The sequence below is a fragment of the Anaerococcus lactolyticus ATCC 51172 genome (genome assembly GCF_000156575.1).
GTDB classification, from domain to species: Bacteria; Bacillota; Clostridia; order Tissierellales; family Peptoniphilaceae; genus Anaerococcus; species Anaerococcus lactolyticus.
The window spans coordinates 223,806-280,779 of the sequence record NZ_GG666046.1 but is presented as its reverse complement, the minus strand read 5'-3'; the positions used below and the strand labels follow the sequence as shown (position 1 = coordinate 280,779).

Below are 56,974 nucleotides of genomic sequence, written 5' to 3'. Positions count from 1 at the left end.
GGTACCAATATTAATATGTGGTTTGCTTCTTTCAAATGTTTGTTTGCTCATTTTATTCTCCTATATTAATTATTTGTTAATTACTTCATCTCTTATAGATGCTGGAACTTCTGCGTAATGGTCAAAGCTCATTGAGTATGTTGCTCTACCTTGAGTCTTACTTCTTAGGTCTGTTGCGTATCCGAACATTTCAGATAATGGAATGAATGCGTCTAGGACGTGGATTCCGTCTTTTGGATTCATGCCGTCTATCTTTCCTCTTCTTGATGATACGTCGCCCATTACATCTCCAAGATACTCGTCTGGAGTTGTGATTTCAACTTTTTCAATTGGTTCTAGTAGGACTGGTCCTGCTTTTTGTACAGCATTCTTAAATCCGATTGAACCTGCAACGTGGAAGGCAACTTCTGATGAGTCGACTTCGTGGTAAGATCCGTCAAATAGTGTTACGTGAACGTCTACCATTGGATAGCCACCAAGTACGCCTGCTGCTGCGGCTTCCTTAACACCTTCTTCAACTGGTCTGATGTATTCTTTTGGTACTGCACCACCGACGATTTTGGATTCGAATGTGATTCCTGATCCTTCTTCGCCTGGTTCAACCCTAAGCATAACATCACCGTATTGTCCAGAACCACCTGATTGTCTTACAAACTTACCTTGAGCTTCAGCTTCTTTAGTAATTGATTCTCTGTAAGCTACTTGTGGGTTACCGATGTTTGCTTCTACTTTGAATTCTCTTAGAAGTCTGTCTACGATAATTTCAAGGTGAAGCTCGCCCATTCCTGAGATAATTGTCTGACCTGTTTCTTCATCTGATCTTGTTTGGAAGGTTGGATCTTCTTCTGCAAGTTTTTGAAGACCTATAATCATCTTATCTTGGGATGCTCTTGTTTTTGGTTCGATAGCTACTGAGATTACTGGATCTGGGAATTCCATTTGTTCTAGGATAATTTGATTATCTTGCTCACATAGGGAATCACCTGTTGTTGTATCTTTAAGACCTAATAAAGCTACGATATCCCCTGCATAACCTTTTGGAATTTCTTCTTGCTTATTAGAGTGCATTTGCATGATACGTCCAACTCTTTCTCTCTTGCCTTTTGTAGCGTTGTAGATATAAGAACCAGATTCGATTGTACCTGAGTAGATTCTAACGTAGATTAACTTACCTACATATGGGTCAGTTACGACCTTGAATGCTAGAGCTGCTGTTGGCTCATCATCTCCAGGATGTCTTTCGATTACAACATCTGGGTCTTTAGGGTCAACACCTTCTATAGCTGGTACATCTACTGGGCTTGGCATGTAGTCAACAATTGCATCTAGTAGTGGTTGTACTCCCTTGTTCTTGTAGGCAGAACCTAGTAGACATGGGAATATTTTTTGTTCTATAGTTGCTTTTCTGATTGCTGTTTTGATTTCATCTTCAGTTACTGCTTCACCTTCTAGGTATTTCATCATGATTGTATCATCAACTTCTGATAATTCTTCAAGAAGGTTGTTTCTGTATTCTTCAGCTAAGTCTTTAAGGTCTGCTGGGATTTCAGAATATTTTGGATGGGCTCCAAGGTCTTCAGATGAATATGTTACTGCTTGCATGGTTACAAGGTCTACAGCACCTTCAAAAGTTTGCTCAGCTCCTATTGGAATTTCAAGTGGAACTGCGTTTGCTTTTAGTTTATCTTTGATTGTATCAACTGCCATGAAGAAGTCTGCACCTGTAGCATCCATTTTGTTGATAAAACAAATTCTTGGGATGTTGTACTTGTCAGCTTGTCTCCAAACAGTTTCTGATTGTGGTTCTACACCACTTTTAGCATCGAATAGGGCTACTGCTGAGTCTAGTACCCTTAGAGATCTTTCAACCTCTACAGTAAAGTCAACGTGTCCTGGTGTATCGATAATATTAATTCTATGGTTTTTCCAGAATGCTGTTGTTGCAGCAGATCCTATTGTGATACCACGTTCTTTTTCTTGTTCCATGGAATCCATTACTGCTGTTCCATCGTGGGTATCTCCGATTTTATAAATTTTACCAGTGTAGTATAGGATTCTTTCTGTACAAGTAGTTTTACCTGCGTCTATGTGGGCCATAATTCCTATATTTCTGGTATCTTTAAGTGCAACCTGTCTAGGCATTTATCCCCCTAACTAATATCTAAAGTGAGCGAAAGCCTTATTAGCTTCTGCTGCCCTATGCATCTCTTCTTTTCTTCTTACTGCGGCACCCGCATTGTTAGATGCATCGATAATTTCTTTAGAAAGTCTTTCAACCATAGTTTTTTCTCCTCTTAAACGAGCGAAATTTACTAACCATCTAAGGGCTAGTGTTTGTCTTCTTTCTGGTCTAACTTCCATTGGTACTTGGTAGTTTGCACCACCGATTCTTCTTGCCTTAACTTCTAGAGTTGGCATAATGTTTTCCATCGCTTGGTGGAAAACTTCAATAGCATCTTCGCCTTTGGTCTCTTGTACTATATCAAAAGCTTCATAAACTATCTTTGTAGCAAGGCCTTTTTTGCCGTCAAGCATAACATTGTTGATAAGCTTTGTTACCACTCTATCGTTATACTTAGCATCAGGCATTACCTCTCTTTTTGGTATATGTCCTTTTCTTGACACTTTTCTTCCCTCCTTTACCAATTATGTGTAATATCTTGAGTACTCGATCTTAATCGTTAAGTGTGCACATATACCTTTTTATATAAATAGGCACATTATGCACTTATTTCAACTAATTACTAGCCTCTTTTTGCTCCGTATTTAGATCTTCCTTGTTTTCTTCCATCAACACCTGCTGTATCTAGTGTACCTCTGATGATATGGTATCTAACACCTGGAAGGTCCTTTACCCTACCACCTCTGATTAGTACAACACTGTGTTCTTGAAGGTTGTGTCCAATTCCTGGAATGTAAGAAAGCACTTCAGCACCATTTGTAAGTCTAACTCTGGCAATCTTTCTTAAAGCTGAGTTTGGCTTTTTAGGTGTAACTGTTCTAACTGATGTACAAACCCCACGTTTTTGTGGTGATTGGTTAGGAGTTATTCTACTCTTAAGAGTATTGTAGTTATAACCTAAAGCTGGTGTATCTGATTTAGATTTTTCGCTCTTTCTACCTTTTCTAACAAGTTGATTAATTGTTGGCATAATGCACCTCCTATTCTTTAAAATTTAATAAATTGGCAACTTCTGCCAATCCTTAACTATCTTACACGCTTAAGCCCTACTTGTCAAGTAAATTACTCTATCTATTATAGATTGTAAGCTTTATTTTAATTTATAAAAGCAATCTCTGTCCTAATAAAAAAACAAAACCATAAAACTCGTCAGACAATAATTTTTATACAAAATATCAAAAAAATTATAAACATCAAGAAATATTGGGTATAATAGAAGTGCTAGAAAATTATTTTAGTAAAATTTACAGATGAATTTTGTGAGCAAGACAGTTTTTTAAAAACAGCTTTCTATCTCGACCTAGCTTGAAATAGGTTTGTAGCTATCTTTGACAAAAACTTGTCCTAGCTCAAGGAGGAAGAACAATGAACATTACATTTGCAGGAAATAAAATGACTCTTTTAGGAAGTCAAGTTGAAGTTGGCCAAAAGGCAAAAGCTTTTAAGGCAACAAAAAATGATCTTTCAGATTTTAATTCAGAAGATTTGAGGGGAAAAGTTGTTGTTTATTCAGTAGCCCCATCTCTTGACACCAGCGTTTGCGCTATCCAAGCTAAGAAATTCAACCACGATGCCCTAAAGCTTTCTGATGATGTTGTTATAGTTACTATCACAGAAGACCTACCATTTGCCCAAAAAAGATTTTGTGCTAATGAGGATATAGCAAATCTAGAAATGGTTTCTGACTATAAGGAAAGAGAATTTGGTGAAAAATACGGCTTCTTAATTGACGAGCTTAAACTTCTTGCAAGGGGAGTTGTTGTAGTTGATAAAGAAGGAGTCATCCAATACGTTGAATACGTTCCAGAAGTTACCAACGAAGTAAACTTCGATGCTGCTTTAGAAAAAGTTAAAGAATTAATCTGAGAGAAACAAAAGCTGGAGGACTTTCCCCCAGCTTTTTTTTGCGTATTTTTTAGAAAGTTACTTTAATGTTCATTTTAAAAGTGTTTTAATTTATAAGCTATCTTTCTTATTCTAGAATAATGTCTACTTGAAATAAAGACCCAACCACCATAGGCAAAGCAAATCTACTAATCCACCCTAGAAGTTGGCTCATTGGTCAAGTAATGATCCATAAGTACTTCATCCTCTTTGTTGCTTTAACAATATCTTATTTATTTGATTAAATTCAAAAATTAATTTTCTATTGACTCTTCATTTGTTTTAAAATATAATCTATCTGGTTTTAATAACTAGATGCATCGGAGGAGTTAAAGAACTATATATGGAAAAGTTTAAAAAATATTATAAAAAAATCCTACTTATCATTGCAATTATATGTATTACATCCACATATATTATCGGGTCATACTTCGTAAATTTTGCCCTTGTTGCAAAGTCAGGTGGTGAAAATAGACCCAAAATAGCCCTTAATATAGAAGAAGATAAAATAATTAGTAAGAATAAGAAAGCCTTGGAGACACGAAAGGATAAGTGGTTGGCAGAAGTCAAGGACTATACTAAGAAAATTTCAGTTAGTACTCCCGATGGACTAAGGCTTATAGGTCACACCTATGAGCAAAATTCCCCTACCGATAAATGGGTGATAATAGTTCATGGTTACCAATCTTCAGAAAATAGGTCTAAAATCTATGGAGCTGGATTCTATAAGTTGGGTTACAATGTCTTAACATACAGTCTTAGAGGCCATAAACCAAGTGAAGGTAAGTACATCACAATGGGTGATAAGGATAGTGAGGACTTGCTGTCTTTTATAAATCTTATAATAAAAGAAAACCCCAAGGCTCAAATCGCCCTTCATGGTACATCTATGGGTGGGGCAACAGTATTAAATGCTTCCGGTAAAATTCTTCCTGAAAATGTAAAGGCAATAATAGACGACTGTGGTTATGCTGACTTATGGAAAATATTTAAAAAAGAACTCAGACTAAGATTCAACTTGCCTAGCTTTCCTGTCCTATATATGGCAAATATAATGGGATATATCAAGTCCAATATTAAGATATCATCAATAAAACCCATTGAAGAAGTTGAAAAATCTGCCATTCCTATAATGTTTATCCACACCACAGGAGATGACTTTGTACCAGTATCTGATACCTATTCAATGTATGATGCTAAAGAACACGGTTACAAGGAAAAATATATTATTAATGGCTTCGGCCACGCTGATGCTGTCTTTGCTGATAGTGATTATTTAAAAAAAATTGATGCCTTCATAAAAAAATCTTCCGATTAAATAACGGAAGATTTTTTACTATGATTCTATATAGTCAGCGTAAATTAATTAATAAGACTAATATATAAAAATATCTCTAGTCTTTCTTCTATCATGTAAAAGCAAGTCTTTTTGGTGGTCAAAGTCCTTTGGCCTTACAAACTTGCCTGTAGTTTCTACTGCCACTATGGCGTACCTATCACTTATATCCGAACAGGTTGACAAGGTTAAAAGTTTATCTTCTTTCTTTGGCAGAGGCTTATTTTTAAGGATGTTATTATCCTTAATGAGTTTCAGATAATCCTTAAATTCATCATCATCGTATTCATAAAACCTGTAGTCTGCATCAACTTTTATATCCATAGCGCAAATAACTTCAAAGATTCTTCTTTTTTCTGGAGTATCTATAATAATTTCCGAATGGTTTTTGATAAAATTCTTATCCCTAAACTTATCAAGGTCATGGAAAATATAGCCAATCCTCACATTATGGCCGTAGATTACTGTATTTTGGTCTGAAAAATCGCCCTTGTGGACATAGTCTATGAAGACAGCTCCATTAATATAATATTTATTATCGAAATTATGGTCTAAGTAAAATTCATTATCCTTGCCCTGGACGACTGGAAAATCAATTTTTGTACCCTTAATAATAATCCTTCCCTTAACCTGAGGATATTTTTTCGCCAGATCCTTAACGTGCTTTGCGGCAGCCTGGGATTCTGCTTGTGTTTTTTCTTTTATTTTTCTATCAAGAAAAGCTTGGATTCTTATTTCATCAGCCTTTCTTGTTAATTTTTTTATTTCTTCTTCCCTATCCTTGGAAATCCTAGATTTCAAAAACTCTTCTAAGCGCATTCTTTCCATGTAAGAATCGACCCAAGCTTGGTTAAATTCGCTATTCTTTTTTAAAATGCAGAAAAATATTATCAAGATAGATATCCATAATACATAAGAATAATTCTTTTTCATATTCGCTCCTGGCTTATATTCTACACTTTTCATATCATTTCTCTAGGCAGTGACGTATTTTTTGTGAATTTTTACAAGTTAAAAAAATCTTCCCCAGCCTAGGAAGATTTTTCTGTTAATAGAAGCCTTTCATAGAGGTCTTCGTAAAATGGTTTAGATTTCATAATTTCAGCCACTAGGTAGGCTACAAAGGATACTACTGCGAGGGCCAAAATATTTGAAAAAGCTCCTCCAGTCATTTCCAAAATCAGGATAATAGCTGTAATTGGAGTCCTTACTATGGCTGAAAAATGGCCTGCCATGGCGATTAGGGATATGGCGTAAATCATTTCTACAGGGATTAGGCCAAGGTCAGCGAGGATTGAGCCGTAAATATTTCCCAAGATTGCCCCGATTGCCAAAAGCGGAACGAGAGACCCACCTGAAAGTCCAATTCCAAAGGCTAGGGCAAGGAGCAAGATTTTTGCGCCGTACATATAAATAAGGGTGATAAGTTCTTCATTTCCCTCACTTGGTAAATAAATTAATTCTTCACCAGAAGCAAAAAGCCTTGGGTCAATGAGTAAAACAAGCCCTGTAATTACAAAGGGAGCGAGATATTTTACTAATTCTGGTAAGGCAATTTTTTTGTAAAGGGATTTTGAACCTATGACAACTTTGTTAAATAAGGCTCCAGATAGGCCTGCTAGGATTCCCAAAATCACGATTAGGGCCAAGGATTTTTGGTCTATATTGCCGAAGGCTGGTATATTTTCTAGGCTTGGATGGTCTCCAAAAACCAAGCCGGATGTGACTGTGGCTGAGATAATTGTGAGAGCTGAAGATAGGAAGGTAGAAAAATTATGAGTCCTAAAAATTTCCTCAACAGCGAATATCAAAGATGCCACAGGGGCGTTGAAGGCAACAGCAAAACCTGATGCTGCAGCTGAACCAATAAATAAATTCCTATCGACATTTGGGAAAAACTTTCCTACTATATCTCCTGCAAGACCACCGAGTTGGACTGATGGGCCTTCCCTGCCGACTGTAAGGCCAGAACCTATGGTTAGGACTGAAGCGACAAACTTACCTATAATAGTTTTTTCACTAGAAACAGCGATTGTACCTTCCATCATCCCGGTCATGACAGGGATTCCAGAGCCTTTGGTGTTCTTATCTTTGCTTAAAATAAAATATGTAAGTAGACCAATCAAGATTAAAAGTCCCAAAAATAAGAGCTTGTCATCTGTCTTTCCTGTTGCTAAAAATCCATCCATGAAGCCTGCAAGAAAGCCAATTAGCTTTTTAAAAATTCCAATCAAAAGACCAGTTACCACGCCCAAAATAATAAAGGCTGGTAGGCATTTAAACGATATTTTTTCTTTCATAATTTCTCCTTTAACTTTACTATACCTAATTTTCGCAAACTTCATTAAATTTTTCGGTCCTTATGATACAATAATATATGGAGAGAAAGAAAGGATGATTATGAGATATTTTGATTTTAAAGGAGAAAAAATCTCTAGACTTGGCTTTGGGTGTATGAGATTTAAGACGATTGACGGTGATAATTCAAAAATTGACAAGGTCGAATCTGCAAAAATCCTCAAAGAAGCGATTGGAAAGGGACTTACATACATCGATACAGCCTACCCTTACCACGAAAAAATGAGCGAAAAATTTGTCGGAGAGTTTTTAGAAGAAAATAATTTGAGAGATAAAATCTATCTTGCAAGTAAACTTCCATGTTGGCTAATCAAAGAAAAGGAAGATTTCTATAGGATTTTTTCCGAACAATTAGAAAAACTTAGGACAGACTACCTAGACTTTTACCTCCTCCATTCACTAGATATCAAGCGTTTTAGGCAAATGGTAGACCTTGGAGTCTTTGACTTTGTTGATGAACTTAAGGAAAAAGGCCTTGTGAAAAATATAGGTTTTTCCTTCCACGATGAATACGAAGCCTTCGAAGAAATAATCAAGGCTTACGACTGGGATTTTTGCCAAATCCAGCTAAATTATTTGGATATCAACCTCCAAGCTGGTATGAAGGGCTATGACCTTGCCAAGAAAATGGGCATTCCTCTAGTAATAATGGAACCTGTTAAGGGCGGCAGACTTGCAAATCCCCCTATCGAAGTAAGGGAGATTATGGCTAAATTTACATACCTATCCCCTGCCCAGCTTGCCCTTAAATTCCCTCTAAGCCTCGATAATGTCATGACCGTTTTATCTGGCATGAATACTAGCGACCAGGTCGCAGAAAATATGGCAATCGCAAGCGCAGATCCAAGCTTATCAGAAAAAGAAAGAGAATTTTATGACAAGGCACGTGAAATTTATAAAAAAAGAGAAAAAATTGCCTGCACAGCCTGTGAATACTGCCTGCCTTGTACAGTAGAAATCAACATTCCAAAGGTATTTTCAATGTGGAACAAGGCTTTTTTATACGATGAGGCCGATATATCGAAAAAATCCTACGAGGAATATTTAAAAGACGGAGTAAACCCAGAGACTTGTATAGAATGCGGCAAATGCGAAAACATCTGCCCACAAAGCCTTGAAATAATCGAGGGACTTAAAGAAGCTAATGAGTTTTTGAGTAAATAAGAGAAATGAAAAAGACCCAGATGGGTCTTTTGTTTTGACTCGTCTCTTGCCAATGGGTCTAAGGTAAGAACTAAAATTGATCTACATAACCTAATTCCAAGGCTTTGCCATATAATTCCACCTTATTTTCTACCTTCAATTTCTCGTAGATATTTTCTATGTGGTGGTATAAAGTGCGTTCGCTTATGTATAGGTCTTTGGCTATTTGGGTGTTGGTTTTGCCAGTTATTAGTGCTTTTAGGACTTCTTCTTCCCTTTTTGTAAGGGGGTTTTCGAAATGTTTTTCATTCGTAAAGCTAAATCCATTATTAATTTGACATATTTTTTCGATTAAGCTTTTAGAATCTATGGATTTTGATATATATCCTGCTGCACCTAGGTCTAGGGATTTTTTCTTGTAGATTGGGTTTGTATAGGAGGATAGGATTAGAATTTTAAATCCAAATTTCTTTGCTCGCAAGTTTTTAAGGACATCAAAACCAGAATTCTTATCTAGGTTTATATCCAAAAGGCAGATGTTATAGGAATCTGTTTCTATTTTTTTATAAAATTCTTCAATAGCGCTTACAAAATCGCATCGGCTAATTTCCACATTTTCCATTAGCAAGGCTCTTAGGCTTTCTCCAAAATTTTTGTGGTCGTCTAAAATTATTATCTTCATTAATCATTCCCTAGCCTTACTTGAGTTTTCAATATTCCGTCCTTATAAAAATATTTTATAGACCCGCCAAGTGAATTTAGCAAAAATTTCATAAACAAGACCCCACCCCTAGATTCCCCTATATTTCTAAAATCATTTTCACTCGCCCCATCACTTGTAACCTCTAAGATTAAATCTCCCCCTTCTAAATCCATCTTATAGGTAATTTTTGACCCCTTAGAGTGTTTATAAATATTATTAATTAGCTCTTTTGTTATGATTAGAATAGTCCTTAGACTTTGAGGATTTATTTCCTTAGTATTTTCAGAAATATCAAGAGTAAGATCAAAATTTTTGCCCGGATAAAGACTCCCTACGTCATAAAAAATGCTTTTAACATTTTCCTCAAGACTCATATCGGAAATTAGACTTTCCCTATAAGAGGTCATTATAGTTCTGGCTTTATTTTCCAAATTTTCAGCGATTATCTTTGACTTTTTAACATCAGGAGTTTTTAAGTTCAAATTATTTATTATCCCATAAAGGTCTTGGATGATTTCATCGTGGATTATCCTTGCAAATTCTTCTTGCTGGCTAGTTAAATATTCTCCAAGGTCAAAATATTTGATTGTTTTTTGGTATCTTTTTAAAACTGTCCCAGATAGTATGGTACAAATTAGAAAAATAAGCACATAACCATAGTAAAGATAAGATTCTTGTGCCATGGCATATGGGATTGTAAGAATTGTTAGAGCTCCTAAGATAGATGTCAATAAAATATAGGTTATTATCCCCTTTTCTCTTGTTTTCATTTTTCCCTCCTTCTTATTTATGGATAGACTTATTCCGCCCTAAATTCTTTTCACTATTATTATATTTCCTAACTTCCCCTTGCCTATGGTAGTTTTCTGCAAAATTTCCAAATAAAAAAGACCCATGAGGGGCCTTTTATTTTTATAATTCTTCAGTTTCTTCTTCTGCTTCTATTAGTTCAAGGTTGGCTTTGATTTGCTCATCTTCTAACTCTTTGGTTTCATAGTCTATTTCTACATTGTTGTAGTATTTTAGACCTGTACCTGCTGGAATTAGCTTACCAATTATGATATTTTCCTTTAGACCTCTTAGGTCGTCTACCTTGCCTTTGATTGAAGCATCTGTTAGGACTCTGGTTGTTTCTTGGAAGGATGCAGCTGATAGCCATGAATCTGTCGCAAGGCTTGCCTTGGTGATACCAAGGAGTTCTTGTTCGTAGATGGCAGGTTTTTTGCCAGCTTCTTTCATTTGATCATTAACTATATCAACTTCACGCCTATCTTGCAAGCTTTCTGGCAAGAATTCTGTATCGCCTGATTCGATAATTTTAACCTTCTTTAACATCTGACGGGCAATTACTTCTATGTGCCTGTCGTCAATTTCTACACCCTGTTGCCTATATACTTTTTGGACTTCCTTGGTAATGTAATCTTGAACTCCGATCTTGCCTAATACATCTAGTACGTCATGTGGATCTAGAGAACCTTCTGTTAGTTGGGCACCGATTTCTACTTCTTCGCCGTCTTTAACTAAAATTCTTGAACCAAATGGAATGTTGTACTTTCTGGATGTACCATCAGCACCTGTGATTTCAACGTCAGTTTTCTTATCGTTTTGGATTAGGGAAACTGTACCAGAGTTAGCTGCGATGAAGGCAAGACCCTTTGGTTTACGAGCTTCAAAAAGCTCCTCAACCCTTGGAAGACCTTGGGTAATTCCAACGCCTGCGATACCACCGGAGTGGAAGGTCCTCATGGTTAGCTGGGTACCCGGCTCACCGATTGATTGGGCAGCTATGATACCAACTGCTTCACCCATATTGACGTGCTTGCCTGTTGCAAGGTTTCTACCGTAGCATTTTGCACAAACACCTTGTTTAGCCTTACATTCTAGAACTGACCTTAATTTTACTTCTTTAATGCCAGCTGCTACAATCTTATCAGCCAAATCTTCATCTATTACTTCGCCTTTATGAACAATTATTTCGCCAGCTTCGTCTTTAATATCTTCAAAAGATGTACGGCCAACAATCCTTGTTCTTAAATCTTCGATTAATTCGTTGCCATCCTTAAATTCGTGAGCAACAACAAAACCATCTGAATGGCAGTCATCTTCTGTAACAATTACGTCTTGGGAAATATCTACCATCCTACGGGTTAGGTAACCTGAGTCGGCAGTTCTTAGCGCTGTATCTGTAAGACCCTTACGAGAACCGTGGGTAGAGATAAAGTATTCTTGTACTGAAAGACCCTCTCTAAAGTTGGCCTTTATAGGGATTTCGATAATCTTACCATCGGCCTGACTCATAAGTCCACGCATAGCGCCTAGCTGTCTAATCTGGTTGGTAGAACCACGGGCACCAGAGTCTGCAAAGATCTTGATGTTGTTATCATCTTTAAGGTCTGCAAGAAGAGCATCTGTTACCTTGTTTGTGGTATCTTGCCAGATTTCAATTACCTTTTCATATCTTTCATGGTCTGTTATCAAACCACGTCTATAAAGTTTGTCATACTTATCAACTGCAGCATCTGCCTCATCTATTAGGGACCATTTTTCTGCTGGAATCTTTACGTCATCCATAGATACAGTTAGACCTGATAGGGTTGAGTACTTATAGCCTGTTTGCTTGATATAGTCAAGAACTTCGGCAGTTTTGATGTTGCCATGCTTTCTAAAGCACTTGTCGATAATTTCCTTTAACATACCTGAGTCGATTAGGGTATCAACTTCAAGTGAATATGGGTCTTCTTTCCTATTTACATAGCCTAAATCTTGTGGCAGACCTTCGTTGTAGATGAACCTACCTACTGAAGACTCTACAATCTTGCCTGGGTCCATGGCGTCTTTTTTAACTCTAACACCAACTTTTGATTGGTATTCAACTATGCCAGCAACTAGGGCTTTTTTCATCTCATTTGTTGATTCAAAAACCATACCCTCGCCCTTGGCACCTTCTTTGATGGTTGTTAGATAATAAGCACCTAGCACCATATCCTGAGAAGGAGTTGTAATTGGCTTACCATCCTTAAGACCAAGGATATTGTTGGTTGACATCATTAGAAGTCTTGCCTCGATTTGAGCTTCATTTGATAGTGGAAGGTGGATAGCCATCTGGTCACCATCGAAGTCGGCGTTAAAGGCGTTACAAGCTAGTGGATGAAGCTTTATTGCCTTTCCTTCTACAAGAATTGGCTCGAAAGCTTGGATACCAAGCCTGTGAAGAGTCGGAGCACGGTTTAGCAAAACTGGGTGGTCCTTGATTACTTCTTCTAGGACTTCATAAACTCTTGGGTCTTTTTTCTCTACCATTTTCTTGGCAGTTTTTAGGTTGTGGGCCATTTCTTTTTCAACTACTTTATTCATAATAAATGGCTTAAATAGCTCAAGGGCCATCTCTTGTGGCAAACCACATTGGTTAAACTTAAGGTCTGGACCTACTACGATTACAGAACGACCTGAGTAGTCAACCCTCTTACCAAGAAGGTTTTGTCTAAACCTACCAGACTTACCTTTAAGGAGGTCTGATAGAGACTTCATATTTCTATTTGAAGCGCCAGTTACAGCCCTACCCCTACGACCGTTGTCGATTAGGGCATCAACTGCTTCTTGGAGCATTCTCTTTTCATTTCTAACGATGATTTCTGGTGCACCTATGTCAAGAAGTCTTTTTAGTCTGTTATTTCTGTTGATAACTCTTCTGTATAGGTCATTTAAGTCAGAAGTAGCAAACCTACCACCTTCAAGTTGAACCATTGGTCTAAGTTCAGGTGGCATAACTGGGAGCACATCTAGGATCATCCATTCAGGTTTATTGCCACTTGTTAAAAAGGCATCTACTACTTCAAGACGTCTTGAAACTCTCACCTTCTTTTGGTTTGAGGACTCATCAAGTTCCTTTAGTAGGAGTTGGTATTCCTTTTCAAGGTCAATATTTGAAAGAAGTTCCTTGATAGCTTCAGCACCCATAGCTGCCTTAAATTCTGTATCATCTGGATATTCTTCCAATATATCTTGGTATTCAGTTTCTGAGATTTCTTGTTTAGCAACAAGGTCTGTAGAACCCGGATTAATTACTACATAGGATGCAAAGTAGAGGATTTTTTCCAAAACTCTTGGGCTCATATCTAGTAAGAGTCCCATCTTTGAAGGAATTCCCTTGAAGAACCATATATGAGAAACTGGAGCAGCAAGCTCGATGTGGCCCATTCTCTCACGTCTAACCTTAGACTTGGTTACTTCGACCCCACACTTTTCACAAACTACGCCCTTGTATCTCATTCTCTTATATTTTCCACAAGAACATTCATAATCCTTGGTTGGACCGAAAATCTTTTCGCAGAAAAGACCGTCTTTTTCAGGTTTAAGGGTCCTATAGTTTATAGTTTCAGGTTTCTTAACCTCGCCATGAGACCAGCTTCGTATTCTTTCTGGGGATGCAACTTTCATCCTCATCCCATAAAATTGATTTAATTCGCTCATAAACTTCCCTTCTCCTAAGCTTCGCTAACTTCCTCTGCCTCACCGTCTTCCTTAGGGGCATTAGCTTTGGCAAGTAGCTTGCTTTGGTTTCTAATCTTAGACGCATCTATCTTTTCTACCTGTGAAAACCTATCTTGATCATCGATATTTTCCTTAAGCTCAACGACTTGTCCATCTTCATCTAAAAGTTCTACATCAAGAGCTAGTGATTGAAGCTCTTTAACTAAAACTTTGAAGGACTCAGGTGTGCCTGGCTCTGGGATATTTTCACCCTTTACGATTGATTCGTAGGTCTTAACCCTACCTGTAACGTCATCTGATTTAACAGTTAAGATTTCTTGGAGGGTGTGGCTTGCGCCGTAGGCTTCAAGAGCCCAAACCTCCATCTCACCAAACCTCTGGCCACCAAATTGTGCCTTACCACCTAGGGGTTGTTGGGTTACAAGTGAGTATGGTCCAATAGATCTTGCGTGGATTTTCTCTTCTACCATGTGGTGGAGCTTAAGCATGTACATAACGCCGACTGTTACAGGGTTTTGGAACTCTAGACCAGTTCTACCGTCACGCAATCTAATCTTGCCTGTCTTGTTTACGAAAGGAGCTACTTTCTTTGCTTCTTCTAAAACATCTTCAATTTCAGTATCCATAGCACCATCAAATACTGGTGTTGCTATCTTCCAGCCAAGTGTCCTTGCTGCAAGACCCATGTGAACTTCAAGTACCTGACCTAAGTTCATACGAGATGGGATACCTAGTGGGTTTAGGCATATTTGGATTGGTGTTCCGTCTGGTAAGAATGGCATGTCTTCTCTTGGTAAAATCCTTGAAACGACACCCTTATTACCGTGACGACCACACATCTTATCTCCTACCATGATTTTTCTCTTGGTAGCTACATAAACTCTAATTACTTTATTTACACCTGGAGATAGTTCGTCTCCGTCTTTTTTGTTGTATTCTTTAACATCAACTACGATTCCCTTTTCACCATGAGGTACCTTTAAGGATGTATCTCTCACTTCTCTAGCCTTTTCACCGAAAATCGCACGAAGAAGTCTTTCCTCTGGAGATAGCTCAGTTTCTCCCTTTGGAGAGACCTTACCTACTAGGATATCGCCACTTGCTACTTCAGCACCAATTCTAATTACACCATTTTCATCAAGATCTTTTTTCATATCGTCGCCGACATTTGGTATATCTTTGGTAATTTCTTCAGCACCAAGTTTGGTTTCTCTAGCTTCACACTCGTGTTCTTCGATATGAACTGATGTTAAAACATCGTTTATTACAAGCTCTTCGTTAAGGAGCATCGCATCCTCGAAGTTATATCCTTCCCAAGTTGTAAAGGCTATTAGGATGTTTTTACCAAGGGCAAGCTCGCCGTTATCTGTTGATGGACCGTCTGCAAGAACTTGACCTTCTTTTACGTCTTCGTCTAATTTTACTATCGGTCTTTGGTTTATAGTTGTGCCTTGGTTGGCTCTTTCAAATTTAAGAAGCTCATAAGTTATAACTTCACCCTTAGGTGTTTTTACTTTTATTTTATCAGCCGCTACATAAACTACTTTTCCGTCAGTTTTTGATACAACACATACACCTGAGTCTTTTGCAGCCCTATGTTCAATACCTGTAGCTACAATTGGAGCTTGCGATTTAATTAAAGGCACTGCCTGACGCTGCATGTTTGCACCCATGAGGGCCCTGGTTGAGTCGTCGTTTTCAAGGAAAGGTATTAGAGATGCTCCGACAGATACGATCTGTTGTGGGGAAACGTCCATATATTGGATAGAATCCCTTGGATAAATATCATTTTCACCCCTATAACCACGGCCAGAAACTCTTTCGTTTACAAACCTGTTGTTTTCATCAAGTGGTTCGTTGGCTTGGGCTATGATGTAGTCATCTTCAATGTCTGCTGTTAGGTAGTCAATTTCGTCTGTTACAACTCCACCTTCCTTAACAACCCTGTATGGAGTTTCAATAAAACCATATTTATTAATTCTCGCATAAGTTGTAAGAGATGTGATAAGACCGATATTTGGTCCTTCTGGAGTCTCTATCGGACAAATTCTTCCGTAGTGAGAATCGTGAACGTCCCTTACTTCAACGCCTGCCCTATCTCTTGAAAGACCACCTGGTCCTAGAGCAGAAAGTCTTCTCTTATGGGTTAACTCACTCATTGGGTTGGTTTGGTCCATGAACTGTGACAATTGGGATGAACCAAAGAATTCTTTAATAACAGCTGTAACTGGTTTGATGTTGATTAAGCCTTGTGGAGTTGCAATGTCAGGATCTTGGGTAGTCATTCTTTCACGAACAACTCTTTCCATCCTAGCAAGACCAACCCTAAATTGGTTTTGAAGAAGCTCGCCAACACCTCTTACACGACGGTTGCCAAGGTGGTCAATATCGTCAGTATCACCTACCCCTTCAAAAAGGTTAAATTGGTAGTTTACAACTGCAAGTATATCTGACTTGGTAATGTGCTTTGGAGAAAGTTCTTTCTTTCTTTTTTGCATCATCTTTATTAATTCTTCATCGGTTTCAGCTTCGTCAATAATCTCAGTCATTACTGGATAATAAACTTTTTCACTAAATTCATCAAAGTCTATATCTAATCCTTCGAGTCTCTCAAAGGCGTGGATATCAACAAAATTATTGCCAACAATTCTTAGGACAATTTCTTCTTCTTCAGAATTTAATTTTCTAATGTCAACTGAAACTATGCCTGAATTTTCAATAGCCTTAGCTATATCTTCACTTATAACTTCGCCTGCTTTTACAAAAATTTCTCCAGTTTCTGTATCCACAATATCTTCAGCGGCGATTTCACCAGCAATTCTTGGAGCAAGGGCAAGTTTTAAGTTGTACTTATACCTACCAACCCTAGCTAAATCATATCTTCTATCATCAAAAAGAAGGTTGTTAATAAGGGTAGTAGCAGATTCGAGTGACGCAGGGTCACCTGGTTTTAATTTTCTGTATATTTCTATCAAGGCCTCTTCACTATTTTCAGAATTTTCCTTTTCTAAGGTATTTCTTAAGTGTGGGGTATCACCAAGAGCCTTTATAATTTCTTCATCTGTGTCAAACAAAAGTGCACGCACTAGGGTAGTAGCTGGAAGCTTTCTAGTCCTATCAAGCCTTACGTTTACTGTATGACTTGCATCAGTATCAAACTCAATCCATGCACCCCTATTTGGAATAACTGTAGATGAGTATTGCTTATCTCCACTCTTGTCTGTTTCTTCTGCATAGTAAACACCTGGAGATCTTACAAGTTGGCTTACTATAACTCTTTCTGCACCATTTATGACGAAGGTTGCAGAATCAGTCATCATTGGGAAATCTCCCATGAAAACTTCTTGTCTTTTGATCTCACCAGTTTCTTTATTAAATAAAATAGCCATAACCTTAAGGTCTCTAGCATAGGTTAGGTCCTTATATTTCGCTTCTTTTAGGCTATATTTTGGTTCTTCTTCAAACTCAAAACCTGTAAATTCTAGGCTTAATTTGCCATTATAGTCTTCAATTGGGGAAATATCTTCTAAGATTTCTCCAAGACCTTCTTTAATAAACCACTCATAAGAGTCTTTTTGAACTTTTAATAAATTTGGTAAATCTAAGACTTCAGGAAACTTTGAGAAGGACATTCTCTCTGTTTTACCATATAACTTTTTATGATATTGGGCCATTCTTACTCCTTACTGTTTACAAAAATAGGACAAATAATATTTGCCTTTTAGAGATAAAAAAATCTCGATAAATAGATTTCTAGCAATTGTATATTATACTCTTAAACAATCAACCTTCAAGATATTTATCAAGATTTCTCCTTTATTCAAACCTTTTTTTCAAAACTTTTTTACATACTATCCAAATATGATATGAGTTTATTGGTATTTGTCAATCATCTGGGGAGTTTTTTTATCAAATAATTGACAAGAAGCTAGGAAAAAAATAAAAATATGGATAACAAGCATACCAAATCTTAATTTTAAAAATATATAAGTCTTTGAAAAATCAAAATCATTTGCCCTTTTCAAAAATTCTTTCTATATATAATACCCTTCCTTGCTTTTACTTATTTTCACTATACAATTATTTAATATATAAACAATTCAATTTTTGTGTTATAATGGATATAATGGAGGACTTATGAAAGACTTTATAAAATTTTTTAGCATAATAACAGGCTTATTTAGGTCTATAATCAGCATCTTGCTGCTATTTGCCATAGGCTTTGTAGTTTTTGTCGACAACCACTTATTTCTAGCAACTGTTGATCTTTTAGGTATAAATAATATTTCAAGTGCAATTATAAAGCCCCTTGCCCTAGGCGTTTTAATCCTTGCCTTTGTAATAAACACAGCTATTGCAAGATCGATTTTTAAGGCTGGAGATAAGGGCGATGGCCATCTAGCAAATGTATTTTTTGGTCTCTTGTTTTTAGGCTGTGACGCCTTATTATACATTTATTTTCGCGAAAAACTCCTTTATATCCTTTTGGGTCTAAACGGCCTTATAGTCTTAAACTCACTTATCGGTTTAATATCAAGGTTTAAGGGTGTTTATAATACTGGACTTAGCGAGAAAAAGACTGAATATATCGAAGTGAAAACTGGTCCAAGCGATGTTGAGTCATCAGATAATCCTATCAAACTAGATTTTAAAGAAGACGAGGATGTTAAGATCATAAAAAAAGATGACACAAGTGTTGATGGAAAAACTGTAATTATGACCAGTCAACTTATAAAAGAGGATACCGAGCTTGATACAATGAGTGCTAAGGATTTTGAAAATGATGATTTGAAAACCCAAGCCGAGAAAGAAGCAGAAGAAAAACTTGCAAATGAAAGTCCAAGAACTCTTGGTGATGTAGAAGAAGAGAAAAAAATGAATAAGGCTGTAGATGACTTAGGCGATGAAAACCTCACCTATGATCCAAATATTGCAGAAGATTTCAAAAAGAAAGAAGAAGCGAAAATCTACAACAAATCAGACTTTGTCAAAGACGAAGATTAAGGGGGCTTTGTGCTCTTAAGGCTAATAACCTTAGGAGCCAGCCCTTTTAAAATAAAAAAATAAGGAGAAGAAGATGGACAAAACTTATCAAAGCCTCATCAAAGGCCTCTACCCAGACAAAAATTCGATTATAGATGAGCTAATCTTATTAAATGCCCAACAGAAATTGCCTAAGGGTACTGAATATTTCTTTTCTGATATCCATGGGGAAAGCGATGCTTTTTTGCATTTGCTTAGGTCTGCCTCAGGGAATATTAGGGATAAGATTCAAAAACTTTTTGGTGATACCTTAGAAAAAAAAGACCAGGATGCCCTTGCCCAGTTAATTTATGACCCAGATTTAGTTTACAAGAGTCTAAAAACCGAGGAAAAGATTAGCAAAGATTACCTAACTATCACCATTCACAGGCTTATAAGTCTCCTAAAATTTGTTTCAACCAAGTATCCAAAAGATTATGTAAAAAGAAAATTCCCACAAAAATACAACCTGATCTTGGATGAGCTTTTATATACCAACGATTCTGAATACAACAAGAGGGCCTATTATGAATCTCTGGTTACAAATATAGTAAAATATGAAGTTGCCTTTGACTTTATCAAAGTCATCTGCACCCTCATTCAAAGGATTTCTGTGGACAAACTCCACATAGTTGGCGACATCTACGACAGAGGCCCATCTCCTCACATCATAATGGATGAACTTTTGACCTTCCCAAGTGTTGACTTTCAATGGGGCAACCACGACATTGCATGGATGGGCGCATGTTCTGGAAACACCGCTCTTATCGCAGCCTGTGTGGCGGATGCAATCAAATACAACAACTTCGATATGCTCGAAGACGGTTATGGAATAAATCTAAGAGTTCTATTCGAGTTTGCCATGGAGACCTACGGCGATGATCCATGCACTTGTTTTACTCCAAGAATTTACGATTATAATATTTATGACAATATCACAACCGAAGCAGCAGCCAAGATGTACAAGGCTATTTCTATGATTAGGTTCAAACTTGACTACGCCCTAATTGAGAGAAACCCAGACATGAAAATGGAAGAAAGAAACGTCCTAAAATTCATTGATTTTAACAATTACACCTACAAAAATGCCAAGCTTAAGGATAAAAATTTCCCAACCATAGATCCAAAGAATCCTGCCAAACTCACTAAGGAAGAAGAAAATGTCATCCAAGTCCTAAAACAAGACTTCATTAAAAACGACAAGCTCAACAAGCACATGGATTTTCTTTACAAAAACGGAGCCATGTACAGGGTCGAAAACGGCTCACTTCTCTTTCATGGCTGTATTCCGCTAACAGCAGACGGAGATTTCCAAGAAGTAGAGTTAAATGGCAAAATCTACAAGGGCAAGTCCCTCATGGATTATTTTGAAAAAATCGCAAGAGATGCCTATTATACCAAGGACAAAAAAGCTAAAGACATGATGTGGTATCTCATAAGTGGCAGGTATTCTCCAATTTTTGGCAAGAGTCAGTATTCTTATTTTGAAAATATCTTTGTAGATGATAAAAAACTCAAAAAAGAAGAACCAAACCCTTACTACGACCTATGTGAAAAAGAAGAAATTGTCGATAAAATCTTGGACGAATTTAAGGTCGAGGGCAATAGACGCAGGATCGTAAACGGTCATGTACCTGTAATTACAGAAGCAGGCGAAAGTCCTATAAAGGCAAATGGCAAGCTCTATGTCATAGACGGTGGAATTTCCAAACCTTACCAAGCAAAAACAGGCATCGCCGGCTACACCCTTGTCTTTAACTCCCACCATGTAGCCCTCGCCGAGCACAAGTCCTACGAATCAATCACCAACAAAGTTTCATCCTACACGCCAAACATCAAGGAAGTAGAAGTGATGAACCCAAGAATGCTAAGAAAAGACACCGACAAGGGCAAAGCCAAAGAAAAGAAAATAAAAATCCTAGAAGAACTCCTAGACCTCTATGACGAAAGAGAAGATTGGTAAGAAAATTTACCTAGAGATATTTCCCAAAACTTAATTCATGATTAAAGAAAAAAACGAGCTTGCCACAAAAATCAAATTTAAATCAGATAAATAAAGCAAAAAAACTCACTATTTCAAACTCTCCCAATCCTTTTTAGGATTAAGATAGAAAATAGTGAGTTTTTTGTTAATTTGGACTATAGGAAGTCTCGTAGTAGAACATATCTCCCCTAGCGTAGGAAACGGTATATTCTATAAGCCTATCTTCCCTGTCATAAGAAAATCTTGTTATCTTCAAAGCAGCCGACCCATCTTTTAGGTTAAGAGCCTCAGCCACTTTTTTTGTTAAAGATGATACTTGAAACCTTTCCCTAACATTTGCAATTTTTGTAGAAAAGCAATTATCAAATATATCATAAAGGGCTACTTCTTCCAATAGGTCCTTGGTGATTTTTTCAAATCCCTCGTAAGGAATAGCTGTTCTTTCATACATCATAGGAGTATCATCCGCAAGCCTTAGCCTATCAAAGACAATTACCTTTTCAAGAGTTTCATCGTCGAAAACGTGCCTTTCCTTATCGTTTAACTCTCTAATATTAAAGCTAACTACTATAGACTTAGGAGTCTTGCCATTCCTTTTGGTTTGCTCAGTGAAAGAATAATAGTTTGATAAATTTTCCCTATTTCTCTCCCTCACAAAAGTTCCCTTGCCTTGGATTTGATATAAAACTCCAGAACTAACCAAAGAGCCCAATGCATTTCTAACTGTAGTTCTTGACACCTCATAGTCCTGGCAAAGTTGCCTTTCAGAAGGGAGCTTAGCCCCCTTATCCATAGTTGAAATTTGTTCCAATAACTTATCTATGAGGTCCGAGTATAGACTTACCATTATTTATAATCGTGGATTGTAACACCCTTTACAACCCTATTTACTGTATGAGATTTAGATGGGTTATCAGGAGTATTGCCAACTCTTAGGCTTGTGATTAAGGAAATTAGTTGGGCAATTACTACATAAGCAACTGCTAGATAGGCATCTCTTAAGCCTTGAGATTTTAGGACAAATTGGTAGTCCCTATCCACATCTTCATTTGTAACCCCAATGATTTTTGGAGCTATACCATCTGCCTTAATTTCATCAAGGATATCAAGGTCGTATTGTCTTGTGTAATCATTAGATGAGATAAAAGAAACTACAAGGCACTTATCATTTACAAATGATTTTGGACCATGTCTAAAGCCCATAGAAGAATCAAAGATTGTCACAACTTCTCCTGCTGTAAGCTCTAATATTTTAAGTCTCGCTTCCTTAGTTAATTTTCCAAGTGGACCTGATCCTAGATAGGCAACCCTATCAAAGTCAAAATTTATTAAATTTTCAATCTCATCAGCCCTCTTATAAGTTTCCCTAGCAATAGCAGATAGGTTTTCTACAATTTCTTTCTTATTATCCAAGCTTGTATCAAAAATCAAAAGTGCAGCTAAAAGCATTGAAGAGAAGGAATTTGTCATTGCAAAACCCTTGTCATTGGTGATAGCCGGATTTAAAAATACGTAAGATTTTGGGTCATCCTTTAAGTTTACTGCAAGTTTACCATCGTGAGCACAGGTAATTGGAAGATTGTAAAAATCATCAACAATTTGTTCTCCAAGCTTCACTGCAGCCACAGATTCTGGAGAATTTCCACTCCTTGCAAAAGAAACTAAAAGGGTCTTTTGATCTTTTTTGAAATGTAGGTAAGGCGCAGAAACAAGATCTGTTGTAGCTATTGATTCAAAATCAAAATCGCCATGAGTTTTTAAATAATCTTGAGCGATGTTGCCAACATATTCACTAGTACCAGCACCCGTAAAGATAACCTTGGTATCCTTGTCAAAATTACCTAAAAATTTCTCAATCTCTGCCTTTCTCTCCTCATAAAGTCCATAAACTTCCTCCCAAGTATCAGCTTGGGCAAAAATCTCAGTATAAGTATTCTTAAAATCTCTTTCTTCTAATTTATTAACATCCAATAACATATGAGCCTCCTAATTTTTTCAATAGTATGTAATTGGTCATTACCATTTCTAATATTATATAAGATTTATCTATTGCGTCAATTAAAAATCTGATTTATTATTTTGAAATCATTTTTTAACAAATCTTCCAACTTATTTCTCAAGAAAAAGTTTTCATATGATTTGTGGTAATTACCACTATTTGTTATAAGTATATAGGATAAATTCTTTTAGGTCAAGTAATTTTTTAGCAAATTGATTTCTTAATTTAGATACCACACAACCTATTTTCTCCTTTTTAAGTATTGACACATTCTACTTTATGTTTTATAATAATGGTAATTACCAGATAAGACTGTAAAATTTTTACCAAAATATTTTCTTCCTGAATATAAAAAAGGAATTTATTCTTTTTCTTATTTGAAATTTTAAATACTTTTTTATTAGAGGAAAATGTTTTAGTGGTTTTGAGTCGAATTAAGAAAGGAGGTTTTATGCCAGCTGAAATTGCAAGAACATCCTTGGTCTTATTAGTCTTTATTGCTATCTTTGGAGTAATAAGTCAAATACTTTCTCACATAAGTCTTAAGAAAAAGAAAAAGTATTTTGAAAAACTTCACAAGGATCTTAAACCTGGTAAGGAAGTCATGTTAACTGGCGGAATTTATGGTAAGATTGTTAGCCTTAATGAAGAAACAGCAATTATCAATGTAGCCAAGGATGTTAACATGAAAGTAAGTCGTTACTCAATAAGTGAGATTATAAGTTAAGGAGGAAAGATGCCAAACATATTACTTACAAGAATTGACAACAGGTTACTCCACGGCCAGGTTGCTACCCAGTGGACTAAGCATATCGGTGCTAACCTCATTCTTGTTGCTAACGATGATGTTGCTGAGAAAAAGATGAGGCAAAACCTTATGGATATGGCAGCTCCTACAGGTGTTGCTACCAGGTATTGGTCTTTACAAAAGACAATTGATACCATCCACAAGGCAGCAGACAGACAAAAAATCTTTATCATTTGCGAAAGCCCAGAAGACGTTCTTACCTTAGTTGAAGGTGGTGTGCCTATTAAAGATGTAAATATTGGAAATATGCACATGGCTGAAGGTAAAAGACAAGTTGCAGGCGTTGTTGCAGTTGATGATAAAGACGTGGAAGCTTTCAAAAAGCTTAGAGACTTAGGTGTTAATCTAGAAATTAGAAAGGTTCCAACAGAAAGCGCCGAAGACATAAACAAACTATTCTCATAAATCCTAGGAGGAAAAAATGAATATTAATATTTTACAAGTAATTCTAATATTTATAGTTACTTTCGTAGCAGCTATAGATCAATTTTCATTCCTAGAATCTCTTTACCAACCGATCGTAACCGGTCCTATAGTAGGTTGGATTCTAGGTGATGCTCATACTGGTCTGATAGTTGGCGCAAGCTACCAACTAATGACCATTGGTAACATGCCAGTAGGTGGAGCTCAACCACCAAACGCTGTAGTAGGTGGAATTGTTGCAGTTATTTTCGCTATAACTTCTGGTCTTGAACCAAACGCAGCAGTAGCAGCAGCTATACCTTTTGCCCTACTCGGCCAATACGGTGTAACCTTAATCTTTACCCTAATGGCTCCAGTAATGTCTAAGGCTGACCAATATGCCAAGGAAGCTAATCCAAAGGGAATTGAAAAGATCAATTACCTATCAATGATTGCCCTAGGTACAATCTTTGGTTTAATCGTAGTATTTTTCTTCATTGCTGGTTCAACATTCGGTACTGAGCTTACAAGCAAGATTCCAGAAACATTCATGCACGGACTTAGCGTTGCAGGTGGTATGATGAAATATGTTGGTTTTGCAGTTCTATTAAGATTAATGATATCTCGTGACCTATGGGGTTTCTTCTTTGTAGGTTTCGCTCTTGCTGTTATCGTTATGGCAAATGCATCACTTTCAGGTGCAGCCCTATTATTAATCGCTGCTATCGGTTTTGCGATTGCATTCTGGGATTACCAAATCAATACCAAGATGAAAAGTACAGTTGTAGTAGAGACAGGAGAAGAAGATGGAATATAATGATATGCAATATAAAGATCTAAATCCAAGTCCTCACTTAGATCAGAAAACATTAAATAAAATGGTTTGGAGGTCTTTATTCCTTCAAGCATCATTCAACTACGAAAGAATGCAGGCTGCAGGTTGGCTTTATTCAATCCTTCCAGGTCTTGAAAAAATCCATACAGACAAGGAAGACTTAGCTAAGTCAATGGAACACAACCTTGAATTCTTCAACACTCACCCATTCTTAATCAACTTTGTAATGGGTATTATCCTTTCACTAGAGCAAAACAAGGTTGATATACCAACAATCAGAGCGGTAAGAGTTGCCGCAATGGGACCTCTTGGTGGTATCGGAGATGCCCTCTTCTGGTTCACCCTTGTACCAATTGTTGCAGGTATATCTTCAAACATGGCCCTCCAAGGTAACTTTGCAGGTCCAATCTTATTCTTAGTTGTATTTAACATCTTCCAATTTGCAATCCGTTACTGGCTAATGAATTGGTCTTATAAGATGGGTGAATCTGCTATAGATATGTTGACTGCCAATGCTCGTGAATTTACTAGAGCTGCATCAATCCTCGGCGTTATCGTTGTTGGTGCCCTAGTATCTGTATATGGTTCAACAGAAATCGCCCTAAAGGTAGACAACGGTACTACCCAAGCTCCAGTTCCTATCCAAACCATAGTTGATAATGCAGAGCTTCCTGACTATGCTAGCTACCTCTATGTTGATGGCAACAAGGATAAGATGGCTGATGGCGCAGCAGTAAAAGATCTTGGCAATGGTAAGAGCCAAATTTCCTTTACAACTTACGAAGAACAACCTGTTCAAATCGATATCCAAAAAGTATTAGACGGAATCATTCCAGACCTAGTACCTCTTGCTATAACTCTCCTACTTTACTGGTTACTTGCTAAGAAGAAATGGACACCAATTTACTGTATCATGCTTCTATTAGCAATGGGTGTAGTAGGATCTTATATAGGATTATTCTAATGGCAAATGCGGTAATAGCTGTAAGTCATGCAAGCCTTGCTAGTGGCGTATATTCTGCCATTAAGATGATAGCTGGCGAGTTTGACAATGTCAGAGTAGAAGAATTTAAAGACAACGATAGTCTAGAAGCTTTTGATCAAAAACTTCTAGTTGACTACGAAGAACTAACAAAAAACTATAAAAACATCTTCATCCTAGCAGACCTTGCAGGTGGCACACCATTTAATAGGTCAGTGATGACCCTAGGAGATAGGGAAAATGTCAGAGTAATTGGAGGTTTAAATTTTGCAAGCCTCTATACAGCAATCAACTCAGATAGTGATGATATAGATGCAGGTGTTGAAGATATAATTCAAACTGCCAAAGAATCACTAATCGTCTTTGAAACAAAAAAAGAAGAAGTTGATGACTTTGAAGAAGATGGTATATAAGAAAAGGCCCCAATTGGGGCCTTTTCTATACTTAAATTCTTACATTTTCACTACTTCTGGATATTCTTTGCCAAAAGTTTCTACACTTGCTTTTTTGATTCTCACATCTTCTTTTGGTCTATCTTGTCTATCAGTTTTTGTTTCCGCTATCTTATCTACCACGTCAATTCCTTCAATAACCTTGCCAAAACCTGCATACTCTCCATCTAAGTGTGGGCTATCCTTGTGCATGATGAAAAATTGGCTGCCGGCTGAATCTAGCATAAAACTTCTCGCCATGGACAAGACTCCTCTTTCGTGTTTTAAGTCATTCTTAAAACCATTTTGGTTAAATTCACCCTTAATAGCATAGCCTGGTCCACCCATGCCTGTGCCTTCTGGGTCGCCACCTTGGATCATGAAATTTTTAATTACTCTGTGAAAGATTAGCCCATCATAAAAGCCCTTTTTAATTAGGGAAATAAAGTTATTTACGGTATTTGGAGCAAGGTCTGGATAAAGCTCAGCCTTGATTACATCTCCATTTTCCATCATGAAGGTCACTATTGGATTTTTGTCTGTCATACTTCCTCCTTAATTTTTAAAAGAATGAACAGGAGCAGGAATGTATCCTCCCCTACTTATCATAATACTTGAATCTGACTCACCCACATCTATAATTGGAGCGTAGCCAAGTAGACCACCAAATTCTACTTGATCCCCCACGTCCTTGCCTGGAACAGGGATAAGTCTCACTGCTGTCGTCTTATTATTTATTACTCCAAGGGCAGCCTCATCTGCAATCATAGCTGAAATGCTAGCCGCAGTGGTCTTGCCTGGAATAGCAATCATATCAAGGCCAACTGAACAAACACAAGTCATTGCTTCTAGCTTATCAAAACTAATCCAACCCTTGCCGGCTGCTTCAATCATAGCCTCATCCTCACTAACAGGGATAAAGGCACCTGAAAGACCTCCGACCCTGGAGCTAGCCATAATTCCGCCTTTTTTAACTGCGTCATTTAACATGGCAAGGGCAGCAATTGTGCCATGGCCCCCTACCTTATCAATGCCGATTTCTTGTAAAATCCTACCAACAGAATCGCCAATAGCAGGTGTTGGAGCAAGGGAAAGGTCAACTATACCAAAATTTTTATCAAGTTTTTTACAAACTTCTTGGCAAATTAATTCACCCATCCTTGTGATTTTAAAGGCTGTTTTCTTGATTATTTCATAAATTTCATTTATTTTTAAATTTTCTTTACCAGAAATGGCTGCTTTAACTACTCCTGGCCCTGAAATACCAACGCTTATCACTGTATCAGCCTCACCAACTCCGTGGAAGGCGCCTGCCATAAATGGATTATCCTCAACAGCATTGGCAAAAACAACCAATTTTGCACAGCCAAAAGCATTTTCAGTATTAGCTGCTAATTCTTTTATAGTCTTTCCACAAAGATCAGTTGCATCCATATTGATTCCAGCCTTAGTAGAGCCAATATTAATTGAAGCACAAACTAAATCTGTTTCAGCCAAAGCTCTTGGAATTGATTTTATCAAAATTTCATCAGCAGGTGTCATTCCCTTTTCAACTAGGGCAGAAAATCCACCAATAAAGTCAATACCAATATCCTTTGCAGCCTTATCTAGAGTTTTCGCAAATGGTGTGTAGTCATCAAGGTCTGTTGCCGCCGCGATTAAGGAAATCGGGGTCACAGCTATCCTGTTATTTACAATTGGCACTCCGTAAATTTGAGAAATTTCCTTGGACACTTTTAGAAAATCCTTACTCTCCCTAATAAGCTTATCGTAAATTTTATCGCAAGCCTTTATGTAGTCAGGGTCGATACAGTCAAGTAGACTAACACCCATGGTTAGAGTCCTGATATCAAGATTTTCTTCATCAAGCATTTTTATTGTTTCTAAAATATTTGCCTTATCCATCTTAAATCCTATGCATCACATCAAAAACTTCTTCGTTTTGAATCCTAATTTCAAGTTTAGTTTGCTTAGAAAGATCATCAAAACTTGCTGTAATTTTGCCAAAATCAGCATTAGCCTTTGTTAAATCAATATTAATCATAGCCACAAACTTATCTTCCATAATAGTTTGGCTCATATCTAAGATATTTATATTATAGTTATATAAAATCTCTGTCACTTGGTAAATTATTCCCGGTCTATCTTTTCCAATAATAGTAAGTATTGCTTTCATAAAATCCTCCATATTCATTGTACCCCGGTTTTATTATATTATTAGAATAAAGGAAAGATTTTTAGCCTCTTGAATACTTTCACCATTTTCATATAAATAAAAACTTAATTTTCCCACCAAAAAAAGCCCAGTTAAACTGAGCTTTAGTATTCTAGTACCAACCGTTTCTTTGCCAGAATGCTTGAGCATTTTCCCATGAGCCATATCTTTGAGCTACATAGTTATCTGCTGCTGCTTCTTGTTCAGCTGGACTTGCGCCGTAACGAACTAGGGATGGGTTTAATTGGTATCTACCATAATAGCCACCTCTTGGGTTGTAGGCTGTGTATGAACCACCTGATTCTCTTTGAGCTATCCATTCCTTAGCCCAATTTGTTGAGCCTTTGTAAGATTGGTTTGTATTTTTTGCTGGCGCTTGTTTTTTAGCGGCTTGGGCCTTTTTAGCTTGAGCCTTTTGTTCTTGTACTTTTTGAGCCTTAACCTTCTCGTTTTTTTCTCTGAAAGTTTTTAATAGGTTGTTGTAAACATATCCAACTTTTCCGTCAATTTCTACCTTTACAAAACCATTATCAGCTATTTCCAATGCCTTTGCAGCTGTTCCCTTATCTAAAACTTCTATGATTTCTGAATCAAGGCTAGCTTCTTTTCTAAAGTTTGTAGCAGAAACAAGTTCTGTTTCTTCAAGTAAGTGGAAAAGATCAGCAGATACATAGGCATCCTTGCCTTCAAAATCGATTAGTAACCAACCGTCTTTCTTATCCTTAATCTCATATTGAGAATCTTCATCGTCTATAAGACCGATAATATTATCTCCAAGCTTAGCTTCACTTCTCACATTTACTCCGTTTGCTAGGTCCTTATTGATAACAGCGCTTGCTGCTTCTGCCTTGTGTGAACCGAAGGCAAATACCGACGGTATTACTAGGGCTGCTGCTAGGGCGTACTTTGTTATAAATTTCATTTTTACTCCTTTTATCTATGTGAATTAATTATTTTCATATTTTTTGCTACAATTTGTTACAATAGTTACAAATTGATAACAATTACTTATTACGAGTTATAGTATAACTTTTAATTGTGTGTAAATTATGTAGATTCAATAAATAATTACAAAATGTTTACAGCCCATGCTAAAACTTTGATTTTAAGGCTTTTCTGTCTTGCGCTCACCTCTCGTCACGCTGAATTTCTATGAAATTTATTTGTAAAAGATGAGTTATTCCTAGTTTGTTAATTTTAAAACCTAACTTTTTATTGTAATAATTCACTAACTTTTTGTAACTTTTGATAATTATTATTAACTCCCAAAAAGAATATCTCCTAGCAAAGTCAAACGAATTTTCCTTTATATACAGATATATTTGCCCATATTTTTTATATGTAGTAAAATTTATTTAGATATATATAGAAAGAGAGAAACTATGAAAACTGTATACATTTTGTGCGGAGGGCCATCAAGTGAGCATGACATAGCTCTTAGAAGTGCTCTTAACATAGTTAAAAACCTAAATAAGGATAAATACGAAAAAAAGATCGTATATATAGATAAGGAAGGAAAATTTTCACCAACTTTCAAAGACTTTGATCCAGCTGATGAATTTTCCCTCGTAAAAAAAATTGACAAGTCTACCCAAGCATCCATTGCTGACTTCCTTTTGGAAGTGTCAAAGGAAGACTTAGAAAATACCATAATTCTCCCTGTAGTCCATGGGACCTACGGCGAAGATGGCACAATCCAAGGCTTTTTGGATGCAGTAGGACTTAAATACATAGGTAACGGACTACTTTCATCTGCAATTTGCATGGATAAGGTGACTTCAAATGACATTTTTGAAAAATCTAAATTAAGGCAAGCCAAGTACAAGTATTGCTATAAGGAAGATTTTGATGATGACTTTATGGATTCTTGTATTGCCTATGTCGGTCTTCCCCTCATTGTTAAACCATCTGCGAACGGTTCTTCAGTAGGTGTTTCTCGAGTTGAAAACAAGAAAGATTTCAAAAAAGCAGGGCTTGAAGCTCTCAAATATGACAGAAAACTTTTGGTTGAAGAATTAATTATTGGCCAAGAAATAGAACTCGCTGTCCTTGGAGATTCTGATAATATAGATGTCTCTGACCCTGCAGCTTATATTACTGACCACGTATTTTTAGACTGGGATGCCAAGTATTTTTCAAAATCAACTAGGGAAGAACTTCCTTACAAGATGGACGAAAATGACAAACAAAAAGCCAAGGACTTTGCCAGAGCCTGCTACAAGGCTGCTGGTTGCGAAGGATTTGCTAGAGTTGATATTTTCTATGGAAATGATAGGCAATTTTATATAAATGAAATCAACACCTTCCCAGGCTTTACCCCTTCATCATTTTTTGCAAGGATGGCCATGAACCTCTATGATGTAGATTTTTCATCTATCCTTGATAAGTTAATAGATGATGGCTTTAGGAGATCTAAAAATGATTGAGAAAACTCTAAGTGAAATCGCTCATATGATTAATGGAGAAATTTCAGACGAGAAATTTTCCGCTATAAAAATCAAAGGAGTTTCAACTGATTCAAGAACTATAGACCCAGGCGAACTTTATATTCCCCTAGTTGGCGAAGTCTTTGACGGTAGGATTTTTATCAAAGAATGTGAAGATAAGGGTGCTGAGGCCTTCATAATCGATGATCCTACAAAGATTAACAAAACTGTTTCCATCCCTTATGTAAGGGTGGCTGATACAAAAAAAGCCCTCCAAGACCTTGCTACTGCCTACAGAAAAGAACTTAGCTGCAAGGTAATCGGCATTACCGGCTCTAATGGAAAGACTACTACAAAGGACCTATTATATAAAATCCTATCAGAAAAATATAAGACTCAGAAAACTTGTGGCAACCTCAATAATGAAATCGGAGTTCCAAAAACTGTCCTAAGCCTGGACCCTGACACAGAAGTCGCAATTATAGAGCTTGGTACAGATAATTTTGGAGATATTTCCCTAACATCAAGGATGGTAAAACCTCATATAGCTATGATTACCAATATCGGTGACGCCCACCTTCACAACCTCAAAACCAGGTCTGGCATCCTAAAAGCCAAACTTGAAATCCTTGAAGGTATGGAAGACGACGGGATTTTTATCTACAACATCGATGACCCAACCATGAAAGAAGAGATTCCAACTTACGATATCAAACAAAAGGTTCTCTCCTTTGGTAGGAGTGATAAGGCTGATTTTAAGATAGTTTTTGAAAAGTCGCCAACATCTATAATTCGTTTTTCCCACGAAAACGACCACTTCGAAGTCCCACTTATGGGTGAACACAACATCTACAATGCGGCAGCTGTTGTGATGATAAGCGAAATGTTAGGTCTTAATAAAGAAATGATTGATGCTGGTTTTATGGAGGTTAAGTCTAGTCAAAACAGGACAGAACTTTTGGAATGTGATGGTTTTGATATTTTGGATGACTCTTATAAGTCAAATCCTCAATCCCTCCTTGCAGGCCTTGAAACAACCTATATGCTCGAAGGCTACAAAAGAAAGATAGTATGTCTTGCTGATATGCTTGAGCTGGGCGAAAACGAAGTAGACCTTCACAGAGAAGTTGGCAAGAAGCTTGATAGCAAAAAAATCGACTATGCCCTTTTCTATGGTCCCCTTGCCAAACAAATGTATGAGGCAAGCCTCGAAAATTTCCCAGCCGACAGAACCTTTTACTTTAACCACAAGGATGAATTAATAGAGAAATTAAAATCCCTAGTCATCGGTGCAAGCCTCATCTTTGTCAAAGGTAGTCACGGCATGCACATGGAAGAAATAATTGAATCGATAAAAAACTTTAATATATGAAAGAGGAATCTATGATTTATACTGTAACCCTAAACCCTTCTATAGATTTATATGTAGAAGTTGATAAATTGAACCCTGGTTTTAATAGCAATATCAAAACCGAAAGAACCCTACCTGGTGGTAAGGCAATAAATGTTTCAAGAATATTATCCCAACTTAAAATCCCAACAACAGCCACAGGTTTTCTCGGTTCTTACCAAGGACTTTTCATAAAAGATTGGCTAGAAAAAGAGGAAATCCTCGCTGACTTTGTTGATATAAAACAATCTAACAGGATTAATATAAAAATTTTCGAAAATAAAAAAGAAACTGTAATAAATTTCCAGGGTCCAACCATTTCCTCAGAAGAAGTTGAAGAACTCCTCTACTACCTATCAAGAGTTAGGGAAGGCGACACAATCATCTTCGGTGGGTCTGTTCCACCAATGGAAAATGGCGAAGACTCAGACATCTACGACAGGATGGTAGAGATAGCCAAGGCCAATGGCGCATATTTCATAGCTGACGTTCCAAGCCAATACCTAATGAACATGGTAGAAAAAAGTCCCCTTCTTGTTAAGCCAAATGGCGAAGATATTGAATCCATCTACAAGGTGAAAATAAAAGATAAGATGGAATACATTCCTTATGGCAAGGACCTTATTAAAAAGGGAGCTAAGTACGTTATAATCTCCTACGGAAAAGACGGATCTATGTTCTTTACCAGAGATGGTGTTTATGCAGCAAATCCAGTTAATGATGATAAGGAAATAGTAAATACCGTTGCTTGTAGAGATGCGATGATAGCAGGCTTTGTCGGCACCCTAGTGAGGGATAACGATCCAATCGAATCCTACATGGTAGCAGTAGCCGCAGCAAGCGCCACAGCCAAGGTCCTAGACCTACCAACTAGGGAAGAAATTTTAGAAATCCTCCCACTTGTTGATATTGAAATAATAGAATAAAAATAATCGTCCAAGGCACATTGAAAGCCTGGACGATTTTTTGATTTAAAAATCTCAGAATGTCGACAAAGTATATAAACATACGTCATTCCGCCAGAGAATCCACCATATAGTTTACCCCGAGCGGAGCCGAGGGGACGAGGAATCCCATAAATTACGGGATTCTTCCTCACTTCGTTCGTCTGAATGACATCAGAAATGACTTTGTCTATAGCCTACGATTTTTAATTTAAAAATCTCTTTTTTTATAAAATTTAATGGAAAGTGTGATAGAAATAGTAAGAAAAAGGACAATTAGGATACAAAGTCCAATTATAAGCATCCTTTGCTTTTCTAATACAAAGTTAATAATTGGCCCAAAATCTTTTATAAAATACCCTAGAGCCATTCCTATTACAGCAATTATAAATATTGGTAAAAAACAAAAGATTCTTGCTTTAGCATAGCCGTATTTAAAATAAATCGGATATTGAACAGAAATAACTATTGCATACAAAACAAAGTTACTACCAATAAACATCAACATATCAATCCCCATTGGCATATTTTTTATTTGATAAACTATAGCATAGATTGAGAAACCAACCAGACTAGCCACCATAAATATCAAGCAAGCTAATATATACCTACCTATAACTACCTTTGTACTATTTATGGAAAAAATTTTATATATGGCATCAATGCCAGAATTTTCCCCTAACAAAAATGGATTAGATGAATACATTACAGCAAAAAACAGTATCATTGGAACCAATCCTATAGGAGATTTATTAATAAAAGAATTATAAAGAAATATACCTAATATTATGATTAAATTTTTTAAAGTATAATAGGGTTTCATTGAAATTATATCTAGTTTAATTTGTTTTCTAATATCCATTAGATCCTCCCATAATAAATCATTATTTGGTCGATTGTTGGCACTTCTGCCACTACGTCAGCATCTTCCTTATAGTCTTCCCTTAAAACCAGGGCTTCAAAATTGACCTTAGTCTTCTTTTGCCCATAAATTTTATAGCTTTTTATCTTGTCAAAATCATCAAGTCCACCCTTTATGAGTAAAAATTTGTCATAAAACTCATCCTTACTGCCTTCAAAGACGATTTTACCCTGGTCTATGAAAACTATGTAATCAGCAATCCTATCGAGGTCTTGAGTTATGTGAGTAGAAAACAAAACTGTATGAGCAGGATCTTCCATAAAGTCTAAAATCATATCCACAAGTTCATCCCTCATAGCAGGGTCAAGGCCGCTTGTTGGCTCATCTAGGATTAGGATTTTTGCGTCATGGGAAAGAGCAACTGCAAGCATTAATTTAATCTTCATTCCCCTTGATAATTCACAAACTTTTTTCTCTCTTTCAAGTTCAAATTTATCAAGATATTCGTAATAGGTCTTGGCATCCCACTTATCATAACCAATAGCCATGGCTTGGTCAACTAAATCCAAGGTCCAGTCCTTGCCCAAAAAAGAATCATCCATGACAAGGCCCACATCTTGAAGATAGGTCAAATCTTCAATCTTTTTCCCATCTATGAAAATTTCCCCATCGTAATTAATAAGGGACAAGAGAGCCTTGATGGTAGTTGTCTTTCCCATGCCGTTTTTGCCGATAAAACCGGTTACAAAACCTTTTTTGATGGCAAAGTCATTTGGGCCGAGTTTAAATTTTTCATAAGTTTTGACTAGATTTTTTGCCAGTATTTTATCAGTCATTAAAATCTCCTTCATACAAATACTCTAAAAGTTCAAATAAATCATTCTTTTTCATTTCAATATCTTTTGAAATCCTAACAGCTTCTATAAGGGCCTCCTCGAGTTTTTTCTGCTTTTCCTCAAGCCTTAGATTAGGGTCTTCCTTGCCGACAAAGGTCCCAAGTCCTTGGCGAGATTCGATAAAGCCTTCACTCTCAAGCTCATCGTAGGCTTTTTTGACAGTCAAAATCGAAATAGAAAGCTCTCGGGCAAGATTTCTCACAGAAGGCAGTTTCTCCCCTGCTTTGAGATTTCCCTTCAAAACCTCATCTCTAATGGCGTTTTTAATTTGTTCATAAATAGGGACTGCCGACCCATTTTTAATAATAATCTTCAATTTCTTCCCCTCTCCTCTATAACAGTATATAACAGTTTATAACACTTGTCAAGAATTTTATAAAATTCCAAAAAATAACTATAAATAGAACCTCAAAAAACATTTTGACAGGAAATCTCCACAAAAAAACCAGGTCCTTGCCTGGTTTTCTTGTTTATTATCAATCCTACTTAGTATATAAGCCTGTTTCATCAAGTTTCTTAAGGATTTTTTCTGTCCTTGCTATAATAGCTTCTGCATTTTTTACTTGTCTTTCAAGCTTAGCCTTAACAGGTTTTATAGTATTAGGTGCATTTTCTAATAAGAATTTAGCTGATTTAACCATAATTTTATTTTCCATGTAAGCTTTTCTTAGCCTATCATATTGGTCCTGAGTAACTTTGCTAGTTTTTTGCTTTGGCATTTGGAAAGCACCAGCTAATAGTCTGTTATAATATGACCTAGATTTACTTTCCTTTTGCTTTGGTTTGTCTTCTGGTTTCTTTTCTGGGTTTGGTTGTTCCGGTTGATTTGGTTTTTTATTTTCAGATTTTTTTACTGCTTTCGCTGTGAACACTCTGTTATTCTTATCTACTTTAAAGTCTGTTCCATTCTGGCTTGTCCATACTGGATTTTCATAACCTTCTATGGGCTCAAGAGGTATTTTATTTAATATAGTGTCCTTTAAAATTTCTACTTTATATTTTTTTATATCAGTGCCTGGTTTTACTTTATAAGTTTCGTAAACAACTGGATTTTCCTCATTTCCTATTTTCTTTGGATTATCCTTTGCTCTTGCCCCTATACCAAGCTTCATTTCTATAGTAATTGCATCAGCTGGTGTGTTTTCATTAGGTCCTTCTACATTATCGAAAACGTAGAGTGTATTGTCTAATTTAAGCTTTGAACCATCTCTGAAGGTGAATTCTAGTTTCCCTTTAAATTCTCCCTTACTTTCACTAGATCTCTTATCAATATCTTTTTTTATAGCAAGTCTTAACTCATCATTTATAAATTTGTATTTATCATCATCGGCTTGTCCCTGAATCTCGTAAGCTTCATGCCAATTGATTGTATCGCCCTTCCATATCCTAATATCTTTAGCCCTTATATCTCTTATTTTATCTTTAATAAAATCACTTGTAGGTATATTTTCTATCTTAGCTAAAACTTTGTTAGGTTTTTTTCCCTCTTCTATCTGGCTTACCCATATTATCTCACCCAGCTGAATACCCATATAAGCAGGTTTATCAATACTCCAATTGCCATCCTTATCAACAGTAATTGCTTTTGTATTTACATGGGTCATATCATTTTCTGAAAATCCATAATAAATTTCAATCTTGGCTCCAGGGACACCAATTCCCTTAATTTTTGTGCTATCTTTAGTAATTTTTTCTACAGTAGGCTCCTTAGATATTTCAACCTTACCTGACCCAGGATTGTTGTTCTCTACTTCCTTAGCTTTTTGATTGAAAATTTCTTCTGCTTTTTTGTAATCCTCTTCTGTTCTTTTGCCTTGACTATCTTTTATTTCATATAATTTAATAGCAAGATTTGCTTTTTCACCAGGACTTAGTTTTAAATCATCTATTTTATTTATAAGTTCATTAATTTTCTCAGCCCAGTCTATTTTGTCATCGACCTTTGGTTTAGATGGACCTTCTAGTTTATATTTTTCTTTACCAGCTTCTACCCAGATTTGACTTATATCCTTTTTTGTTAAATCAATTGTCCTGTGCCCATCTACATTACCTTTATATTCTCTTTCGCCCCAATTATTTCCCTCAATTTTAGCGATAATGAAGTTTAATTTTGTTTTATCATTTTTTACATTTATGTTTATATATGGCCCATACTCATCAGTTCCATCGAAATCATGGGTTTGGCCATTTGCATCACCATCGTGCCAATAGTGTATTTTATATCCTTGATTTCCCACGTTGAAATGAACATTTATGATTCTTTTTTCTTGATTTGATTCTTGCCTTTGCTCCTCAGCATAAGTCTTTGGAAGTATATTTGCACCTAAGCCACCTATTAATAGGAGGGATAGGCCTAGGGCGCAGGCTTTAATGATTTTGTGCGATTTTCTTTTCATTTTTTCTCCTCTTGGAAACGATTCCGTAATATTATATTACTATTATAACCAAAAATTAAAAATTTATCAATATTAAATTTGAATTTATTATATAAATATAGCTAAATTTTTCTAGGTATGTAGAAAATAATAACCAAACTTTTTAAAATCATTCCCATTCTAATTTTTAATCTCCATGTCATTCGAATAATTTACAAGTTTGGTTATTACTTTTTAATCCATATTTAATTATATTATCTTACTGCATGATTTGATCGAGACTTATATCACATATCCCATCCAAAGTATAATCAGCTGTTTGTTGAATTTTCTCCCAATCTTTTTCATTCCATGGAAAATCTTTTATCCCTACTACCTCTATACCCAGCTTCTTTGCTTGGGTTATTGCATAAATAGCATCGTCATAAAGAATGACTTGGTTTTTATCTTTTCCTAATTTTTCAATTAAGCTTTTCCAGAATTCATCTTCAGATTTTCTTAGACCTGTATTGTCAGCAGTTGCGATTATGTCAAAACATTCATAAATTCCTAATCTTTTGAAAGCCTTAATTATACAATCAGAACTTGAAGATGAAGCTACCGCTAATTTAAAGCCCTTAGCCTTAAGATACTTAATTTTATCAACGCTTCCTGCCTTAGCATCCACTTCATTAGCATACTTATAATCAATTAAACTTTGAAAATAATTAAAAACTTCTTCGAAGGTCATATCTGTTGCTATGGTTTCAGCAATAAACTTGCTCATGCCTTCTATGCTAAGTGATTCTATCGTATCCTTGGTGTCTTTATCAAGGCTATCCATTGTGTGTCCATATTTTTTTAATATGTTATTTTCTAGTTCAAGCCACATAGGCATCGAATCCAATATTGTCCCGTCTACATCAAATATTAAACTTTTCATATACTACCTTTCTCCAACTATTAACCAGTAATAAAAAATGATATGCATAATGCACATCATTTTTTATTGACATTAACTATGCTGCAAGAATGCCTGTATAGGAACCTATTAAACCTACAACCAACATAATAAGCATAATTATTAATGGATTGATTTTTTTCTTTAACAATACCCAAGATAGCCAAAATACTAATAAAGTTGGGATACCAGGAATTATTCCGTCTAATATTTCTTGAATTGTTGTTGCAGCATCTCCTGATCCTATGCTAATACCTATATTAACATTTACCATTTCAGAAGTCATAGCTCCTGCAACTGCAAGACCCACTATAGAAGCTGCCTTTGTTAATTTTTCCATTATACCTTGTTCATTAGCTTGAGTAATAACTTCAGTACCTAGGTTGAAACCTACAAAAGATAAAACATACCTACATATCCAACTTGGTATATTCCATGCTAGTAAGAATAATATAGGTCCTAATAAATTGCCTTGTAGTGACAAGGATGTGCCTATACCAGTTGCAATAATCCTTAAAGTGCCCCAGAAAATTGAGTCACCAATACCTGCTAAAGGTCCCATCAAAGCTGTTTTTACATCTGATATTGACTTTGTATCAAAGGTGTCTATATTATTAGCTCTTTCTTCCTCCATAGCAGCAGATATACCAAGAGGAAAACTGATTATAAATGGTGTTGTGTTATAGAATTCAAGATGCCTTGTTAAAGCTTCTCTAAATTTTTCATCTTCAGGATATAGCTTCTTTAAAATTGGCATTAATGCCCATGCATATCCCATGTGCATCATTCTTTCGTAGTTCCAAGAATGTTCCATTGGAAGTGTTCTTAAGCCTAAATTTGCTAAATCTTTTTTTGTAATAATACTATTTTGATTTTTTATTTTATTAAAATTCATCTAAAACATATCCTTCCTGTTCACTATCAGTTAAATTAACTTCTTTAACCTCATCTTGCTTGAAAAAACCAATAGCTGCCATAATTATTGAGAATATAGCAATTCCTGTAGTTGTTAAGCCAGATTTTGAGAAATATGCTAGTAAGAAATAGCCTAAGAAGAAATAAGGTGCTACTTTCTTGTTCATTATCATTTGAGCTAACATAGCAAAACCAAGAGCAGGTAGCATTCCTGTTGCAATCTCAATACCAGTAGTTATAAATTCAGGGATTCCTCCAAGTGCGCTTGTTACGGCATCACTACCAAAGTAATATGCAATTGGTACTAAACTTGATGTCATAATTTCTACTAGGAATGGGACTACCAATACATCAAATGTAAACATCTTATACTTTCCATCTGCAACGTGTTTATCTGCCAAGTGGCCTAAGGCTACTAATAGTGGAGATCCAACTATAGTTCTAAGGGCTAGCATCAAGCTTGCAATTGGCATACCAAGGGTCAATGCTGTCTCAGGACCACTTCCAGCTTTAATTGCAAATGCTACACCTAGCACTGTTCCTGACAACATATCAGGTGGGATGTATGAACCAATACTAACTGCACCAATAAAGGCAAGTTCTAGTGTTGCTCCCATTACTAATCCTGTGTGTAAATCTCCAAAAACAAGTCCAACTAATGGTCCGATAACTATAGGCCTTTGAATTAAGGCTGTTCCTAAAAAGAACTCAGACCTTCCAAGTAACATTATAAGGGCTAAAAGTATCGCTTCTCTTAACATAAATCCTCCTTTAAATAATATCTTTTACGTTAACTCTATTACTAGATGGGACGCCCTGAATATATACATCTACCCCATTAGCTATCATTCTTCTTAATATATTTTTATCTTCTTCGTTTGCATATACTGCAACTTCAAGCTTTTCGTATCCTTCATGTGGATAGGTTCCACCTAAGTTTACTTCTTTAATATCAAGAGCATTTACTAATTTTTCACAATCTTCTATACTTTCAACTATGATAAATAAGTTGTACTTGTCTGTTACCCCGGATTTTATAGCTGCGACACTATCTTCAAGGGACTTTGCAATTACTTTTACACCCGCAGGTTTTGAAAATTTTATTACATTCTGTCTTAGCTTATCATGGACTAAAGCATCATTAGCTAGTAAGATAGCGTTTGCATTTAAGGCTTGAGACCACGAAAAAGCAACTTGTCCGTGTAAGAGCCTATGGTCTATTCTTAATAATTTTATCATCACATCTCCTTAAAAATCATCTAAATCTGCATCAGATTCAATATCTACTTGTGAACACCTTAAAATTCCGTTTTTGGAACCATCGATTATATCATCAATCTGTTCATCGATTGTATCATCAGTTGTAAGCAGAACGCTCATAACCATAATTAAATTCATACCTGTTACTAATATTACATTTTCCATATTCGCAACAAGTTGTAATATTTCGTTATTTACACTTCCACCTAATAAATCAGTTAATATAACTATTTTTTCATTTGTATTTTCAGACAAGAAATCTTTGATTTCTTTTTCAAATGGTATATCTTGATCTACATAAGCAGACATCGCATATAGGTTTTCTTGAGGACCTAAAATTAACTCTACACTGGATTTTACGCCCTTGGCCATGTAGGCATGGCTTACTAATAAAACTTTCATAGCAGGTCCTATTAATATTCAAATTGTCTATAATATCTTCTATATTCCAAGTTATGATTGGTGTATTTAGCGTAATTTCTTCCCATTCTTTCAGTTAAAAGTGCTGTTGCAATCCATGGAGTTAAGAATTTTCTAAACTTATCATCAATACTATTTAGGGCAAATTCTTGGGTATCAAATACATAGTGTTCTGCATTAATTTTTTTACAGAAATTCTCAACCCTATTGTCTTGCTCTCTAAATTCATCTTCACCCTTAATAATAAATACCGGAACATTTTCTTCAACCAATTCTAAGGTACCATGGAAAAATAAAGAGCTTGTTACAGGTCTAGTTCTAATCCATTGCATTTCTTCTAGTATGCACATAGAATATAGGAGGCATTCACCCCATAGAGCTCCAGATGCGGTGAAAATTGTATGTTCTGCATCATAAATCTTACTTGCTATAAAGTCAGCCCTTTTATCAAATGTTTCTCTAATTCCTACTAAATCTTTAAATATGCCCTTTAATTGATCTGCAAATTCATTGTAATCATCAAATTGACCAATTTCGTTTAGGATTTTATAAAGGAATATTGTTTGTAAAAGATATGAAAATTCAACCTTACCAGTTACTGCTGCTTCTTCTACAACATGAGTAGAATATTTTGCAAGTTCAGAATCTAATTTTGTAAATGAAACAACCCTAACTCCTCTTTTTTTGAATTCTTTAACTGCCTTGATTAATTCAACAGTATTTCCACTAGAACTTGCTGTGACAACTAGAGATTTTTCTGTTAATTTCTTGTCTTTTTTTAGGAAGTAATCAGCAGCGCTAATCAAACTAATATCAACATCAAAATACTTATCCAACATATAATATAAGTGATAAAATTCAAACTCTGTTCCACCTATACCCATAAGATAAATATTATCGAACCCTTCTTTTGCAATCTCTACTGCTAACTTTTCTACATCTTCTCTTTTTTGATAAGATGTAACCCCATCTTCTAAATATTTTTCTGTATCAAAATTATATATTTTTCCCATTTAAAACTCCTTAATCTTTCTCACTTAGCTTTTGACACTATTAAATCATCAAATTTTTCCATTAATGAATGACTATCCCAGCTTTTCATTGTATTTGTTACATAATATGAAAATAATTGAAAAGGTACGATAGAATAGATTAACCTACTTAATTTATTTTCATAATCATAGTGAATACAGTTTTTATAATCGTCCTTCTTACCTGTTATAAAATAGCACCTATCAGTAACTAAGCCCAACGCTTTATACAACTCTTTAATCCTGTCGCTAGTTTCGTCTAAATTATCAATTATTGCCACTGAATAATCAGGTGTTAACTGTAAATTTGGTCCGTGCAAATACTCTTCAGCTTCAAAATACATAGCAGGGATTTTTGTTGTCTCGCTAATCTTTAATGAAGCTTCCCTTGCCAATCCAAGGCAATCCCCAGAACTAACCACATGAACAATCTTACTTGACAACATCTCCTTAATGTTTTTATCATAAATTTCTTTAGCTTGACTTACAATACTATCAAAAATAATCTGAGCTTGCTCACAATCTTTTTGTAGACTTTCTATAAAACCATCAGATAAGGTTTTCCTAGAATAATTTATAGCAAAATTTAGGAAGAATACTATAAGACCTACATAACCCCTAGTAACATATCCAACAGTCTCATTTCCAATTCCATAATCAAAAACTTTATCAGAGTGCTTACCTATTTCACTTTCGACGTTTGAAGTTAACACTGCCATTTTAATATTTTTTTCTACTAGACTATCAACTAAGGATATACAATTTGTGGATTTGCCTCCTTGGCTAACCACGACAATGAAATCGTCCTTAAACCTATCTAGCTCATAATATTTAAAAGTGTGAGCAGTAAAAACTTCAACATTTTTACCTAACAAATCTCTTAAAGCATACTTTACTGACATGCACGCATTGAAAGATGACCCAGAAGCGACTAAAACTAAACCTTTTCCGTTTTCCTTATATAAATCTATGAATTTATCAGTTAATGCTGGATCAAATAGATTTTTCTTTACCAAATCCGGAATACTATTTATATAGTCTAACATTGTCTTTTCCATAACCACCTCCAATAATTTTTTTAAACTATATAGCTTCTATATTCATAATATAACATCAAAAACTTTTATGCAATCGTTTTTACAAAAAGCGCACATTTTTTAAACCACTTAACCAACCACTTATAAAATTTTTCCAATAAAAAAATAAGGTTTAATTAAAATCATATCTGATTTTAAATTCAACCTTATCCATCTTCATGTATGATATTGTATATTCTACCAAATTTTTATCTTTATTAATTCCGTAAAACCTTACTTTATACGTGTAACTATCAGTATCTAAGTTCAAAATAGCATTTATATTAGGATCCCTTACCACTTCTATTTTTGTTACAAAATTATTGGGTATATTCTTTTTATAGGACATGTAATCATAAATAGATATTTTTGAAAAATCATACCTAATTGCATCTTTGAATATCTCAAAAGGGAAGTAACAATACTCTATCCCATATGTGCTTTCATCTGCAAACCTTATCCTTACAAGTTGATAGAAGTCCTTATATTTTTTAAATATACTATTAAGATCATCCCTGTCATATAATAATTTAAAGCTTTGAACATAGTCTGTGCAAGTTTTACCCAAAACTATATTTTCATGCTTCATAGAAATTGGATTATCCTTCGATAACATAATCCTTCCATTATAATTAAGATTATTTGAAATATAGGTGCCCTTGCCTTGAACTCTTATCAAAATTCTACTTTCAACTAACTTGTCAATCGCATATTTGACAGTCATCCTGCTTAAGTTAAATTTCTCTGCAAGTTTTCTTTCAGATAGAATTTTCATTCCTGGTTTTAGGTGTCTATTTTTTATTTCGCTTAAAATATATTCTTCTACCTTATGATGTAAGCAACTCTTCAAGCCTACCTCCTTCAAAAAATTCGAAGCTATCAACCCTAGTAATCTCTTGTAAATTTCCAAAAATACCTTCGTTTGTATAATATTTAGAATTTAACATCAACATCTTATCTCCAGACCTCATATTAAAGAATTTTTCTTCTGTATCATCAAGGTAGACCATTGATAATATAACATTTGCTTTAACTGAAACAGAGGAAATAAAATCAAAAATTTTTATTATATTATCGTTTTTTATCAAATTTACATTTAATATATCCTTCTTAAATACACCTTTAAAATAAGATACGACCTCGTTTTTATTATTTATTAAAATTTCAACACAAAGAAGTTCAGTGTTTTCATTAGTATTTACTAAAGAAGCCAAAAATTTATTACCCCTTATAAGGTCTTTACTTAATAATTTAACTGAAAAGTCCTCATTTTCTTTAATAGTTTCCTTCCAGTAATTTATATTTTGTAAATTTCTAATCACTCTATCCTCATACCTTCTATTTACCCGCCTCTATCAAATTTTTAAGAGCAGTTATTCCTACTCTTATGGCGAGGTCTGTGTCGTGGACTACTGGGTTTGCGAGTCCCTCTTTTTCTCTTTCTTGGTTGGCTACTACTAAGAAGCAGGAGCCTACTCTCACTTTCAGAAATCTTGCTACGGTGAATAGGGCTGCTGATTCCATTTCGCTTGCTAGGGTTCCTAGCCTTTTCCAGGCCTCCCATTTATTGTTAAGATCATAAGATGTAGGCATTAGGTCAGGTTCGTGTTGGCCGTAGAAGGAGTCCTTGCATTGGACAACTCCTATGTGAGACTTTGCTCCCAAACTTTCGCTCGCTTTTTTTAGGGCAGTAGTCACTTCAAAATCTGCCACAGCTGGAAATTCGATTGGAGCATACTCCTTGCTGGTGCCTTCTGCTCTTATGGCAGCTTGAGCAATTACAATCTCACCACTTTTTACATCTGTGTCGATGCCACCACAAGTGCCAACTCTCACAAAGGTGTGGGCACCGAGTTTACTTAATTCTGTCAAGGCAATAGCCGCCGATGGACCACCTATACCTGTGGATGTGACTGAGACTTTTTCTCCATTTAAAAAACCTGTATAGGTTACAAATTCACGCCTGTCGCCTACTTTTTTTGGATTTTCAAAATAGGCTGCGATTTTTTCACATCTTTTAGGGTCCCCCGGCAAAATTACGTATTTGCCAATATCTTCCGCCTTTAAACCTATGTGGTATTGTCTACCGTCATCTGAATATTTCATATGCCCTCCATGAGATTTTCTATAAGGTCTGCCACAGATTTCACGCTAAAATTACACACTTCTCTTACATCTTCGTTTGTAACATAATTAAGAGTGTAAGAAAGTGGAGTATTTTTTAGAAAGTCAATATCGTTGTAATCGTCGCCTATGGCAATAATCTCCTCGTCAAAAGAATAGTAATCTTTGATAAAATCTATCCCTCTTTGCTTATTTATACCCTTTTTGACCACATCTATAACGCCTATTGAGTAATGAAAATCAAAGTCTTCTGGGAAATGATTGACAATTTCATCATCAGAATAAATCGCAAGGGCCATTATGGATTCATTTATATTTTTAAGATCATTTTCCTTGACACTTTCCGTAAAAATCGCCATTTGATTAGGAATTTCTTTGCCATAAAAATTTAAAAATTCTCTAGCCTTGTCTGGGTGAATTTCAGCCTTGAAAACTTCTCTCAGTTCATTCTTATCTTTTACAAAAATATGTCCTCCATTGTTGCAAATCAAAGCATCAGGATTAATTCTCTCTTCTATTAAGGGAGTGAGGCTCGCAAAAGACCTGCCTGTCACAATAGCAAAAAGATTCCCAGATGCCTGGAAATCTCTAATTGCTCCTATATCTTTGGCAGAAATTTTTTCGTCTATAAAAATTGTCCCGTCAAAGTCCGCTGTCAATATCATTGGTCTTTCTCTTCAATTTTGATATATTCTATGCCATTTTTCTCTAAAAGTTCCACAGCATAGTCGTCTACCCTGTAGGCATTTCTATAATAGATTTTTTTAATCCCTGCTTGAATTAGGCTCTTTGTGCAATTTAGGCAAGGAAAGTGGGTCACATAGCAAATACAATTATTTACTGCAATCCCTTCCTTGGCGCAGTACAAAAGGGCGTTCATCTCAGCATGGATGGTGGCTATGCAGTGACCATCCCTCATGGTATGTCCTATCTCATCGCAGTGGGCATTTCCCTTAATTGATCCGTTATAGCCTGTGGAAACTATCCTATTTTCACTATTTACAAGAACACAACCCACATAGGCCCTGTCGCAAGTGCCTCGCATGGCAACTGTTTCTGCCAGCCTCATAAAGTATTCATCCCAAGTTAGTCTATCTTTTGCCATATCTCTCCTCTTAAAATTTAAGTCTTATCTTAAATAGGATATCAAATAATTTGTAAGATATCAAGAGGGAAAGGGCGTAGGCAAAGATCCTTAATATGATACTTGCTCCATCAAAACTAATAAAACTTGATATTATCACAAAGAGAATGGAAGTTAGGGATAAGATTCCTGACCACTTGCAAATCTCTGATAAGACCCTGTTTTTAACCATATAACCAGACCTTTCTGCAGAAGACCTGCCTATCAAGAAGTAAGTTCCAACTGCGATTATAAGGGCAACTACAAGTCCCGCCCAAAGACTTGATGTCTTATCAAAATTAGCATTTATGAGTGATAAGAAAACTTGCTGGGCTGGAGATAGGGTATTTTTGAAATTATAATAGGCATCATTGAAAGTGCCTGGGTAAGAGCCACCAAAGATTCCCAAAAAGGAAAATATTATAAGTTTAAACCATTCTATAAAACCTATAGCAATTATTCCTAGACCAATGTGGCCAAGGAAGTTTCCTGCTAAAAGTCCTAGGGATACGCCAACTAGGGATGCTGACACCATGGAAATCATGGATTTCATAAGGAAGGTCCCCATCTTTGCAAAATTTGCTATTTCAGAAAAAACTGATCCCTTTATTGTAATGGAAACCATTAGGATATTTATTATAAACAAGGCAATGCCAAATACAAGAGCCACCCCTATTTTCATCAAAAATTCTCTTTTCTTTGACCAAGGAAGCATCCTGGTAAAGTCGTAGTAGTTTAGGGATTCTTCTATAGATGTAAGTCCCATTGAGATTATCATGATAAAGACAAGGGAAAGGGCCATGGAGCTTGTAAGTCTTTCTGTCATGTCTAGCTTGTAGGAATCAAGATTTTCCATGCTCCTCATAAATTCTTCATAGGTAGATTGTTTCTCCCAAAGGTCATCTTTGTTGAGTTTTTCCATATATCCTTCATCATAAGACCTTTCTTTCCTATATCTTAACTTATATTTCTTAGCGAAGGCCTCGGCAGTTTTTTCTGCTTCCTTTAGATATTTTTCATCAATTTTTTGATCATCCGGATGAGTTTTCTCCTCACCAAGATTTTTTTCCATTTGCCTTACATTGTCTGTAACTCTAAAGGCATCCCATTTTAGGTTGCTTTTCACCCCAAGGGTGTTAGAAAGAGTAAAGAAAAATCCAACAAGGACTAGCCAAATTGCGTATCTCTTCCAAGTTAGTTTGAGTAATTTCCTAAAGTCTTTCATATTTCACCTCCCTGTTCCATATAGAAGTAGTCTTCTATCTTAAGGTCTAACATATCATATTGGACAATTTCATCATCTGATAAATACTCGCTTAAGAGCTTATCGCTAGCCTTAATTAAAATGACCTTGACCCTACCAAGGGATGATACAAGAACAGAATTGTCTGCCAAAGCCTGTGGGAGTTTGTCTTTGACAACAACTTGGACCTTTCTTATATTTTTGGTATCCACACTTGTATTTTTGAGCCTGCCGTCCTTAGAAAGATATAAAATCTCCTCGCAAACCCCAGTTAAATGGTCTAGGTCGTGGCTTGAAGCAAGAACTGTTCTCCCCTCTTCCTTGGCATCTAGGATGTAAGAAAGAATTAGTTTTTTATTTAAAACATCCATCCCATCAAGGACCTCGTCAACTAGGAGGATATCAGCCTTGGAGGCAAGGATAGTAATAAGTCCTAAGAGGTTTTTTTGTCCCTTGGATAAATTTCTAATATTTTGGTTTGGGTCAATTTCGTTTTTATTTATTTCAGTAAAGAAATAATCGCTGTCAAAGTCTTCATAGCTTATCTTGTAAAATTCTGGCAAGTCTTTGGCCTTATAAAAACTAAAATAATCAAACCTATCTGGCAAAAATCCTATATGCTTGATTAATTTTGGATTTTCACTTAGTTTTTTCTTATCAAGGGTAAAGACCCCAGCTTCTGCCAAATAAATCCCGCAAAGGATTTTAAGGAGGGTAGTCTTACCTGACCCGTTCCTGCCGACTATACCTGTAATTGTGCCTGGTCTTAGAACAAAAGATACGTCTTTTAGGACCTGATTTTTGCCAAAGGCCTTGCTGATATTGTTAACTTCAAATAACATCTATCTCACCTTCTACTTTCTCATACAATTCGATAATTTCTTCCTTGCTAATCTTAAGGAAGATCGCTTGGGATAGGTCTTCTTCTAGCTTATCAATAAACTCATCTCTTTTGATATCGATTTTTTCACTATTAAGCTCAATTACCGTACCTATACCCGGTTGGGTTTTAATAATTCCTTGACTGGACAACTCTTTAAATGCCTTGGAAACTGTTGTTTGGTTAATCAAAAGCTCCTTGGATAATTCTCTTACAGATGGAAACTTATCTCCATTTTGAAGATAGCCTGCCGCAATGGCGACCTTGGTTTGCTCAACTATCTGCATATAAAGAGGAGTCTCTGAATTTGCGTCTAATTTAAACATCGTAACTCCTTACTGTTTGGTCATACACCATACATCTTATAATCATTATATCAAGGATTGGTTTTTTGTCAAATAAAAAAGACTGGATAGAGCGGACCTCAGAGTATAGACAAATTAATATAATATTTATAATTATATTTAAATCCCAAATTTATGTGCTCTTCCTCATTTCGTTCGTCTGAATGAGGGTGAGAATCACTTTGTCTAAAGTCTGAGACCGGGCGATTCCAGCCTTATTTTTATTTAATTTATAGTCCTACATCAAAGGTGCAAATGGTTTTAGGAGTTTGCCTGCGATTTTGGTTGAAGTTTTCATATTTTCTAGATCTTCATCTGTCACAAGCTTACTTGCTTTGAAAAATTCATCAAAGTCTTCTTTGATTGTCACTAGGCTTTTTGATTTATAGACCAAAACTCCACATTCAAAGTTTTGATAAAGGGCCCTGTAGTCAAGGTTAATTGTACCGACTACGCCGATATTCCCATCGGCAAGCCAAGTCTTGGAATGGACAAAACCAGGTGTATATTCGTAGATTTTAACTCCATATTTTAAAAGTTCCGGGTAATGGTTTTTAGCAAGGGTGAAGGCAACTTTTTTGTCTGGTATATGAGGTATGCCAAGCCTAACGTCTACGCCCTTTTTTGCGGCACTTTGAAGGGCAGAAATCACTTCATCATCCACAATAAAGTAAGGTGTCATTGCATAGACATAGTCCCTAGCATTATTCACCATATCAAGGTAAATATTTTTGCAAAGTCTCTCATCGTCTGTAGGATTATCTGCAAAAGGAATGTAATAACCGTCTTCTTCCTTGGCTGTGACATATTCCAAGTATGGACTAAAGTCTTCGTCGACCTCGTTTTTTTTGGACGCATTCCACATAGTTAAGAAAAGAACAGTTAGGCTTTCTACAGCCTCTCCCTCAACTCTTAGACCACAATCCTTCCAGTGGCCAAAACGCTCATACCTGTTGATATACTCATCAGCTATGTTTATTCCGCCAGTATAGCCAACCTTGCCATCAATAACCATGACCTTCCTGTGGTCCCTATTATTTAGGTAGGTAGAAACTATAGGATACATTTTGGAAAAGACCCTAAACTTGATTCCAAACTCTTCCATTTCCTCTTCGAAATTAGAATGGAGCCTAGTTATTAGGTTTGATCCATCGATTAAAAGCCTAACTTCTACACCTTGGTTGACTTTTTCTACCAAAAGTTCAAGAATGCTTCCCCACATATAGCCATAGTCGAGTATAAAAAACTCCATGAAGATAAAGTCCTTAGCATTTTTTATATCTTCTAACATGGCATCAAACATAGTATCTCCCAACTTATAGTATTGGGACTTACTTGATTTATAGGCAGAAAATCCCCCAATGTATTTTAGGTAGGTCGCAAGATTTATAAATCTCTTATCCTCTGTCGCCATGAGTTCCTTTTTGCTAAGAGACCTTTGGTGATAGATTCTCGACTCTCTTTCAAGGTCCAGAACCCTCTTGTGCTCACTCCTGTAGCCGATTTTAAAGTAAGACATCCAGAAAGCTATAATAGCAAAAGTTGGTGCTACAATGATAAAAAGTGCCCAGGACAATTTCATGTAAGGGTTCATATCGTTTATATTTAAAATCACCATCAACATGATGATACTAAGGATGGATGAACCTCCAAAAAGATAATATTGGTTAATCCCAAAATACCTATAAAGTCCTACCAGGATGAAAATTTGGGCAAGAATCAAAAATGCAAAAAGCCCTGCCCTCGAGAATATCAAAGAACCTAGACCTTTTTTTGTCTTCTTGACATACTTGTTTTCTTTAATTTTGTTAACTACATTTTTCTTATAGTCCTTCATACTGCTACTATACTTCTATAAAGTTTTTTATCCTTAAGATTTGACTTATTATTGCAAATCCATAAGATATAAAGAAGGAGAATAAAATGAAAAACGTACTAATTCTAAACGACTTCGTATCCAAGGGAAAGATTGCCGCAAGACTTATGGCACCCGTACTTTCCTACATGGACTGTGAAGTTTTTTTGCTGCCAACAGCAATGATAGCAAATAATTTTTCCCTCGGTGGGAATGCTTTTTTTAATATAGATCCCTTTATCAAAGAAAGTCTTATAAATTGGACAAATTTAGGAATAAAATTCGACCTAATCTTTATGGGCTACATAGAAGATGAAAGTCAAAAGGAAATGATAAAAGATTTTATAAAAAGTCTCGACTACAAGACAACCATCGTCTTTGACCCAATCATGGGAGATGATGGTAGTCTCTACCAGGGCCTTGATGAAAGTAAAATCGAAAATTATAAGGACCTAATAGAAGTAGCAGATATTTTAATTCCAAATGAAACCGAAGCAAAATTTTTAGATCTAGACATAAAAAAATTGACAGAAAATGGCAAAAAGATAATAATTACATCTGCAAATACCAATGATAAATCCTCGATAATCTATAATGATGGCAGACAAACAATTATCCCTTATGAAAAGCTAGACCTAAAAGTTGGAGGCACTGGCGACCTCTTTGACGGTCTTTTTATAGGCTACTTGCTTAAAGATTTCAAAATGATCGAAGCTATAAACCAAACATCTAAAGATATAATAAAAATTCTCCTTGCAAATGAAAGAGAAAATCCAGGTGCAAGAGAGATTAATATCGAAAGATATCTTACCTTAATCGAGTGTTAGCTATGAAATTAAATAGAAAAGAATATTTCAAAAAATCATTGACAATAGCTTGGCCAGCAGTTCTAGAATTTTTCTTTGTTTCTATTGCTGGAATTATTGATACCTTTATGGTATCAAGTCTAGGACCTGCTGCTATTGCTGCAATCGGACTAACTATCCAGCCAAAATTTATTGCACTTTCAACATTTTTTGCCTTAAACGCTGCCGTTTCCGCTTTAATTGCTAGACGCCAAGGCGAAGGAAAAAGAGATAAGGCGAATGTGACCCTCACAACCGCTCTATACATAATGGTGTTTTTTGTCATCCTTGTAGACCTTGTAATGGTACCTTTTGCTGGAAAAATCTTAGAGCTAGCTGGATCAAACTCCGAAACCCATAAGCTCGCCTACGATTATTACATTATTATCATGCTCGGTCTGGTTTTTAATGCCCTATCCATGTTGATAAACGCAGGTCACAGAGGGTGTGGCAATACACGAATAGCCTTTATATCCAATCTAGTATCGTCAGTAGTCAATATCTGCCTAAACTATCTATTAATTAATGGCAGGTTTGGTTTTCCAAAAATGGGAGTAAGGGGAGCTGCCCTTGCGACAGTTTTGGGAACAGTTGTTGCTACCGTCATGTGCATCATTTCCCTCTTTAGCAAGACATCCTACATGAATTTCCTAACCATGGCAAAAAACAAATTCAAATTTTCCCTAGAAATTGCTGGGGAAATCAGAAACCTCGCCGTAAATTTGTTTGTAGAAAATATCTCAGCAAGAATTGGCTTTATGATTACAGCAATGACTGCAGCAAGGCTTGGTACAGAGGCCTTTGCTGCCCACAATGTCGGCATGAACCTCCTGAGTCTATCCTTCTCCTTTGGTGACGGAATGCAAACAGCTGCCATAGCCCTTACAGGCAATGCCCTAGGCGCGAACCATAAGGACGAAGCTCTCAAACTAGGCAAGTCTTGCCAGGAGTTAGGCTTTATATTTTCTGTAATAATATCCCTAATCCTCATATTTTTCGGTAGAGATATATTTTCTATATTTTTTGATAAAAATAATATTTTGGATATGGGTGTTCTAATTTCAAGGTTTCTGACAATTATCGTCCTTCTCCAGATATCACAAGTTATATATGGGGGTTGCTTAAGGGCCGCAGGTGATGTAAAATATACGTTAGGAGTTGCACTTGTGTCTGTAACCTTTATCAGATCCATAGTAACTCTTATCTGTGTTAATGTTCTAAACTTAGGACTTGCTGGTATCTGGGTTGGTATCCTATCTGACCAAGCATCAAGATTTATAAGTCTAAGACACAGATTTAATTTAGGAGAATGGGTACACAAGAAAATATAGGAGGGTACTATGAAAAAATTATTTTCTCTATTAGCTTTAGCATTAGTGCTAAGCGCATGTGGTAACTCAGCAGACAAGAAAGCTGAAGAACCAACAGAAACAACTACAAAGACAGAAGCTCCAGCTGAAGAAAAAGCTGAAGAAAAAGTTGAAGATGCAAAAGACGCTAAAGAAGACGCTGACAAAGCTGAAGAAAAAGCTGAAGATGCTAAAGACGAAGCAAAAGATGCAGCTAAAGATGCAGCTGAACAAAAAGTAGAAGAAAAAACAGAAGATAAAGGTAATAACTAATTTATCTTCACTAAAAGCCACTCGCTAGGGTGGCTTTTTCTTTTTACATATGATATAATAAATTTATCTTGGGGAATTAGCTCAGCTGGGAGAGCGCTTGGCTGGCAGCCAAGAGGTCAGGGGTTCAAGTCCCCTATTCTCCACCAAATTAAAAAAATCCGAGCTTTGTCCTCGGATTTTTTTTCTTATAACAATTTATTATAAAACAATCACAAAATAGAAATTGGTAATTATGAAAAACCTCAAACTATATCTCCCAAAAATAAACGAACTAAATTTCGCCAAAAATCTCCTTAATGATCCGGCCACCATGGCCTACAACAGGGGTTATAATTTGCCTTTTCCCGGATATGATAAGGAAACTGGCACTATCACTCATGACCAGGCTTATTGGAAAAAATGGTACGAACTTTATTTTTCAAATCCAAGCGAGTATTTTTACGCTTATATTTATGACAAAGATTTAAAATCCTTTGTAGGAGATGTAAATTTTCATCCCTCAAGACTTAATGATTTTACAAGGGATATAGGAATTGTGATTAAGGACGAATTTAGGGGCCAAGGATATGGAAAATTAGGACTAAAACTTTTAGTCAATAAAGCTTTTTCCTATGATTCTATAAGGGCCCTTGCCAATAATTTTGAAAAAGAACGTGTTTTTGCTCTTAAAATCCACAAGGAATTGGGTTTTAAACCTATAGAAAATAACAATAAAATCATAGATTTATTATTAAAAAAATCAGAGTACAAGTCCTAGCCTGTACTCTGATTTTTTTACATATCCATGATTTTCATCTTGTCTAGTTCGTCTTTTTGTTTTTCTTTATTGTCGTAGTACCTGTAAATTAAGTAGTAGATTATTGTTGGAATGTTGGCTATTACCATTGTTATAAGGACTGCCATCCACCAATCACCAACTCCTTCTGGGATATTCAATATATAGATTATTGAAATTATAAAAGAAAGCCCTGGAAGGATTAGGCCAGCTCTTCCCTTTATATATTTACAAATCAAAATTTGCAAAATTAATGGTACGAACAAAATTAAAATTGTTATTACTGAGTTTACTGCAGCTAGCTTCATTTCTCTTCTCCTTCTTTCTTATATTCTTCAATCAAAATCTTGGCTGCATCTAGGGTGATTTTCCCGTCTATGGCCATTGATTTTATTAGGCTCACATAGGACTTATCTTCCTTATCTGATAATTTTATCTTTTCAATCAGCCTATCAAGCCTTAACCTCACTGTTGGGTAGGATACGCCGTAGATAGCTGCCATTTCCTTTAAGGATCCCGATTCTAGGATAAATCTCTTGATAAAGTCAATCTCACTGTCATCGAGATTTTCAATCCATTCTCTCTTATCATTTCCCATGGCATCCTCCTTTGTTATTACCATTATAAACCTAAATAATATTAAAGTCAACTTTAATTTTATTAAAAATTATTAAGAGGTTTTCCTTTAATTTGTTTTAGGTTGAATAATATTTCTCCTTTTGGGTTATATATAAAATAAGGAGGAGCTTATGAAATTTTTACACACCATGGTTAGGGTCAAGGACCTTGAAAAGTCCTTTAAGTTTTATACAGAAGAATTGGGTTTTGTAGAATCAAGAAGAAGGGAATTTCCAGAAAAGAAATTTGATTTAGTTTATCTAATGCTCCCTGGTTCACCAGATTACGAGCTAGAATTAACCTACAATTATGACCAAGAAGAAGGCTACGAAATCGGCACAGGCTACGGTCACATCGCCATTTCCCACCCAGACATCTATACTCTAAGAGAAGCTTTGATGAAGAAAGGCTATGAAGTAACAGAGATAAGAGGATTAACACCAAACTCAAACAAGTATTTCTTCGTAACCGACCCAGATGGTTACAGGATTGAAATCATACAAAAAGAAGACTAAAATTTCCAACAATAAAACGGATTAAAGACTAATCCGTTTTTCTATTTATAAAATTTTTGGCAAAGCAACTTAACTAATTATTTCTACTAAATCCATCCTCTAGGGCCCTAAATTCATCCTCGCTTAGGCCGTAATCTCCAAGTTCAAAACGACCTAACCTGTGAAAATCAGATCCACCTGACATTAATAAATCCAATTTATTTGCAAAATCTTTTGCCCTCTCAAAATCTCCGTCCTTCATCCTGGAGTGATTTATTTCCATGGCTCTAAGTCCCATTTCCTTGTATTTTTCAATCTCATCCCAATTATTGTATTCTTGTGGGTGAGCAAGGATAGATAGGCCACCATCAGCATTTACAGCTTCTATAGCGTCTTTTACAGGAATATAGCCCATGGTTCTAGCAAGGTCATCAGTGGTTTTTTCGTGGAAAATATCCTTAAAACCAAGTCCCTCCATCCTCTCTGGATATTTTTTCTTCATGGCCCAAAAAATATCAGACTTATAAATTATAGAATTTTTTGCAAAAGTTTTTAAATAATCGTAATCAAGTTCAAATCCATCTTTGGCAAGTTTTGGCAAAAGAGAAAGGTGATAGGCTTCCCTTTTTGTATTGGTTATGGCATTAAGTTTATCAATTTCCGGTGTAGATTCTGGCAAAAATAGGCCAACGATGTGGACTTTTTTGTGGCTATCAAAGTCGTAGGCCGATATTTCAAGGCCCTTTATTAGTATAATATCGAAGTCTTTGCCGATTTCCTTAATTTTTTCAAAGTGGTCTGCCCTGTCGTGGTCAGTTATGGCCATGGTTTTGATGCCTGCCCCCACTGCCATTTCTATTACTTCTTTTATATCGTAGTCCCCATCTGAAAATGAGGTGTGCATGTGTAAATCTGCGTATTTCATACTACCTTCCTTAAAATTTCTATATATAAAACAAAAAAGAGACTGTTTTTCCCAACAGTCCCATATTTTTATTTGTCTGTAGTCAACTTTACTTGAGATGTTAATATATCTGAATAAGTGTAAGATATAGTTCTTTCCACATCAAATTCGTTGTTGACCTTAACTGTAAATACACTTGGAAATGCATCCACAATGACACCTGTCTTAGTTTTAACTCTCTTCCTGCCCATATCGGCTTTAAGGATAACTTCCTTGCCCACCGAATTTTCTACTTCTTTTCTAATATCGTGAACTGATCTTTGTGCCATTTAATCATCCTTCCATTTGATACTTGTATCACTATACTTCCAGATGGTCCTTTAGTCAAGAAAAACTATTATTATACACTAGCTAAAACGAATGTCAAATATTTTTACGAGTTTTTTAATTCCTAGTAAATGCGTACAATTCAATAGCTTAAATGTATTTAAAGAAAGCTAGATATGCTTTGTAGGTTTGGTAGAGGTCGGCTTTTGAAATTACTTCTAGAGGTGCGTGCATGGATACGACTGGAGTGCCGCAGTCAACAACGCTCATGCCGTATTCTGCGAGGATATAGGCGATTGTGCCACCACCACCTTGGTCAATTTTTCCAAGTTCCCCTGTTTGCCAAATGGCATTTTCTTTGGCAAAGGCAAGTCTTACTTCAGATAAATATTCGCCGTCAGCATCGTTTGAGCCGCCTTTTCCACGTGAACCTGTATATTTTGTAAGAGCTACACCGTGGCCAAGTTTGGCTGTATTCATTGGTTCTGTTGCATCAAGATAACCCGCATC

The 56,974-nt window shown here is 36.0% G+C and carries 58 protein-coding genes and 1 tRNA gene (1 of these 59 running past the window's edge); 19 read left to right on the top strand and 40 right to left on the bottom strand.

Annotated elements, in window-relative coordinates:
- Window positions 1-69 precede the first annotated feature (69 nt).
- From fusA to rpsL, 3 genes are all read right to left on the bottom strand, one after another.
- Window positions 70-2,142: an elongation factor G gene (fusA, locus tag HMPREF0072_RS05935; RefSeq protein ID WP_004828288.1), complete on the bottom strand. Its 2,073-nt coding sequence runs from the start codon at window positions 2,140-2,142 to the stop codon at window positions 70-72.
- Window positions 2,143-2,154: 12 nt separating this feature from the next.
- Window positions 2,155-2,625 carry a 30S ribosomal protein S7 gene (gene rpsG / locus HMPREF0072_RS05930; protein WP_037328592.1) on the bottom strand — a complete coding sequence of 157 codons (471 nt, stop codon included), beginning with the start codon at window positions 2,623-2,625 and terminating at the stop codon, window positions 2,155-2,157.
- 119 nt (window positions 2,626-2,744) lie between these two features.
- Window positions 2,745-3,152 carry a 30S ribosomal protein S12 gene (rpsL, locus tag HMPREF0072_RS05925; protein ID WP_004828284.1) on the bottom strand — a complete coding sequence of 136 codons (408 nt, stop codon included), beginning with the start codon at window positions 3,150-3,152 and terminating at the stop codon, window positions 2,745-2,747.
- Between the two features lie 395 nt (window positions 3,153-3,547).
- Between rpsL and tpx the strand changes: the two genes are divergently transcribed.
- Window positions 3,548-4,048, top strand: a complete 501-nt coding sequence (tpx, locus tag HMPREF0072_RS05920) for a thiol peroxidase (protein ID WP_004828283.1) — start codon at window positions 3,548-3,550, stop codon at window positions 4,046-4,048.
- 361 nt (window positions 4,049-4,409) lie between these two features.
- The gene (locus tag HMPREF0072_RS05915; RefSeq protein WP_004828280.1) at window positions 4,410-5,384 is read left to right on the top strand and encodes an alpha/beta hydrolase; all 975 of its coding nucleotides are present in this window, start codon (window positions 4,410-4,412) and stop codon (window positions 5,382-5,384) included.
- A gap of 57 nt (window positions 5,385-5,441) precedes the next feature.
- On the opposite strand, the gene HMPREF0072_RS05910 is transcribed toward HMPREF0072_RS05915, so the two are convergent.
- Together HMPREF0072_RS05910 and HMPREF0072_RS05905 are read right to left on the bottom strand one after the other, a co-directional pair.
- Window positions 5,442-6,335 (bottom strand): class B sortase, encoded by an 894-nt coding sequence (locus HMPREF0072_RS05910; RefSeq protein WP_039931179.1) that lies wholly within the window; start codon window positions 6,333-6,335, stop codon window positions 5,442-5,444.
- 98 nt (window positions 6,336-6,433) lie between these two features.
- The gene (locus tag HMPREF0072_RS05905; RefSeq protein ID WP_155811876.1) at window positions 6,434-7,702 is read right to left on the bottom strand and encodes a ClC family H(+)/Cl(-) exchange transporter; all 1,269 of its coding nucleotides are present in this window, start codon (window positions 7,700-7,702) and stop codon (window positions 6,434-6,436) included.
- 100 nt (window positions 7,703-7,802) lie between these two features.
- Between HMPREF0072_RS05905 and HMPREF0072_RS05900 the strand changes: the two genes are divergently transcribed.
- On the top strand, window positions 7,803-8,924 hold the full coding sequence (locus tag HMPREF0072_RS05900) for an aldo/keto reductase (protein ID WP_050755270.1): 1,122 nt from the start codon (window positions 7,803-7,805) through the stop codon (window positions 8,922-8,924).
- Between the two features lie 70 nt (window positions 8,925-8,994).
- Here the strand turns inward: HMPREF0072_RS05900 and HMPREF0072_RS05895 are convergent, their stop codons facing one another.
- The 4 genes from HMPREF0072_RS05895 to rpoB all read right to left on the bottom strand — a co-directional run bounded on the left by HMPREF0072_RS05895 (window position 8,995) and on the right by rpoB (window position 17,771).
- Window positions 8,995-9,585: a response regulator transcription factor gene (locus HMPREF0072_RS05895; RefSeq protein WP_004828273.1), complete on the bottom strand. Its 591-nt coding sequence runs from the start codon at window positions 9,583-9,585 to the stop codon at window positions 8,995-8,997.
- A complete protein-coding gene (locus HMPREF0072_RS05890) occupies window positions 9,585-10,376 on the bottom strand; it encodes a sensor histidine kinase (RefSeq protein WP_004828270.1) in 792 nt (263 codons plus the stop codon). Before HMPREF0072_RS05890 ends, HMPREF0072_RS05895 begins: the two co-directional genes overlap by 1 nt.
- A 142-nt stretch (window positions 10,377-10,518) precedes the next feature.
- Window positions 10,519-14,076 (bottom strand): DNA-directed RNA polymerase subunit beta', encoded by a 3,558-nt coding sequence (gene rpoC / locus HMPREF0072_RS05885; protein ID WP_004828268.1) that lies wholly within the window; start codon window positions 14,074-14,076, stop codon window positions 10,519-10,521.
- Window positions 14,077-14,090: 14 nt separating this feature from the next.
- Entirely contained in the window at window positions 14,091-17,771 is a 3,681-nt protein-coding gene (gene rpoB / locus HMPREF0072_RS05880) for a DNA-directed RNA polymerase subunit beta (protein ID WP_004828266.1), read from the bottom strand.
- Between the two features lie 463 nt (window positions 17,772-18,234).
- On the opposite strand from rpoB, the gene HMPREF0072_RS05875 reads away from it, so the two are divergent.
- The gene (locus tag HMPREF0072_RS05875) at window positions 18,235-19,101 is read left to right on the top strand and encodes a hypothetical protein (protein WP_004828262.1); all 867 of its coding nucleotides are present in this window, start codon (window positions 18,235-18,237) and stop codon (window positions 19,099-19,101) included.
- A 73-nt stretch (window positions 19,102-19,174) separates the two neighbouring features.
- Window positions 19,175-21,082, top strand: coding sequence for a fructose-bisphosphatase class III (locus HMPREF0072_RS05870; RefSeq protein ID WP_004828261.1), 1,908 nt, complete (start codon window positions 19,175-19,177; stop codon window positions 21,080-21,082).
- Between the two features lie 166 nt (window positions 21,083-21,248).
- Here HMPREF0072_RS05870 and HMPREF0072_RS05865 read toward each other — a convergent pair whose 3' ends face one another.
- A complete protein-coding gene (locus HMPREF0072_RS05865) occupies window positions 21,249-21,950 on the bottom strand; it encodes a GntR family transcriptional regulator (RefSeq protein ID WP_004828259.1) in 702 nt (233 codons plus the stop codon).
- Complete coding sequence (locus tag HMPREF0072_RS05860) at window positions 21,950-23,080, bottom strand: AgaS family sugar isomerase (RefSeq protein WP_004828256.1); 1,131 nt, start codon at window positions 23,078-23,080, stop codon at window positions 21,950-21,952. Before HMPREF0072_RS05860 ends, HMPREF0072_RS05865 begins: the two co-directional genes overlap by 1 nt.
- A 473-nt stretch (window positions 23,081-23,553) precedes the next feature.
- On the opposite strand from HMPREF0072_RS05860, the gene yajC reads away from it, so the two are divergent.
- From yajC to HMPREF0072_RS05835, 5 genes are read left to right on the top strand one after another with little or no spacing between them, the layout of a single operon-like run.
- Window positions 23,554-23,829, top strand: coding sequence for a preprotein translocase subunit YajC (yajC, locus tag HMPREF0072_RS05855; RefSeq protein WP_037325875.1), 276 nt, complete (start codon window positions 23,554-23,556; stop codon window positions 23,827-23,829).
- A 9-nt stretch (window positions 23,830-23,838) separates the two neighbouring features.
- On the top strand, window positions 23,839-24,315 hold the full coding sequence (gene agaV, locus HMPREF0072_RS05850) for a PTS N-acetylgalactosamine transporter subunit IIB (RefSeq protein ID WP_004828251.1): 477 nt from the start codon (window positions 23,839-23,841) through the stop codon (window positions 24,313-24,315).
- A 16-nt stretch (window positions 24,316-24,331) separates the two neighbouring features.
- Window positions 24,332-25,129, top strand: coding sequence for a PTS mannose/fructose/sorbose/N-acetylgalactosamine transporter subunit IIC (locus tag HMPREF0072_RS05845; RefSeq protein WP_004828249.1), 798 nt, complete (start codon window positions 24,332-24,334; stop codon window positions 25,127-25,129).
- A complete protein-coding gene (locus HMPREF0072_RS05840) occupies window positions 25,119-26,111 on the top strand; it encodes a PTS system mannose/fructose/sorbose family transporter subunit IID (RefSeq protein WP_004828247.1) in 993 nt (330 codons plus the stop codon). The genes HMPREF0072_RS05845 and HMPREF0072_RS05840 overlap by 11 nt, the downstream gene beginning before the upstream one ends.
- The gene (locus tag HMPREF0072_RS05835) at window positions 26,111-26,542 is read left to right on the top strand and encodes a PTS sugar transporter subunit IIA (RefSeq protein ID WP_004828245.1); all 432 of its coding nucleotides are present in this window, start codon (window positions 26,111-26,113) and stop codon (window positions 26,540-26,542) included. Before HMPREF0072_RS05840 ends, HMPREF0072_RS05835 begins: the two co-directional genes overlap by 1 nt.
- A 39-nt stretch (window positions 26,543-26,581) precedes the next feature.
- Here the strand turns inward: HMPREF0072_RS05835 and HMPREF0072_RS05830 are convergent, their stop codons facing one another.
- The 4 genes from HMPREF0072_RS05830 to HMPREF0072_RS05815 all read right to left on the bottom strand — a co-directional run bounded on the left by HMPREF0072_RS05830 (window position 26,582) and on the right by HMPREF0072_RS05815 (window position 29,697).
- Complete coding sequence (locus tag HMPREF0072_RS05830) at window positions 26,582-27,106, bottom strand: peptidylprolyl isomerase (RefSeq protein WP_004828243.1); 525 nt, start codon at window positions 27,104-27,106, stop codon at window positions 26,582-26,584.
- A gap of 9 nt (window positions 27,107-27,115) precedes the next feature.
- Window positions 27,116-28,465 (bottom strand): PFL family protein, encoded by a 1,350-nt coding sequence (locus HMPREF0072_RS05825; RefSeq protein WP_004828242.1) that lies wholly within the window; start codon window positions 28,463-28,465, stop codon window positions 27,116-27,118.
- Window position 28,466: 1 nt separating this feature from the next.
- On the bottom strand, window positions 28,467-28,736 hold the full coding sequence (locus tag HMPREF0072_RS05820) for an ACT domain-containing protein (RefSeq protein ID WP_037325881.1): 270 nt from the start codon (window positions 28,734-28,736) through the stop codon (window positions 28,467-28,469).
- Between the two features lie 151 nt (window positions 28,737-28,887).
- Entirely contained in the window at window positions 28,888-29,697 is an 810-nt protein-coding gene (locus HMPREF0072_RS05815; RefSeq protein WP_004828236.1) for an aggregation-promoting factor C-terminal-like domain-containing protein, read from the bottom strand.
- A 460-nt stretch (window positions 29,698-30,157) separates the two neighbouring features.
- On the opposite strand from HMPREF0072_RS05815, the gene HMPREF0072_RS05810 reads away from it, so the two are divergent.
- The 3 genes from HMPREF0072_RS05810 to HMPREF0072_RS05800 are packed head-to-tail and all read left to right on the top strand — an operon-like array spanning window position 30,158 to window position 33,517.
- Window positions 30,158-31,201: a D-alanine--D-alanine ligase family protein gene (locus HMPREF0072_RS05810; protein WP_004828234.1), complete on the top strand. Its 1,044-nt coding sequence runs from the start codon at window positions 30,158-30,160 to the stop codon at window positions 31,199-31,201.
- Window positions 31,194-32,573, top strand: a complete 1,380-nt coding sequence (locus tag HMPREF0072_RS05805; protein ID WP_039931178.1) for a UDP-N-acetylmuramoyl-tripeptide--D-alanyl-D-alanine ligase — start codon at window positions 31,194-31,196, stop codon at window positions 32,571-32,573. The genes HMPREF0072_RS05810 and HMPREF0072_RS05805 overlap by 8 nt, the downstream gene beginning before the upstream one ends.
- An 11-nt stretch (window positions 32,574-32,584) precedes the next feature.
- The gene (locus tag HMPREF0072_RS05800; protein WP_039931177.1) at window positions 32,585-33,517 is read left to right on the top strand and encodes a 1-phosphofructokinase family hexose kinase; all 933 of its coding nucleotides are present in this window, start codon (window positions 32,585-32,587) and stop codon (window positions 33,515-33,517) included.
- Window positions 33,518-33,746: 229 nt separating this feature from the next.
- On the opposite strand, the gene HMPREF0072_RS05795 is transcribed toward HMPREF0072_RS05800, so the two are convergent.
- The 20 genes from HMPREF0072_RS05795 to cls form a co-directional block, all read right to left on the bottom strand.
- Entirely contained in the window at window positions 33,747-34,397 is a 651-nt protein-coding gene (locus HMPREF0072_RS05795; protein WP_004828227.1) for an ABC-2 transporter permease, read from the bottom strand.
- Window positions 34,397-35,233, bottom strand: coding sequence for an ABC transporter ATP-binding protein (locus HMPREF0072_RS05790; protein ID WP_039931175.1), 837 nt, complete (start codon window positions 35,231-35,233; stop codon window positions 34,397-34,399). Before HMPREF0072_RS05790 ends, HMPREF0072_RS05795 begins: the two co-directional genes overlap by 1 nt.
- Window positions 35,226-35,609: a GntR family transcriptional regulator gene (locus HMPREF0072_RS05785; protein ID WP_004828223.1), complete on the bottom strand. Its 384-nt coding sequence runs from the start codon at window positions 35,607-35,609 to the stop codon at window positions 35,226-35,228. The genes HMPREF0072_RS05790 and HMPREF0072_RS05785 overlap by 8 nt, the downstream gene beginning before the upstream one ends.
- Before the next feature lie 166 nt (window positions 35,610-35,775).
- Window positions 35,776-37,689, bottom strand: a complete 1,914-nt coding sequence (locus tag HMPREF0072_RS05780; RefSeq protein WP_004828222.1) for a pullulanase-associated domain-containing protein — start codon at window positions 37,687-37,689, stop codon at window positions 35,776-35,778.
- 238 nt (window positions 37,690-37,927) lie between these two features.
- Window positions 37,928-38,590: an HAD family hydrolase gene (locus tag HMPREF0072_RS05775; RefSeq protein WP_004828220.1), complete on the bottom strand. Its 663-nt coding sequence runs from the start codon at window positions 38,588-38,590 to the stop codon at window positions 37,928-37,930.
- A gap of 76 nt (window positions 38,591-38,666) precedes the next feature.
- Window positions 38,667-39,503: a PTS system mannose/fructose/sorbose family transporter subunit IID gene (locus HMPREF0072_RS05770; RefSeq protein WP_004828218.1), complete on the bottom strand. Its 837-nt coding sequence runs from the start codon at window positions 39,501-39,503 to the stop codon at window positions 38,667-38,669.
- Entirely contained in the window at window positions 39,493-40,284 is a 792-nt protein-coding gene (locus HMPREF0072_RS05765) for a PTS mannose/fructose/sorbose/N-acetylgalactosamine transporter subunit IIC (protein ID WP_004828216.1), read from the bottom strand. Before HMPREF0072_RS05765 ends, HMPREF0072_RS05770 begins: the two co-directional genes overlap by 11 nt.
- A gap of 10 nt (window positions 40,285-40,294) precedes the next feature.
- On the bottom strand, window positions 40,295-40,762 hold the full coding sequence (locus HMPREF0072_RS05760) for a PTS sugar transporter subunit IIB (protein WP_004828214.1): 468 nt from the start codon (window positions 40,760-40,762) through the stop codon (window positions 40,295-40,297).
- 9 nt (window positions 40,763-40,771) lie between these two features.
- A complete protein-coding gene (locus HMPREF0072_RS05755; protein WP_050755269.1) occupies window positions 40,772-41,185 on the bottom strand; it encodes a PTS sugar transporter subunit IIA in 414 nt (137 codons plus the stop codon).
- A gap of 11 nt (window positions 41,186-41,196) precedes the next feature.
- On the bottom strand, window positions 41,197-42,216 hold the full coding sequence (locus tag HMPREF0072_RS05750) for an SIS domain-containing protein (protein ID WP_004828210.1): 1,020 nt from the start codon (window positions 42,214-42,216) through the stop codon (window positions 41,197-41,199).
- Between the two features lie 20 nt (window positions 42,217-42,236).
- On the bottom strand, window positions 42,237-43,292 hold the full coding sequence (locus HMPREF0072_RS05745) for an SIS domain-containing protein (protein WP_004828207.1): 1,056 nt from the start codon (window positions 43,290-43,292) through the stop codon (window positions 42,237-42,239).
- Window positions 43,293-43,443: 151 nt separating this feature from the next.
- Complete coding sequence (locus HMPREF0072_RS05740; RefSeq protein WP_004828205.1) at window positions 43,444-44,160, bottom strand: GntR family transcriptional regulator; 717 nt, start codon at window positions 44,158-44,160, stop codon at window positions 43,444-43,446.
- The gene (locus HMPREF0072_RS05735; RefSeq protein WP_004828202.1) at window positions 44,138-44,632 is read right to left on the bottom strand and encodes a hypothetical protein; all 495 of its coding nucleotides are present in this window, start codon (window positions 44,630-44,632) and stop codon (window positions 44,138-44,140) included. Before HMPREF0072_RS05735 ends, HMPREF0072_RS05740 begins: the two co-directional genes overlap by 23 nt.
- Window positions 44,633-44,648: 16 nt before the next feature.
- Entirely contained in the window at window positions 44,649-45,416 is a 768-nt protein-coding gene (udp, locus tag HMPREF0072_RS05730; protein ID WP_004828200.1) for a uridine phosphorylase, read from the bottom strand.
- The gene (locus HMPREF0072_RS05725) at window positions 45,413-46,099 is read right to left on the bottom strand and encodes an HAD family hydrolase (protein WP_004828199.1); all 687 of its coding nucleotides are present in this window, start codon (window positions 46,097-46,099) and stop codon (window positions 45,413-45,415) included. The genes udp and HMPREF0072_RS05725 overlap by 4 nt, the downstream gene beginning before the upstream one ends.
- A complete protein-coding gene (locus HMPREF0072_RS05720; protein WP_004828197.1) occupies window positions 46,096-46,539 on the bottom strand; it encodes a deoxycytidylate deaminase in 444 nt (147 codons plus the stop codon). The genes HMPREF0072_RS05725 and HMPREF0072_RS05720 overlap by 4 nt, the downstream gene beginning before the upstream one ends.
- Before the next feature lie 10 nt (window positions 46,540-46,549).
- The gene (locus HMPREF0072_RS05715; RefSeq protein WP_004828194.1) at window positions 46,550-47,782 is read right to left on the bottom strand and encodes an ABC transporter permease; all 1,233 of its coding nucleotides are present in this window, start codon (window positions 47,780-47,782) and stop codon (window positions 46,550-46,552) included.
- Entirely contained in the window at window positions 47,779-48,642 is an 864-nt protein-coding gene (locus HMPREF0072_RS05710) for an ATP-binding cassette domain-containing protein (RefSeq protein ID WP_004828192.1), read from the bottom strand. Before HMPREF0072_RS05710 ends, HMPREF0072_RS05715 begins: the two co-directional genes overlap by 4 nt.
- Window positions 48,632-49,006 (bottom strand): GntR family transcriptional regulator, encoded by a 375-nt coding sequence (locus HMPREF0072_RS05705; RefSeq protein ID WP_004828189.1) that lies wholly within the window; start codon window positions 49,004-49,006, stop codon window positions 48,632-48,634. The genes HMPREF0072_RS05710 and HMPREF0072_RS05705 overlap by 11 nt, the downstream gene beginning before the upstream one ends.
- A gap of 256 nt (window positions 49,007-49,262) precedes the next feature.
- Entirely contained in the window at window positions 49,263-50,861 is a 1,599-nt protein-coding gene (gene cls / locus HMPREF0072_RS05700; protein ID WP_004828188.1) for a cardiolipin synthase, read from the bottom strand.
- Between the two features lie 86 nt (window positions 50,862-50,947).
- Between cls and HMPREF0072_RS05695 the strand changes: the two genes are divergently transcribed.
- The 5 genes from HMPREF0072_RS05695 (at window position 50,948) to HMPREF0072_RS05675 (ending at window position 54,103) form a co-directional block, all read left to right on the top strand.
- Entirely contained in the window at window positions 50,948-51,706 is a 759-nt protein-coding gene (locus tag HMPREF0072_RS05695) for a bifunctional hydroxymethylpyrimidine kinase/phosphomethylpyrimidine kinase (RefSeq protein ID WP_004828186.1), read from the top strand.
- A 2-nt stretch (window positions 51,707-51,708) separates the two neighbouring features.
- Window positions 51,709-53,055, top strand: a complete 1,347-nt coding sequence (locus HMPREF0072_RS05690) for an MATE family efflux transporter (protein WP_039931174.1) — start codon at window positions 51,709-51,711, stop codon at window positions 53,053-53,055.
- Between the two features lie 9 nt (window positions 53,056-53,064).
- A complete protein-coding gene (locus HMPREF0072_RS11990; RefSeq protein WP_004828181.1) occupies window positions 53,065-53,346 on the top strand; it encodes a hypothetical protein in 282 nt (93 codons plus the stop codon).
- A 70-nt stretch (window positions 53,347-53,416) separates the two neighbouring features.
- A tRNA-Ala gene (locus tag HMPREF0072_RS05680) sits at window positions 53,417-53,492 on the top strand.
- A gap of 86 nt (window positions 53,493-53,578) precedes the next feature.
- Complete coding sequence (locus tag HMPREF0072_RS05675; protein WP_004828179.1) at window positions 53,579-54,103, top strand: GNAT family N-acetyltransferase; 525 nt, start codon at window positions 53,579-53,581, stop codon at window positions 54,101-54,103.
- A 17-nt stretch (window positions 54,104-54,120) separates the two neighbouring features.
- On the opposite strand, the gene HMPREF0072_RS05670 is transcribed toward HMPREF0072_RS05675, so the two are convergent.
- Together HMPREF0072_RS05670 and HMPREF0072_RS05665 are read right to left on the bottom strand one after the other, a co-directional pair.
- The gene (locus HMPREF0072_RS05670; protein ID WP_004828177.1) at window positions 54,121-54,429 is read right to left on the bottom strand and encodes a hypothetical protein; all 309 of its coding nucleotides are present in this window, start codon (window positions 54,427-54,429) and stop codon (window positions 54,121-54,123) included.
- The gene (locus HMPREF0072_RS05665; protein ID WP_037326789.1) at window positions 54,426-54,719 is read right to left on the bottom strand and encodes a DUF2089 family protein; all 294 of its coding nucleotides are present in this window, start codon (window positions 54,717-54,719) and stop codon (window positions 54,426-54,428) included. Before HMPREF0072_RS05665 ends, HMPREF0072_RS05670 begins: the two co-directional genes overlap by 4 nt.
- A 151-nt stretch (window positions 54,720-54,870) precedes the next feature.
- Here HMPREF0072_RS05665 and gloA point away from each other — a divergent pair, with 151 nt between their 5' ends.
- Window positions 54,871-55,254, top strand: a complete 384-nt coding sequence (gene gloA, locus HMPREF0072_RS05660; RefSeq protein WP_004828173.1) for a lactoylglutathione lyase — start codon at window positions 54,871-54,873, stop codon at window positions 55,252-55,254.
- A 73-nt stretch (window positions 55,255-55,327) separates the two neighbouring features.
- On the opposite strand, the gene HMPREF0072_RS05655 is transcribed toward gloA, so the two are convergent.
- The 3 genes from HMPREF0072_RS05655 to HMPREF0072_RS05645 form a co-directional block, all read right to left on the bottom strand.
- Window positions 55,328-56,158 (bottom strand): PHP domain-containing protein, encoded by an 831-nt coding sequence (locus tag HMPREF0072_RS05655; RefSeq protein ID WP_004828171.1) that lies wholly within the window; start codon window positions 56,156-56,158, stop codon window positions 55,328-55,330.
- A gap of 68 nt (window positions 56,159-56,226) precedes the next feature.
- A complete protein-coding gene (locus HMPREF0072_RS05650; RefSeq protein ID WP_004828169.1) occupies window positions 56,227-56,466 on the bottom strand; it encodes a Veg family protein in 240 nt (79 codons plus the stop codon).
- 148 nt (window positions 56,467-56,614) lie between these two features.
- Window positions 56,615-56,974, bottom strand: partial view of an aminopeptidase gene (locus HMPREF0072_RS05645; protein ID WP_004828167.1) — the 3' end only. The gene runs 1,029 nt beyond the window's last position; 360 of the gene's 1,389 nt are visible here — the last part of the coding sequence; the start codon falls outside the window, past its right edge; it ends in the stop codon at window positions 56,615-56,617.

What these genes read in the sequence shown, in the direction of transcription:
- udp (WP_004828200.1), bottom strand. Translation starts at nt 45,416, where the DNA reads ATGAAATATTCAGATGACGGTAGACAATACCACATAGGTTTAAAGGCG.
- yajC (WP_037325875.1), top strand. Translation starts at nt 23,554, where the DNA reads ATGCCAGCTGAAATTGCAAGAACATCCTTGGTCTTATTAGTCTTTATT.
- HMPREF0072_RS11990 (WP_004828181.1), top strand. Translation starts at nt 53,065, where the DNA reads ATGAAAAAATTATTTTCTCTATTAGCTTTAGCATTAGTGCTAAGCGCA.
- HMPREF0072_RS05725 (WP_004828199.1), bottom strand. Translation starts at nt 46,099, where the DNA reads ATGATATTGACAGCGGACTTTGACGGGACAATTTTTATAGACGAAAAA.
- HMPREF0072_RS05845 (WP_004828249.1), top strand. Translation starts at nt 24,332, where the DNA reads ATGAATATTAATATTTTACAAGTAATTCTAATATTTATAGTTACTTTC.
- HMPREF0072_RS05715 (WP_004828194.1), bottom strand. Translation starts at nt 47,782, where the DNA reads ATGAAAGACTTTAGGAAATTACTCAAACTAACTTGGAAGAGATACGCA.
- HMPREF0072_RS05690 (WP_039931174.1), top strand. Translation starts at nt 51,709, where the DNA reads ATGAAATTAAATAGAAAAGAATATTTCAAAAAATCATTGACAATAGCT.
- HMPREF0072_RS05805 (WP_039931178.1), top strand. Translation starts at nt 31,194, where the DNA reads ATGATTGAGAAAACTCTAAGTGAAATCGCTCATATGATTAATGGAGAA.
- agaV (WP_004828251.1), top strand. Translation starts at nt 23,839, where the DNA reads ATGCCAAACATATTACTTACAAGAATTGACAACAGGTTACTCCACGGC.
- fusA (WP_004828288.1), bottom strand. Translation starts at nt 2,142, where the DNA reads ATGCCTAGACAGGTTGCACTTAAAGATACCAGAAATATAGGAATTATG.
- HMPREF0072_RS05755 (WP_050755269.1), bottom strand. Translation starts at nt 41,185, where the DNA reads ATGAAAGTTTTATTAGTAAGCCATGCCTACATGGCCAAGGGCGTAAAA.
- HMPREF0072_RS05770 (WP_004828218.1), bottom strand. Translation starts at nt 39,503, where the DNA reads ATGAATTTTAATAAAATAAAAAATCAAAATAGTATTATTACAAAAAAA.
- HMPREF0072_RS05655 (WP_004828171.1), bottom strand. Translation starts at nt 56,158, where the DNA reads ATGAAATACGCAGATTTACACATGCACACCTCATTTTCAGATGGGGAC.
- HMPREF0072_RS05775 (WP_004828220.1), bottom strand. Translation starts at nt 38,590, where the DNA reads ATGAAAAGTTTAATATTTGATGTAGACGGGACAATATTGGATTCGATG.
- HMPREF0072_RS05765 (WP_004828216.1), bottom strand. Translation starts at nt 40,284, where the DNA reads ATGTTAAGAGAAGCGATACTTTTAGCCCTTATAATGTTACTTGGAAGG.
- HMPREF0072_RS05815 (WP_004828236.1), bottom strand. Translation starts at nt 29,697, where the DNA reads ATGAAATTTATAACAAAGTACGCCCTAGCAGCAGCCCTAGTAATACCG.
- HMPREF0072_RS05665 (WP_037326789.1), bottom strand. Translation starts at nt 54,719, where the DNA reads ATGGGAAATGATAAGAGAGAATGGATTGAAAATCTCGATGACAGTGAG.
- HMPREF0072_RS05860 (WP_004828256.1), bottom strand. Translation starts at nt 23,080, where the DNA reads ATGTTATTGGATGTTAATAAATTAGAAGAAAGAGATTTTAAGAATACT.
- HMPREF0072_RS05865 (WP_004828259.1), bottom strand. Translation starts at nt 21,950, where the DNA reads ATGGTAAGTCTATACTCGGACCTCATAGATAAGTTATTGGAACAAATT.
- rpsL (WP_004828284.1), bottom strand. Translation starts at nt 3,152, where the DNA reads ATGCCAACAATTAATCAACTTGTTAGAAAAGGTAGAAAGAGCGAAAAA.
- HMPREF0072_RS05650 (WP_004828169.1), bottom strand. Translation starts at nt 56,466, where the DNA reads ATGGCACAAAGATCAGTTCACGATATTAGAAAAGAAGTAGAAAATTCG.
- HMPREF0072_RS05905 (WP_155811876.1), bottom strand. Translation starts at nt 7,702, where the DNA reads ATGAAAGAAAAAATATCGTTTAAATGCCTACCAGCCTTTATTATTTTG.
- HMPREF0072_RS05900 (WP_050755270.1), top strand. Translation starts at nt 7,803, where the DNA reads ATGAGATATTTTGATTTTAAAGGAGAAAAAATCTCTAGACTTGGCTTT.
- HMPREF0072_RS05790 (WP_039931175.1), bottom strand. Translation starts at nt 35,233, where the DNA reads ATGACTGATAAAATACTGGCAAAAAATCTAGTCAAAACTTATGAAAAA.
- HMPREF0072_RS05795 (WP_004828227.1), bottom strand. Translation starts at nt 34,397, where the DNA reads ATGGATATTAGAAAACAAATTAAACTAGATATAATTTCAATGAAACCC.
- HMPREF0072_RS05705 (WP_004828189.1), bottom strand. Translation starts at nt 49,006, where the DNA reads ATGTTTAAATTAGACGCAAATTCAGAGACTCCTCTTTATATGCAGATA.
- gloA (WP_004828173.1), top strand. Translation starts at nt 54,871, where the DNA reads ATGAAATTTTTACACACCATGGTTAGGGTCAAGGACCTTGAAAAGTCC.
- HMPREF0072_RS05810 (WP_004828234.1), top strand. Translation starts at nt 30,158, where the DNA reads ATGAAAACTGTATACATTTTGTGCGGAGGGCCATCAAGTGAGCATGAC.
- HMPREF0072_RS05840 (WP_004828247.1), top strand. Translation starts at nt 25,119, where the DNA reads ATGGAATATAATGATATGCAATATAAAGATCTAAATCCAAGTCCTCAC.
- HMPREF0072_RS05800 (WP_039931177.1), top strand. Translation starts at nt 32,585, where the DNA reads ATGATTTATACTGTAACCCTAAACCCTTCTATAGATTTATATGTAGAA.
- HMPREF0072_RS05870 (WP_004828261.1), top strand. Translation starts at nt 19,175, where the DNA reads ATGGACAAAACTTATCAAAGCCTCATCAAAGGCCTCTACCCAGACAAA.
- HMPREF0072_RS05875 (WP_004828262.1), top strand. Translation starts at nt 18,235, where the DNA reads ATGAAAGACTTTATAAAATTTTTTAGCATAATAACAGGCTTATTTAGG.
- HMPREF0072_RS05890 (WP_004828270.1), bottom strand. Translation starts at nt 10,376, where the DNA reads ATGAAAACAAGAGAAAAGGGGATAATAACCTATATTTTATTGACATCT.
- HMPREF0072_RS05910 (WP_039931179.1), bottom strand. Translation starts at nt 6,335, where the DNA reads ATGAAAAAGAATTATTCTTATGTATTATGGATATCTATCTTGATAATA.
- cls (WP_004828188.1), bottom strand. Translation starts at nt 50,861, where the DNA reads ATGAAGGACTATAAGAAAAATGTAGTTAACAAAATTAAAGAAAACAAG.
- rpoC (WP_004828268.1), bottom strand. Translation starts at nt 14,076, where the DNA reads ATGAGCGAATTAAATCAATTTTATGGGATGAGGATGAAAGTTGCATCC.
- HMPREF0072_RS05895 (WP_004828273.1), bottom strand. Translation starts at nt 9,585, where the DNA reads ATGAAGATAATAATTTTAGACGACCACAAAAATTTTGGAGAAAGCCTA.
- HMPREF0072_RS05750 (WP_004828210.1), bottom strand. Translation starts at nt 42,216, where the DNA reads ATGGGAAAAATATATAATTTTGATACAGAAAAATATTTAGAAGATGGG.
- tpx (WP_004828283.1), top strand. Translation starts at nt 3,548, where the DNA reads ATGAACATTACATTTGCAGGAAATAAAATGACTCTTTTAGGAAGTCAA.
- HMPREF0072_RS05915 (WP_004828280.1), top strand. Translation starts at nt 4,410, where the DNA reads ATGGAAAAGTTTAAAAAATATTATAAAAAAATCCTACTTATCATTGCA.
- HMPREF0072_RS05830 (WP_004828243.1), bottom strand. Translation starts at nt 27,106, where the DNA reads ATGACAGACAAAAATCCAATAGTGACCTTCATGATGGAAAATGGAGAT.
- HMPREF0072_RS05675 (WP_004828179.1), top strand. Translation starts at nt 53,579, where the DNA reads ATGAAAAACCTCAAACTATATCTCCCAAAAATAAACGAACTAAATTTC.
- HMPREF0072_RS05820 (WP_037325881.1), bottom strand. Translation starts at nt 28,736, where the DNA reads ATGAAAGCAATACTTACTATTATTGGAAAAGATAGACCGGGAATAATT.
- HMPREF0072_RS05745 (WP_004828207.1), bottom strand. Translation starts at nt 43,292, where the DNA reads ATGGAAAAGACAATGTTAGACTATATAAATAGTATTCCGGATTTGGTA.
- HMPREF0072_RS05695 (WP_004828186.1), top strand. Translation starts at nt 50,948, where the DNA reads ATGAAAAACGTACTAATTCTAAACGACTTCGTATCCAAGGGAAAGATT.
- HMPREF0072_RS05710 (WP_004828192.1), bottom strand. Translation starts at nt 48,642, where the DNA reads ATGTTATTTGAAGTTAACAATATCAGCAAGGCCTTTGGCAAAAATCAG.
- HMPREF0072_RS05720 (WP_004828197.1), bottom strand. Translation starts at nt 46,539, where the DNA reads ATGGCAAAAGATAGACTAACTTGGGATGAATACTTTATGAGGCTGGCA.
- HMPREF0072_RS05835 (WP_004828245.1), top strand. Translation starts at nt 26,111, where the DNA reads ATGGCAAATGCGGTAATAGCTGTAAGTCATGCAAGCCTTGCTAGTGGC.
- rpoB (WP_004828266.1), bottom strand. Translation starts at nt 17,771, where the DNA reads ATGGCCCAATATCATAAAAAGTTATATGGTAAAACAGAGAGAATGTCC.
- HMPREF0072_RS05670 (WP_004828177.1), bottom strand. Translation starts at nt 54,429, where the DNA reads ATGAAGCTAGCTGCAGTAAACTCAGTAATAACAATTTTAATTTTGTTC.
- HMPREF0072_RS05780 (WP_004828222.1), bottom strand. Translation starts at nt 37,689, where the DNA reads ATGAAAAGAAAATCGCACAAAATCATTAAAGCCTGCGCCCTAGGCCTA.
- HMPREF0072_RS05825 (WP_004828242.1), bottom strand. Translation starts at nt 28,465, where the DNA reads ATGGATAAGGCAAATATTTTAGAAACAATAAAAATGCTTGATGAAGAA.
- HMPREF0072_RS05760 (WP_004828214.1), bottom strand. Translation starts at nt 40,762, where the DNA reads ATGATAAAATTATTAAGAATAGACCATAGGCTCTTACACGGACAAGTT.